The sequence below is a fragment of the Maritimimonas sp. 2210JD6-3 genome (assembly GCF_056591795.1).
Window position 1 is genome coordinate 1 of the sequence record NZ_JBWQOJ010000028.1, and the last position, 45,344, is coordinate 45,344.

Annotated in this window: 42 protein-coding genes, 1 tRNA gene and 1 pseudogene; 13 read left to right on the plus strand and 31 right to left on the minus strand. The window is 33.5% G+C overall.

The genetic code is table 11. The annotated features are described in order from the left end of the window. The first annotated feature begins 107 nt into the window (after positions 1 to 107). The 4 genes from rplU to dut all read left to right on the plus strand — a co-directional run bounded on the left by rplU (position 108) and on the right by dut (position 3,052). Complete coding sequence (gene rplU, locus AC1EUY_RS11685) at positions 108 to 761, plus strand: 50S ribosomal protein L21 (protein WP_480195722.1); 654 nt, start codon at positions 108 to 110, stop codon at positions 759 to 761. A gap of 42 nt (positions 762 to 803) precedes the next feature. Continuing rightward, complete coding sequence (rpmA, locus tag AC1EUY_RS11690; protein ID WP_480195723.1) at positions 804 to 1,064, plus strand: 50S ribosomal protein L27; 261 nt, start codon at positions 804 to 806, stop codon at positions 1,062 to 1,064. A gap of 105 nt (positions 1,065 to 1,169) precedes the next feature. Next, positions 1,170 to 2,624 (plus strand): oligosaccharide flippase family protein, encoded by a 1,455-nt coding sequence (locus AC1EUY_RS11695; RefSeq protein ID WP_480195724.1) that lies wholly within the window; start codon positions 1,170 to 1,172, stop codon positions 2,622 to 2,624. Next, positions 2,621 to 3,052 (plus strand): dUTP diphosphatase, encoded by a 432-nt coding sequence (gene dut / locus AC1EUY_RS11700; RefSeq protein ID WP_480195725.1) that lies wholly within the window; start codon positions 2,621 to 2,623, stop codon positions 3,050 to 3,052. Before AC1EUY_RS11695 ends, dut begins: the two co-directional genes overlap by 4 nt. Before the next feature lie 2 nt (positions 3,053 to 3,054). Here the strand turns inward: dut and AC1EUY_RS11705 are convergent, their stop codons facing one another. The 7 genes from AC1EUY_RS11705 to AC1EUY_RS11735 form a co-directional block, all read right to left on the minus strand. Next, the gene (locus AC1EUY_RS11705) at positions 3,055 to 3,609 is read right to left on the minus strand and encodes a GNAT family N-acetyltransferase (protein ID WP_480195726.1); all 555 of its coding nucleotides are present in this window, start codon (positions 3,607 to 3,609) and stop codon (positions 3,055 to 3,057) included. After that, the gene (locus AC1EUY_RS11710) at positions 3,599 to 4,285 is read right to left on the minus strand and encodes a LysE family translocator (RefSeq protein ID WP_480195727.1); all 687 of its coding nucleotides are present in this window, start codon (positions 4,283 to 4,285) and stop codon (positions 3,599 to 3,601) included. The genes AC1EUY_RS11705 and AC1EUY_RS11710 overlap by 11 nt, the downstream gene beginning before the upstream one ends. Positions 4,286 to 4,294: 9 nt before the next feature. Further along, positions 4,295 to 5,356 (minus strand): 2Fe-2S iron-sulfur cluster-binding protein, encoded by a 1,062-nt coding sequence (locus tag AC1EUY_RS11715; RefSeq protein ID WP_480195728.1) that lies wholly within the window; start codon positions 5,354 to 5,356, stop codon positions 4,295 to 4,297. Positions 5,357 to 5,426: 70 nt separating this feature from the next. Next, entirely contained in the window at positions 5,427 to 5,864 is a 438-nt protein-coding gene (locus AC1EUY_RS11720) for a TPM domain-containing protein (protein WP_480195729.1), read from the minus strand. Then, positions 5,864 to 6,475: a LemA family protein gene (locus tag AC1EUY_RS11725; RefSeq protein WP_480195730.1), complete on the minus strand. Its 612-nt coding sequence runs from the start codon at positions 6,473 to 6,475 to the stop codon at positions 5,864 to 5,866. Before AC1EUY_RS11725 ends, AC1EUY_RS11720 begins: the two co-directional genes overlap by 1 nt. A gap of 12 nt (positions 6,476 to 6,487) precedes the next feature. After that, positions 6,488 to 6,817 carry a MerR family transcriptional regulator gene (locus tag AC1EUY_RS11730; protein WP_480195731.1) on the minus strand — a complete coding sequence of 110 codons (330 nt, stop codon included), beginning with the start codon at positions 6,815 to 6,817 and terminating at the stop codon, positions 6,488 to 6,490. After that, entirely contained in the window at positions 6,817 to 7,788 is a 972-nt protein-coding gene (locus AC1EUY_RS11735; protein WP_480195732.1) for a peptidoglycan DD-metalloendopeptidase family protein, read from the minus strand. Before AC1EUY_RS11735 ends, AC1EUY_RS11730 begins: the two co-directional genes overlap by 1 nt. Before the next feature lie 135 nt (positions 7,789 to 7,923). Between AC1EUY_RS11735 and alaS the strand changes: the two genes are divergently transcribed. From alaS to AC1EUY_RS11750, 3 genes are read left to right on the plus strand one after another with little or no spacing between them, the layout of a single operon-like run. Next, on the plus strand, positions 7,924 to 10,533 hold the full coding sequence (gene alaS, locus AC1EUY_RS11740) for an alanine--tRNA ligase (RefSeq protein ID WP_480195733.1): 2,610 nt from the start codon (positions 7,924 to 7,926) through the stop codon (positions 10,531 to 10,533). A gap of 7 nt (positions 10,534 to 10,540) precedes the next feature. Beyond that, a complete protein-coding gene (locus AC1EUY_RS11745) occupies positions 10,541 to 11,008 on the plus strand; it encodes a hypothetical protein (RefSeq protein ID WP_480195734.1) in 468 nt (155 codons plus the stop codon). A gap of 1 nt (position 11,009) precedes the next feature. Beyond that, positions 11,010 to 11,963 (plus strand): GSCFA domain-containing protein, encoded by a 954-nt coding sequence (locus AC1EUY_RS11750; RefSeq protein ID WP_480195735.1) that lies wholly within the window; start codon positions 11,010 to 11,012, stop codon positions 11,961 to 11,963. Positions 11,964 to 11,990: 27 nt separating this feature from the next. On the opposite strand, the gene AC1EUY_RS11755 is transcribed toward AC1EUY_RS11750, so the two are convergent. From AC1EUY_RS11755 to AC1EUY_RS11770, 4 genes are read right to left on the minus strand one after another with little or no spacing between them, the layout of a single operon-like run. Beyond that, complete coding sequence (locus AC1EUY_RS11755) at positions 11,991 to 12,296, minus strand: rhodanese-like domain-containing protein (protein ID WP_480195736.1); 306 nt, start codon at positions 12,294 to 12,296, stop codon at positions 11,991 to 11,993. Positions 12,297 to 12,352: 56 nt separating this feature from the next. Continuing rightward, positions 12,353 to 13,642, minus strand: a complete 1,290-nt coding sequence (locus tag AC1EUY_RS11760; protein WP_480195737.1) for an amidohydrolase — start codon at positions 13,640 to 13,642, stop codon at positions 12,353 to 12,355. A 55-nt stretch (positions 13,643 to 13,697) separates the two neighbouring features. Continuing rightward, positions 13,698 to 14,150, minus strand: coding sequence for a GNAT family N-acetyltransferase (locus AC1EUY_RS11765; protein ID WP_480195738.1), 453 nt, complete (start codon positions 14,148 to 14,150; stop codon positions 13,698 to 13,700). Positions 14,151 to 14,196: 46 nt separating this feature from the next. Continuing rightward, positions 14,197 to 16,383, minus strand: a complete 2,187-nt coding sequence (locus AC1EUY_RS11770) for a glutamine synthetase III family protein (RefSeq protein WP_480195739.1) — start codon at positions 16,381 to 16,383, stop codon at positions 14,197 to 14,199. A 182-nt stretch (positions 16,384 to 16,565) separates the two neighbouring features. Between AC1EUY_RS11770 and AC1EUY_RS11775 the strand changes: the two genes are divergently transcribed. After that, a complete protein-coding gene (locus AC1EUY_RS11775; protein ID WP_480195740.1) occupies positions 16,566 to 17,588 on the plus strand; it encodes a glutamine synthetase beta-grasp domain-containing protein in 1,023 nt (340 codons plus the stop codon). 60 nt (positions 17,589 to 17,648) lie between these two features. Here AC1EUY_RS11775 and AC1EUY_RS11780 read toward each other — a convergent pair whose 3' ends face one another. Beyond that, positions 17,649 to 18,590: a calcium/sodium antiporter gene (locus tag AC1EUY_RS11780; protein ID WP_480195741.1), complete on the minus strand. Its 942-nt coding sequence runs from the start codon at positions 18,588 to 18,590 to the stop codon at positions 17,649 to 17,651. Between the two features lie 129 nt (positions 18,591 to 18,719). Between AC1EUY_RS11780 and AC1EUY_RS11785 the strand changes: the two genes are divergently transcribed. The 5 genes from AC1EUY_RS11785 to AC1EUY_RS11805 all read left to right on the plus strand — a co-directional run bounded on the left by AC1EUY_RS11785 (position 18,720) and on the right by AC1EUY_RS11805 (position 23,067). After that, positions 18,720 to 19,082, plus strand: a complete 363-nt coding sequence (locus AC1EUY_RS11785; protein ID WP_480195742.1) for a BlaI/MecI/CopY family transcriptional regulator — start codon at positions 18,720 to 18,722, stop codon at positions 19,080 to 19,082. A 2-nt stretch (positions 19,083 to 19,084) separates the two neighbouring features. Next, on the plus strand, positions 19,085 to 20,668 hold the full coding sequence (locus tag AC1EUY_RS11790; protein WP_480195743.1) for a M56 family metallopeptidase: 1,584 nt from the start codon (positions 19,085 to 19,087) through the stop codon (positions 20,666 to 20,668). A 543-nt stretch (positions 20,669 to 21,211) separates the two neighbouring features. Next, positions 21,212 to 21,364 carry an SsrA-binding protein gene (locus AC1EUY_RS11795; RefSeq protein WP_480195744.1) on the plus strand — a complete coding sequence of 51 codons (153 nt, stop codon included), beginning with the start codon at positions 21,212 to 21,214 and terminating at the stop codon, positions 21,362 to 21,364. Positions 21,365 to 21,498: 134 nt separating this feature from the next. Next, positions 21,499 to 21,572: transfer RNA gene (locus AC1EUY_RS11800), tRNA-Arg, on the plus strand. 253 nt (positions 21,573 to 21,825) lie between these two features. Beyond that, on the plus strand, positions 21,826 to 23,067 hold the full coding sequence (locus AC1EUY_RS11805; RefSeq protein ID WP_480195745.1) for a site-specific integrase: 1,242 nt from the start codon (positions 21,826 to 21,828) through the stop codon (positions 23,065 to 23,067). Positions 23,068 to 23,083: 16 nt separating this feature from the next. Here AC1EUY_RS11805 and AC1EUY_RS11810 read toward each other — a convergent pair whose 3' ends face one another. The 19 genes and pseudogenes from AC1EUY_RS11810 to AC1EUY_RS11900 all read right to left on the minus strand — a co-directional run. Further along, on the minus strand, positions 23,084 to 25,708 hold the full coding sequence (locus AC1EUY_RS11810; RefSeq protein WP_480195746.1) for an AAA family ATPase: 2,625 nt from the start codon (positions 25,706 to 25,708) through the stop codon (positions 23,084 to 23,086). 172 nt (positions 25,709 to 25,880) lie between these two features. After that, positions 25,881 to 26,543: an ATPase gene (locus tag AC1EUY_RS11815; protein ID WP_480195747.1), complete on the minus strand. Its 663-nt coding sequence runs from the start codon at positions 26,541 to 26,543 to the stop codon at positions 25,881 to 25,883. Next, complete coding sequence (locus tag AC1EUY_RS11820; protein WP_480195748.1) at positions 26,540 to 27,043, minus strand: hypothetical protein; 504 nt, start codon at positions 27,041 to 27,043, stop codon at positions 26,540 to 26,542. Before AC1EUY_RS11820 ends, AC1EUY_RS11815 begins: the two co-directional genes overlap by 4 nt. Before the next feature lie 44 nt (positions 27,044 to 27,087). Next, positions 27,088 to 27,366: a helix-turn-helix domain-containing protein gene (locus AC1EUY_RS11825; RefSeq protein ID WP_480195763.1), complete on the minus strand. Its 279-nt coding sequence runs from the start codon at positions 27,364 to 27,366 to the stop codon at positions 27,088 to 27,090. A 274-nt stretch (positions 27,367 to 27,640) separates the two neighbouring features. Further along, positions 27,641 to 28,483: an RteC domain-containing protein gene (locus AC1EUY_RS11830; protein WP_480195749.1), complete on the minus strand. Its 843-nt coding sequence runs from the start codon at positions 28,481 to 28,483 to the stop codon at positions 27,641 to 27,643. A gap of 58 nt (positions 28,484 to 28,541) precedes the next feature. Beyond that, entirely contained in the window at positions 28,542 to 29,984 is a 1,443-nt protein-coding gene (locus AC1EUY_RS11835; protein WP_480195750.1) for a tagaturonate reductase, read from the minus strand. A 14-nt stretch (positions 29,985 to 29,998) separates the two neighbouring features. Further along, positions 29,999 to 31,651 (minus strand): UxaA family hydrolase, encoded by a 1,653-nt coding sequence (locus AC1EUY_RS11840; RefSeq protein ID WP_480195751.1) that lies wholly within the window; start codon positions 31,649 to 31,651, stop codon positions 29,999 to 30,001. 5 nt (positions 31,652 to 31,656) lie between these two features. Beyond that, positions 31,657 to 32,325: a bifunctional 4-hydroxy-2-oxoglutarate aldolase/2-dehydro-3-deoxy-phosphogluconate aldolase gene (locus AC1EUY_RS11845; RefSeq protein WP_480195752.1), complete on the minus strand. Its 669-nt coding sequence runs from the start codon at positions 32,323 to 32,325 to the stop codon at positions 31,657 to 31,659. Between the two features lie 53 nt (positions 32,326 to 32,378). Then, on the minus strand, positions 32,379 to 33,425 hold the full coding sequence (locus tag AC1EUY_RS11850; protein WP_480195753.1) for a PfkB family carbohydrate kinase: 1,047 nt from the start codon (positions 33,423 to 33,425) through the stop codon (positions 32,379 to 32,381). A gap of 23 nt (positions 33,426 to 33,448) precedes the next feature. After that, positions 33,449 to 34,459: a zinc-binding alcohol dehydrogenase family protein gene (locus AC1EUY_RS11855; RefSeq protein ID WP_480195754.1), complete on the minus strand. Its 1,011-nt coding sequence runs from the start codon at positions 34,457 to 34,459 to the stop codon at positions 33,449 to 33,451. A gap of 52 nt (positions 34,460 to 34,511) precedes the next feature. After that, a complete protein-coding gene (locus tag AC1EUY_RS11860) occupies positions 34,512 to 35,051 on the minus strand; it encodes a LacI family DNA-binding transcriptional regulator (protein ID WP_480195755.1) in 540 nt (179 codons plus the stop codon). A gap of 349 nt (positions 35,052 to 35,400) precedes the next feature. Next, positions 35,401 to 37,314, minus strand: coding sequence for a glucosamine-6-phosphate deaminase (gene nagB, locus AC1EUY_RS11865; protein ID WP_480195756.1), 1,914 nt, complete (start codon positions 37,312 to 37,314; stop codon positions 35,401 to 35,403). 33 nt (positions 37,315 to 37,347) lie between these two features. Further along, positions 37,348 to 39,161 (minus strand): annotated as a pseudogene (locus AC1EUY_RS11870) (sodium:solute symporter family protein). A 5-nt stretch (positions 39,162 to 39,166) separates the two neighbouring features. Further along, positions 39,167 to 40,108: an NAD-dependent epimerase/dehydratase family protein gene (locus tag AC1EUY_RS11875; RefSeq protein WP_480195757.1), complete on the minus strand. Its 942-nt coding sequence runs from the start codon at positions 40,106 to 40,108 to the stop codon at positions 39,167 to 39,169. 125 nt (positions 40,109 to 40,233) lie between these two features. Further along, the gene (locus AC1EUY_RS11880; RefSeq protein ID WP_480195758.1) at positions 40,234 to 41,106 is read right to left on the minus strand and encodes a sugar phosphate nucleotidyltransferase; all 873 of its coding nucleotides are present in this window, start codon (positions 41,104 to 41,106) and stop codon (positions 40,234 to 40,236) included. A 1-nt stretch (position 41,107) separates the two neighbouring features. Next, on the minus strand, positions 41,108 to 42,229 hold the full coding sequence (locus AC1EUY_RS11885; protein ID WP_480195759.1) for a mevalonate kinase family protein: 1,122 nt from the start codon (positions 42,227 to 42,229) through the stop codon (positions 41,108 to 41,110). A gap of 2 nt (positions 42,230 to 42,231) precedes the next feature. Then, entirely contained in the window at positions 42,232 to 42,957 is a 726-nt protein-coding gene (locus AC1EUY_RS11890) for a carbohydrate-binding family 9-like protein (protein ID WP_480195760.1), read from the minus strand. A gap of 37 nt (positions 42,958 to 42,994) precedes the next feature. Next, positions 42,995 to 44,614 (minus strand): alkaline phosphatase PafA, encoded by a 1,620-nt coding sequence (gene pafA / locus AC1EUY_RS11895; RefSeq protein ID WP_480195761.1) that lies wholly within the window; start codon positions 44,612 to 44,614, stop codon positions 42,995 to 42,997. Positions 44,615 to 44,626: 12 nt separating this feature from the next. After that, positions 44,627 to 45,344 (minus strand): biotin/lipoyl-containing protein (locus AC1EUY_RS11900; protein WP_480195762.1); only part of this gene is annotated, 718 nt, incomplete at its 5' end.

Genomic DNA, 45,344 nt, shown 5'->3' on the forward strand with positions numbered 1-45,344 from the left:
TAGCTAGTAAAAAATAAAGACTATTTTTTTATCTTAAGCTATTGTTAATCTAGAGAATAAGCTTATATTTGCACTCATTTTTAATTAAGCGAAATAAAATTTAAATTATGTACGCAATTGTAGAGATAGCAGGGCAGCAATTTAAAGTAGCTAAAGATCAAAAAGTTTTCGTTAATCGTTTACAAGAAAAAGAAGGCTCAAAAGTAACTTTTGATAACGTTCTTTTAGTAGACAACGGTAGCGTAACTATTGGCGCCCCAGCTATAGATGGTGCAGCGGTGACTGCAAAAATTCTAAAACACCTAAAAGGTGATAAAGTAATCGTTTTTAAGAAAAAACGTAGAAAAGGTTACAAAGTAAAAAATGGTCATAGACAATATTTATCTGAAATTCAGATTGAAAGTATTGTAACTAGTGGTGCTAAGAAAACTGCTAAAAAAGAAGCTGCTCCTAAGAAAGAAGAAAAAGCGGCAGTAACTACTGAGAAAAAGACTCCAGCTAAAAAGACCACCACTAAAGCAGATGACTTAAAGAAAATTGAAGGTATTGGTCCGAAAATTGCAGAAACTTTAGTAGCTGCTGGTGTTGCGACTTTTGCTGAATTAGCGAAAACTAAACCTGCAAAAATTTCGGAAATCATCGCTGATGTAAGAGGAAATCATGTTACAGATACTTGGCCAGAACAAGCTGCTTTAGCTGCTGATGGTAAGTGGGATGCATTACAAACATTACAAGATAAATTAGATGGCGGAAAAGCTTAATTGCTTTTTTCGTTAAGTTTAACAAAATAAAACCTTAAGATTATGGCTCATAAAAAAGGAGTTGGTAGTTCTAAAAACGGTAGAGAATCAGAATCGAAACGATTAGGTGTGAAGATTTTTGGTGGTCAAGCTGCTATTGCAGGTAATATTTTAGTACGCCAAAGAGGTACACAACATCATCCAGGAGAAAATGTATATATGGGTAAAGACCATACGTTACATGCTCAAGTTGATGGATTGGTAAAGTTTACCAAAAAAAGAGATAATAAATCATACGTTTCAATTGAACCTTTTGAAGCTTAAGATTTTTTAAACATAGATTAAAAACCCTTACCTTTCTGGTGAGGGTTTTTCTTTTATATTTGTGAAACATTTCCCAAAAGGGATGCCTATTAATCCAAATTCAACTTGAGTTCACTTAAAGGATTTTTAAAAGATACCATCATCTATGGAGTTGCTGCTGTTTTACCCAGAGCAATAAACATCCTTTTAACTAGATTACATACAGACACGCTAGAAACCGATAAATTTGCCGAAAATACTTGGTATTTTGTATTTGCAGCATATTTCATTGGATTTTTAACCTTCGGATTAGAAACCGCATTCTTTCGATTTTTTACTAAAGAAAAGGAAAAAGGAAAAGTAGTTTCTACATCTTTTTTCACGTTGGTGACCACGGTAACACTATTTTTAATTACACTACTTATTTTTAATGATCAATTCGCGCAATGGCTAGGGTTTGCCAATCCGCAACATTTAAAAATACTCACCTTAGTAACTGCTTTTGACACCTTTGTTGTGATACCCTATGCCTATTTACGTGTTACCAACAAACCTATAAAGTTCGCATCTTTTAAGATTGCTAATATTTTAATTTATGCATTCTTTAATCTATTCTTTTTATGGTTTGTACCTTATGCACTAGAGGCTAAAATTGCATTGCCCAAATTTTTAGTAAATCACCATCAGAATACACCTACCGTAGTTTATATTTTCATAGCAAATTTAATTGCCAGCTTTGCCACATTTTTAATGTTGTTACCTTATATGTTTCGATTCAAGTTTCAATTTGATACCAAAATGCTACGCAAGATGTTACACTATGGCATCCCAATTATGATAGGGACTTTAGCGTATATAACAAATGAAAACCTAGACAAACTCTTGTTAAGAGATGAAATTGGTGATGACCAAATGGGTGTTTATGCTGCTTGTTATAAATTGGGCGTGTTTATGACACTATATGTAATGGCTTTTCGTTTGGGTGCCGAACCTTTCTTTTTTAATGAAGCAAGTAAAGAAAATGCTAAAGAAACCTACGCTATTATTATGAAATGGTTTACTATTATTGGTGCATTTTTTATGTTATTGGTTGTGGTTTATATCAATATTCCAGCAAATATATTATTAGCAAGACCAGAATATTTCGAAGCATTAGCAATCGTACCTATCATTTTATTGGCGAATTTATTTTTAGGCGTTTACCATAACTTATCAGTTTGGTATAAACTCACAGATAGAACAAAATATGGCATGTATTTTTCTGTTTTAGGAGCAATCTTGACCATTGGATTAAATCTATTATTGATTGAATCCTATGGATACATGGCTTCCGCATGGGTAACTTTAGTTGCCTACGGAAGTATGTGCCTTATCTCCTATTTTTATGGTAAAAAATATTACAAAGTACCCTATAAGTTTGATACTATACTTTTATACTTATTAGTTGCAACGGCTTTATCATTTACATCATTTTATCTTTTTAAAGAGAATTATATAGTATCTACACTATTCGTTGCTGCTTTTGCAGGACTCATATTTTTTAATGAACAAAAAGAACTTAAAAGCATTTTTAAAAAATGACCATAGAAATTATCAACAAGTCTAAACATGCATTGCCTCATTATGAAACTTTAGCTTCCGCTGGAATGGATTTACGTGCAAATATAAACGAACCCGTTACTCTTAAACCTCTAGAACGTGCCATTGTAAAAACAGGATTATTTATGGCGCTACCTGCAGGATTCGAAGCACAAGTACGACCTCGTAGTGGATTGGCAGCTAAAAAGGGTATAACTGTATTAAATGCTCCCGGAACCATAGATGCTGATTATCGTGGAGAGATTGGTGTGATTTTAGTAAATTTATCTAATGAAGATTTTGTTATCAATGATGGTGAACGCATCGCTCAATTGGTTATTGCTAAATATGAGCAGGCAACTTGGAAAGAAGTAAGTATATTAGATGAAACAGAACGTGGTAAAGGTGGTTTTGGTAGTACAGGAATGTAACCTTATATAATATCTTTATAAACTGCTAACATAGGGCGATATTCTTCAAATAGCAGTTCTTTATCATATGTATATTTATCAGCTATTTTATAACCTAATTTTTTATAGAAATTAAACGCTTGTGGTTGTTTTTCCATAACTTCCAACCATAATAACTGATAATCATTTTCTTTTACAATTGACTCAGTATAGCTCAGTAATAATTTACCCAATCCCAATCCTTGTACTTTTTGATGCAAGTAGATACGATGTAGTTTTACGGCTTTTCTTTTTTTAAGACTCTTTAGTTCTTGATCAAATAACAATCTTAAAATTCCCACTACTTTATCTCTATAAAGCACAAAGTAATAGAATTGATTGTCTTCTGATAGTTCACTTAATAAATTATCTTTTGCATATTGAGAGTTAATATACCAATTACCTCCATCACTCCAATAGTGTTCGTAAGCTGGTGGATAAATTTCTGACATCAAATTAAATAATAATTGATGATCGATACTTGTTATGAGTTTTAATTTAACCACCGAAGAAATTGTAATAATCATATTACTTTTCATCAGGCAAATTTACTTGCTCTTCAATTACATTATCAATTCGCTGTGAAGCTTCTTCTGGCAATAATCCTTTTGCTGCTAATACCAATCCGAATATCATGAGGGCAATACCCATACCTCGTTTAATCTTATAAATAACATTAGGTGTCATTTTCCTTCTCAATTGTTTCGCCAATAAAATTTTAATAAGATCAGTAACAAAATAGGCAATTATAATGGTAGCAAAATAGGTGAATATTCTCGAATCATTCATCTCTAAATTCGGACCAATTACTACCACCATACCCAACCAAAACGCCAATACTCCTACGTTTATAAAGTTCAAGAAAAAACCCTTTATAAAGAGTTTTATATAATTATTTTTTTCTACGATAACCAAGTTTTCATCTGTGATGATCGGCTTGCGTTTTTTATATAAAATAGACAGCCCATATATAAACAAAAGACTCCCTCCCAAAATAAATAATCTAGGGTCATCCTTAATGCGCTCTAGTAAAGTTCTACTGCCGTAATAAGCAACATAGATAAAAATTATATCTGCGATAATAACCCCTAGATCAAAAGCTAGCGCGGCTCTAAATCCTTTAATAGCACTTGTTTCTAATAATACAAAAAACACAGGTCCAATCATAAAGGCTAGTGCTACTCCAAAAGGTATGGCATTTAAAATATCGTGCATTATGGCTTTTTAAACATCGTCGTAATCAATCACGATTTTTTTAGTAACTGGATGTGCTTGGCAAGTCAGTATCAACCCTTCCTCAACCTCAGTTTCATCTAAGATAGAGTTCTTTTCCATGACTGCTTTACCTTCGGTCACTTTTGCAATACAACTGCTACAAATACCTCCTTGACAAGAATAAGGAGCATCTAATCCTTGCAAAAGAACAGCATCTAAAATAGTATGTTCGTTTTTCATTACAAATACTTCTTCCTCATCATCTAATAACACTGTTATTGAAGTTTCTCCTTCTAAATTTTCTTGCACTTCTTCAGCGTCATCAACATCTTCAGCAGCTACTGTAAATAATTCAAAGTGAATTTTATCATTAACGACACTATTTTTAAGTAAAGTCTCTTTCACCAAGTTTATCATAGGTTCAGGGCCACATAAATAGTAACTTTCAAAATCGAAGCTTTTATAGTGATCATTTAGCATGCTATTAACAATGGTTTCATTTATTCTACCATGATGGTCTTCTTCAGTAACTTGACTAAAAACGTAATGCACAAAAAAGCGATCTGAATATTGTTGCTTTAAGCGATCCAAATCTTTTTTAAACATAACATCATTAGGGGTCTTGTTACCATAGACCAAAACAAACTTACTTTGTGTTTCGATTTCTAAAACTGAATAAATCATTGATAAAATTGGTGTAATACCACTGCCAGCTGCAAAAGCCAAATACTTATTTTGATTTGAATTTTTAGGTTCTAATTTAAATCGACCTCTGGGTTCAGAAATTTCCAGCTCATCACCAACTTTCAAGTCTTTTATTGCATATTGGGAAAAAAGACCCTTCTCAACGGCTTTTACTCCTATTTTTAAAAATCCCGAATCTTGAGATGAACAGATCGAATAATCACGACGAATTTGCTCACCATTCAACTCTTTTTGAATAGTAATATATTGCCCAGGAATAAATCTGAAAATCTCTTTTAAATTGTCAGGAATATGAAATGATATCGATACAGCATTATGTGTTTCACTATAAATCTCTTTAACAGAGAGTACATAAAATTTAGCCATATATTGAGTTCAATTGAGAACCACAAAAGTACAAAAATTGATATGTAAAAGAATGGAATAGAAGGTAAAATTAACTTACAGAAATTTCATCTGTAAGCTCATTTTCATCATTTGGTTGAAAAGGAAAAAATTCTTTTAATTTTTTACCAGTTTCAACAATTCCAGATTGTAATCCTTCGGCATAATTACCATTAGAAAATTGGTGGATTATCTTATTTTTAATGCTGTTCCAGAAACTATCTGAAACAGCATCATTAATACCTTTATCACCAAGTATCGAAAACTTTTTATCATCAACAGCCACATAAAACAACACACCGTTCTGTTGCTTGGTTTCATCCATTTTTAAAAAACAGAATACTTCCTTAGCTCGCTCTAACGCATCTTTTTCGGTAGTTTTTTCAAGATGTACACGAATTTCTCCTGAAGTATTTTTCTCTGCTTCGCGAATAGATTGAATAATACGTTGCTCTTCAATAGCCGTTAAAAAATCTTCGACTTTAGACATTATTCTTTACTCTTACCAAATTCGAAACTAGTATCTGGCAATTTCTCAGAACCTGGGTCTGCCTTATAACGCGGCATCTCACCAAAACCAAACCATCCAGCTAAGATCTTGCCTGGAAATTTTGTGGTATGCACATCATACACATTTACCGCATCGTTATAGCGATCTCGAGCTACATTAATTCTATTCTCTGTACCTTCTTGTTGCGCTTGAAAATCTCTAAAAGCTTGTGTTGCCTTTAATTCAGGGTATCTTTCAAAACTTGCCAATAATCTAGAAAAAGCTCCACCAAAACCAGCTTGAGCTTCTTGAAATTTGGCTAACTGTTCTGTAGTAATATTAGAAGGATCTATATTAACAGATGTAGCCTTAGCTCTGGCCTCTATAACATCTTTCAAAGTTTCTCTTTCAAAATCAGCTGCTCCTTGTACAGTTTTCACAACGCTGCTGTATAGATCATTTCTTCGCTGATAAGCACTTTCCACATCAGCCCATTCAGTTTTTGCATTGGCCTCATATTCAACAGCGGTGTTATTAAAGCCTACCGCCCAATTGTAAATACCTAAAGCTAAAACTGCAAGTATTATTACCGGAATTAACCATTTTTTCATAGTTGTATAAATTTAAAGTTGATTTTTAATTTGTAATAGTTCATTTTTTATCGCCTCTAATCTAGCAATAATTGAATGATTATCTTTTATCTTTTCAGGGTTTTGTTTTAGTTTGGTTTTAGCCCCATCTAATGTAAATCCTTTTTCTTTTACTAAATGATAAATCATTTGAATGTTCTTTACATCTTCTGGTGTAAACATACGATTGCCTTTAGCGTTTTTCTTTGGTTTGATTACATCAAACTCCTTATCCCAAAAACGTATTAACGATGTATTTACGTTAAAAGCCTTTGCAACTTCTCCTATTTTATAATATCGTTTGTCTGGTAAATTTATATGCATTAATCGAATGATTGACCTTCTTGGTTGGCAGCCTTAAGCATGGCTTTAAATTCTTCTGGTGATAAGTTTCCGTAATAGAAATTAATAGGATTTATAGGTTTTCCATCTTTATGTACTTCATAATGCAAATGAGGCCCTTTCGATCTACCTGTATTGCCTACAAACCCGATAAGATCTCCCCTTTTTACACGTTGTCCTTTCCTTACATTGTATTTCGATAAATGTGCATATAACGTCACATAACCGAACCCATGATCAATACGAATATGATCTCCAAATCCTGAAGCATTGTTATCAGCTCTTTTCACAACACCATTACCTGTTGCATAAATTGGCGTACCTGGGGCAGCAGTAAAATCCATTCCTTTATGTTGCTTTCTAGCTTTCGTAAATGGGTCAGAACGCCAACCAAAACCTGAAGCCACTCGCGTAAGATCTTCTTTTTTTACAGGTTGAATTGCCGGTATTGCTGCCAATAATTTTTCTTTATCTTCAGCAAGGTTAATAATTTCATCAAGTGACTTAGACTGCACATAAAGTTGTTTTGCCAAGATATCCATACTCTTCGTAGCTTCTATAATCATGTCTGAATTGTCAAAACCTTCTAAAGACTTATATCTATTAACACCACCAAAACCTGCTTTTCTCTGCTCTTCAGGTATCGGATTGGCTTCAAAATACATTCTGTAGATATTATTATCACGTTCCTGAATACCCTCTAAAACTGTCTGTGCTTGTGCCATCTTTTTATCAAGTAATTCATAACGTAATTTCATATTCTCTAACTCACGCTTTTGAGCTTTCTCTTTAGGCGACTCTATAAATTGAAATGAAATTAAAACTATTAAGGCAGCAAATAATACTGAACTTGCTAAAAAAATCATTGATTTTTTTAGCTTATCACGTTTTCTGAGTTCTATTTTACGATAAGAAAGCGTGTCTGAATCGTAATAATATTTTACTTTCGCCATAATATGAAATTATACTATTTTTGCAGCTATATTAAGCTCAAAATAGCCTTTACCTTTTGTCTGTGAAAAACAAATTTACAAAATGTTTTGCAACCATAAAAAAAGGCATTTCATTTAGCTTTTAATTAACACTTTATGACATCTCAAGAAGTAAGACAGCATTTTCTAGATTTTTATAAATCTAAAGAACATAAAATTGTGCCTTCTGCACCTATGGTCTTGAAAAATGATCCTACATTAATGTTTACAAATGCAGGGATGGTTCCTTTTAAGGAATTTTTCTTAGGTCAAAAAAATGCTGAAGTAAAACGTATTGCTGATACGCAAAAGTGTCTGCGTGTTTCGGGTAAACACAATGATCTTGAAGAAGTAGGTCTTGATACCTATCACCATACCATGTTTGAGATGTTAGGTAATTGGAGTTTTGGAGATTATTTTAAAAAAGAAGCCATTGCCTGGGCATGGGAACTATTGACCGAAGTATATAAAATCAATAAAGAAAATTTATATGTTACCGTTTTTGAAGGTGACAAAAATGATAATTTAGATTTCGATCAGGAAGCTTATGATTACTGGAAAGAATGGATCGATGAAGATCGAATTATAAATGGTACTAAAAAAGATAATTTCTGGGAAATGGGTGCGCAAGGACCCTCTGGACCCTGTTCAGAAATTCATGTTGACATTCGATCTGATGAAGAAAAGGCAAGAGTTTCTGGCAAAGAGCTTGTAAATAAAGATCATCCGCAAGTAGTTGAAATTTGGAATCTTGTATTCATGCAATACAATAGAAAAGCCGATGGTTCGCTTGAACCACTTCCTGCGAAGCATATCGATACGGGCATGGGCTTTGAACGGCTATGTATGGTATTGCAAGGAGTAACTTCTAATTACGATACTGATGTATTCACACCACTTATTCGAGAAGTCGAAACTATTACGAGAACCGAATACAATCAAGATGAAAAAATAGATATTGCTATTCGCGTGATTGCTGACCATATACGTGCAGTAGCCTTTGCTATCGCAGATGGACAATTACCTTCAAACAATGGTGCTGGGTATGTAATTCGTAGAATACTACGTCGTGCTATTCGTTATGGGTTTACTTTCTTACATCAAAAAGAGCCTTTTATCTTTAAGCTTGTACAAGTTTTAAGTAAAGAAATGGGTAATTTTTTCCCAGAGTTGAAAGCACAGCGACAGCTAATCACCAATGTTATAAAAGAAGAAGAACATTCATTTTTAAAGACTTTAGAGCAAGGATTACTATTACTTGACGGAATTATAAAAGAAACACAAGGAAAAGAAGTTGCAGGTGAAAAAGCATTTGTATTATATGATACGTATGGATTTCCTAAAGATTTAACTGCACTAATCCTTTCAGAAAAAGGATATTCATTTAATGAGAAAATCTTTAATGAAGAACTAGAAAAACAAAAAAATCGCTCTCGAGCAGCTTCAATTGTTGAAACCGATGATTGGAACGTTTTAGTTGAAGACCTAGAAGAAGAATTTATCGGCTATGATCAATTAGAAGCAGAAGTAAAAATTACACGCTATCGAAAAGTTACCTCAAAAAAAGATGGTGATATATATCAATTGGTTTTTAACCTTACACCATTCTATGCTGAAGGAGGTGGACAAGTGGGAGATAAAGGATATTTAGAAACTGCAACGGGTGATGTAATTTATATCGTAGATACCAAAAAAGAGAATAATCTTATCATCCATTTTGCTGAAAATCTACCTAAAAATATTACAGATACTTTTAAAATAGTTGTTGATGAAAAGCAGCGTTTTAGAACCGCTTGTAATCATACAGCTACCCATTTATTACATCAAGCATTACGTGAAATACTAGGTGAACATGTAGAGCAAAAAGGTTCTGCCGTGCATTCTAAATATCTTCGTTTTGATTTTTCGCATTTCTCAAAACTTACTACCGATGAATTGCGTGATGTTGAAGATTTTGTAAATGCACGTATCAACAATAAACTATCACTTCAAGAAAATAGAAGTACTACCATGGAAGCTGCCAAAAAAGAAGGAGCGATGGCACTTTTTGGAGAAAAATATGGTGATACCGTACGTACCATTCGTTTTGGGAAATCTATAGAACTTTGTGGTGGTACGCATGTACAAAATACTGGAGATATCTGGCATTTTAAAATTCGATCTCAAAGTGCTGTTGCAGCAGGAATACGTCGTATCGAAGCCATTACATATGATGCTGTAAAAGATTTTTATTTTGAAACAAACAGAGCTTATTTCGAAATAAAAGATTTATTTAAAAGTTCACTAAGCCCTGTGACATCAGTAAAAGCTTTACAAGAAGAAAATACGCAACTAAAAAAACAATTAGAGGATTTAATGAAAGACAAAGCTTCTTCATTAAAAAATGACTTAAAAACTAAGGTTGAGACCATTAATAATATCAATTTTATTGCTTGTGAGGTTGCTTTAGATCAAACAGCAATCAAAGATTTAGCATTTCAATTGGGTGGTGAAATAAATGATCTCTTTTTTGTTGCCGGATCAAGAAAAGATGGTAAAGCTATGTTGACGGTTTATATTTCTAAAAATATCACCAATGATCAGCTAAATGCTGGTAAAGTTGTTCGCGAATTAGGAAAACTGATTCATGGCGGTGGTGGCGGACAACCATTTTATGCCACAGCAGGTGGTAGAAACCCAGACGGTATTAAAGATGCACTAGTAAAAGCAAAAGAGTATTTGAGTTAAGAAATAAATGTCTGAATTAATTGAATATCTAGCTAAAGGAGAATTAAACTTTAATGTCAATATTTATTACCAGTCTAGAAAAATACTATATTCAAAACTAATTAAAGGGGGATTTAAATCAGATCTTATTAGGGTTTTTAATGAATCTAATATTTTGATTTTAGAATTGGAAGTAAAAGTGTTTTCACATGAATATGTATTAAAGAAAATAAATACTGAGTATTTAAATAATGAAATTACAATCATTAATAAAAACAAAATTAAGGTAGGTTTGAACAGTTTTCAATTTAAAAATTGGTTTTCATTATTTAATTCTTTTATATACATGAACAATGTAAAAATTGCAACAATTAAGTCCAAAGTTTTCTCTTTTAATCACGATTACAGAATTCAATTTAAAACTGAAAATAAGGAAATCATTAAATCTTCGTTATTGCTTTTCCTTATTAGTAAATCTTATCTGGACTTAGAATAAAATGCTTTTACAAACCAATATTCCTTTAACGCCTCAACAACATAATCAAATTGATTATGATTCTAAATTAGTGTTATTAGGTTCTTGTTTTTCGGAAAATATTGAGAGCAAATTTGATTATTTCAAATTTCAAAGCTTAGTAAATCCTTTCGGAATTTTATTTCATCCAAAGGCAATTGAAAATTTAATTACAAATGCCATTAATGAAAAAGAATATACTGAAAATGATATCTTCTTTTTAAATGAGCAATGGCATTGTTTTGAAGCAAATTCTAAATTAAGTAATCCTAATAAAAAAGAACTACTTCAAAGCTTAAACAGATCGATCAAATTAACAAATCAACAAATCAACAAATGTACTCATGTTATCATTACTCTGGGTACAGCCTGGGTATATCGATATATTGAATCAGATACTATTGTTGCTAATTGTCATAAAGTTCCTCAAAAGAAATTTTTAAAAGAACTACTATCTGTTAATGAAATTACAGAAAGTTTGGGTGCTATTCTAGCGCTTATAAAAAGTGCAAACCCTAATACTATTGTTATATTTACAGTTTCACCGGTGCGTCACTTAAAAGATGGTTTTGTAGAAAATAATCGTAGTAAAGCGCATTTATTAGCTGGCGTTCATAGACTTCTCGACTCCGCTCGAAGTGACATCAGTTACTTTGCTTCTTATGAAATAATGCTCGATGAATTACGCGACTATCGGTTTTATGCTGAAGATATGATTCATCCTAATCAAACAGCAATTAATTATATCTGGGGAAAGTTTTGCCATGTTTGGATTTCCGAAAAGGCACAACAAACCATGAACCAAGTAAATAGCATTCAAAAAGGATTAATTCACAGACCTTTTAATGAAAATTCTGAGCAACATCAAAATTTCTTAAATGTGCTCACTAAAAAAATGGAAATACTTCAAAAAGCATTTCCATTTATGAAATTTTAAAGCTTTTAGATATCAATCTAATACTTTTTACTCTATATATTGATCTACATTTTGCCAAGGGCCTCCATTAATAACATCAATACCATGCTCAGCTAAAAATTCTTCAGCTCGACCACTTCTGGCACCGCTTCTACAACAGGTAATTACTGGCTTTTTCCAAGATTTTATTTCTTCAATCTGATTAGGAATATCATCTAAAACTATGTGTCTTGATCCTTCAACATGACCTTCTTCATATTCTGCATCTGTACGAACATCTAAGATAATAGCCTCTTTAGCTAAATATGCTTCAACATCTCCAAACTCTTTTTTACTACCAAATAATCCAAACATTGTTTATAATTTATCTTTAATTACAAAGAAACTAAATAATTGCAGTAAGGCAATACTTATTTTTTATAATTATTAGCGTAATCAAAAACCAAGTTTACAAAGGTCTTTACTCCTAATTTCATACCACTTTCATCAATATAAAAATCTGGTGTGTGGTGAGAAGCAGCATCTTCTGGTTTGACATCTATCGGTTTTCCTCCTAAAAAGAAATACAATCCTGGGATCTCCTTTTGAAAATAAGAAAAATCTTCTGCACCCGTAATCGCATTAATTAAATGCACGTTGTCTTTGCCTGCGGCACGTTGTAATGTTGGCAACATCTTTTCAGTGAGCTTAACATCATTATACGTAATCGGGTAACCCTTATCTATTTCTATAGTAGCTTTCGCACCAAAAGCTTCAGCAATGGCAGGCACACGTTTTTTCATTTCATCATTTAATTTCTTTTGCATATCATAATCTAAGGTTCGTATAGTGCCTATCATTTCTACTTCTTCTGGAATAATATTACTACGAACACCTCCTCTAATTAAGCCAACAGTTATCACAGCTGCTTCCTTGGTTAATTCTGTATCTCTACTTATAATGGTTTGCAATCCGTTTATAATTTGTGCAGAAACTACAATAGGATCAATACCTCCCCAAGGACGAGAGCCATGTGTCTGCTTTCCTTTAACCTTAACAACAAAACGTTGAGATGCTGCCATAATACCAGCTGGTTTGTACGATATATCACCAACATTCATACCTGCACTTATATGCAAACCAAAAATAGCATCTACATCAGGATTCTTCAATACACCTTCTTCTACCATCATTTTGGCGCCGCCATTTTCTCCTGGTGGTGTACCTTCTTCGGCGGGTTGAAAAATAAATTTAACAGTACCTTTTATATCTTTTTTCATTTTTGAAAGTACCTCAGCTGTTCCCATTAAAATAGCAATATGAGTATCATGCCCACAAGCATGCATTACGCCAGATTGTATGCCATTGTATTCACTAACTACTTTTGACGCAAAAGGTACTGGCGTTCTTTCTGTTACTGGCAAAGCATCTATATCAGCACGAAGACCTATAACAGGGCCTGACTTCCCTCCTTTTAAAATTCCTACTACCCCTGTATGCGCGATACCAGTTTGCACTTCTAAGCCCAAACTCTTTAAATGGGCAGCTATCTTTTTGGCTGTTTTAAACTCTCTATTCGATAGCTCAGGATTTTGATGAAAATCTCGTCGCCATTCAATGACTTTAGACTCTACATCATTAATGAGTTTATTAGCTGCCTTGTTTTGGGCACTCAAATTAAAAGTAAAAAGTACGGCAAGAAGTAGTCCTATTTTTTTCATGTTAAGTTAGTTTTCGTGAAGTCTAAAATTAGCAAAAAATAACGTCTTTCTCTTTTTAATCTATTAATGATTTCGAAAAACAAATGCTAGATTCTACATTTATATACTCACCATAGTTCTCAGTGGGCGTATATCTATAGTTTTTATAAAGTAAAACTGCATCTTTCATAGCTAATGATGTTTCTAAAATTACTGTTGCGAAACCCAACTCTTTCGCCCAAAATTCTAATTCTAACAATATTTTTCTTGCTAATCCCTTTCTTCGAAAGGCTTGTTCAACATACATTCTCTTTATTTCAATAGTCGTATTGTTATACTCTTTAAAAGCGCCACATGCAACAACTTCATCACCATTATAAGCCAATACTACATGTTTTAAATGATCTATCTTATTAAGCTTTCTAAAAAAAGCATCATGCTCACCATTCATCACAGATAAATAATTATCAAGTTTTTTAACAAGTAGTTTAAAATCTTGGTCGTCTGAATTTGTTCTTAGTATTTTCATTTATATGAAATTAAAAATCCCACTCGAGTGGGATTTTCATAATTAATTACCTAGTAAATAATAATTCTCTATACTTTGTTAGAGGCCATAATTCATCATCTACCATCAATTCTAACTTATCGCAATGGTATCTTATTTCTTCAAAATAAGGTTTTACCTTATTACAATAAGCATCTGCTTTTTTCTGAGAATTTTCTATAACATTTGCTTTTTTGCGCTCGTCAATCATTTTTTCTACCTTAGAATTGATTTCGGCTATATGATGCGATATTCTTTCGATTAAATCGATCTGCTCTTTTGCTAGTTTTTTAAAGTTAGCTCCGAAAACCTCTTTTAATCCACGTACATTTTCTATAAGTGTATTTTGATAACGCACAGCAGTTGGTATTACATGGTTTCTAGCAATATCACCCAGCACTCGAGCTTCAATCTGAATACGCATGGTATATTCTTCTAATTCTATCTCATGACGAGCTTCTACTTCTACTTTATTCATCACTGCCATTTCTTCGAAGAGTTCGATCGTATTTTTAGCTATTTTTATCTTTAAAGCTTCTGGTGTTGTTTTATGGTTACTTAAACCTCTTTTCTTTGCCTCTTTTTCCCAAGCTTCTCCGTAACCATCGCCTTCAAAACGTATTTTTTTAGATGCTTTAATATATTCTCTTAACATATTAAAAATGGCTTCATCCTTTTTAAGGTTTTTAGTATCAACAAGCTTATCTACTTCTATTTTAAATTCTTTTAATTGCTTCGCAATAATCGTGTTTAAAATAGTCATCGGTCCTGCACAATTTGACAAAGAACCTACAGCGCGAAGCTCAAATTTATTTCCTGTAAAAGCAAAAGGTGATGTTCTATTTCTATCTGTGTTGTCTAATAAAATTTCAGGGATTTTCCCTACAATATTTAATTTTAAATCTGTTTTCTCTTGTGGGGATAACTTGCCCTTAGTTACATTTTCTAACTCATCAAGTACAGCTGAAAGCTGAGAACCTATAAATACAGAAATAATAGCAGGTGGCGCTTCATTAGCACCTAAACGATGATCATTACTTGCACTTGCAATAGCGGCTCTAATTAATTCTTCATAATCATGTACAGCTTTTATCGTATTAATAAAAAATGTTAAAAATTGTAAATTACTCATTGGTGTTTTACCTGGACTCAATAGATTTACACCCGTATCTGTTGCCAGTGACCAATTATTATGCTTACCTGAACCATTAATGCCTGCAAAAGGCTTTTCATGAAACAACACTTTAAAATGATGACGTTTGGCAATTTTACTCATTACATCCATCAAAAGTGAGTTATGATCAACAGCCAAATTAACCTCTTCAAAGATAGGGGCCAATTCAAATTGATTAGGAGCCACCTCGTTATGACGCGTTTTCACAGGAATCCCTAATAACATACACTCATGCTCAAGATCTCGCATAAAACTCATTACTCTATTTGGAATAGAACCAAAATAATGATCATCTAATTGTTGTCCTTTTGCTGGAGAATGTCCAAGCAAGGTTCTTCCTGTTAAGGTAATATCTGGTCTAGATGCTGCGAGTGCATTATCTATTAAAAAATATTCTTGTTCCCATCCTAAGGTAGCATTGACCTTAGTGACATTTTTATCAAAATATTTTGCAACAGCAGTAGCTGCACTATCTACAGCCTGTAAAGCCCTTAATAATGGTGCTTTATTATCTAATGCTTCACCTGTATATGCTACAAATACCGTAGGAATACATAAGGTAGTACCATAAAGAAAGGCTGGAGATGTTGGGTCCCATGCTGTATAACCTCGTGCTTCAAATGTATTTCTTATGCCTCCATTGGGAAAACTAGACGCGTCTGGTTCTTGTTGAACCAATTGCCCTCCTCCAAATTTTTCTATGGCCCTTCCTCCTTCGATGGGTTCGAAAAAAGCATCATGCTTTTCTGCTGTGGCACCTGTTAAGGGTTGAAACCAATGCGTATAATGTGTTGCACCTTTAGAAATTGCCCATTCTTTCATTCCCGTAGAAATACTATCGGCTATATTTCTATTTATTTTTGTACCTAATTTAATAGCATTCATAACACTTGAATAAGCATCTTTAGCTAAAAATTGACGCATGGCATTTTCATTAAATACATTGTTAGCAAATATTTCTGACCTCCTTTTATCGGCAGGTAGCTCTAAAGGTTTTCGGTTAAAAGTTTCTCTTAAAGCATCAAATCGTATTCTAGACATAAGTTTTATTTTATAACTGAGGGGCAAAATTACTAATTTTTACTTTATTTTTTGATATACCCTAAAAAATATAGGGGTGATTTTATTATTTATGTAATTTTAACAAAAAATACCCTACTAAATTTTATTGTTAAGTAAAAAATATTCATTTTTGCAGGGTTCAAATAAATAAAAATTAAGTTATGAGTAAAACTAAACTTGAATACATTTGGTTAGATGGTTATTATCCGACACAAAATATGCGTAGTAAAACCAAAGTAGTTGCTGATTTTAATGAAAAATTAGAAGATTGTCCTATTTGGTCTTTTGATGGTTCTTCTACCAAGCAAGCAGAAGGCGGTTCGTCTGACCTTTTACTAAAACCCGTTGCTATTTATCCAGACCCAGCAAGAGACAATGGATTTTTAGTAATGACAGAAGTTTTAAATGCTGACGGAACTCCGCATGAAACAAATCACAGAGCTAAAATTGATGATGATGATAATGATTTTTGGTTTGGTTTTGAGCAAGAATACTTCATTATGGATACGCACACGCAATTACCTTTAGGTTTCCCTATTGGAGGATATCCGGGGCCACAAGGAATGTACTATTGTTCTGTTGGTGGAAAAAACACACATGGTAGAGATGTTGTAGAGGAGCATGCAGATCTTTGTATTGAAGCAGGTTTAATTTTTGAAGGCATTAACCAAGAAGTAGCTTGTGGACAATGGGAATTTCAATTGTTTGCGAAAGGTGCTAAAAAAGCTGGTGATGAAATTTGGATTGGTCGTTACTTATTAGATAGATTATGTGAAAAATATGGTTATTATACTGAATATCATCCTAAACCAATAAAAGGTGATTGGAATGGTTCTGGTATGCACGCTAATTTTTCTAACACTTTACTAAGAACTTGCGGAAGTAAAGAAACTTACATGAAGATTTGTGAAGCGTTTAGACCTGTAAAAGATGAACATATTGATGTATATGGTGAATTTAATGATGAGCGTTTAACTGGCTTACACGAAACTGCGCATGTTTCTGACTTTAGCTATGGTATTTCTGATAGAGGTGCTTCTATTCGTATTCCTATTTTAACAGTTGAAAATGGCTGGAAAGGATATTTAGAAGACAGAAGGCCTGCTTCTAACGCTGACCCATACAAAGTTGCTGGTAGAATTATTGAAACGGTAAAAAGTGCTAATGTAGAAGCAACAGTTTGACATTTACAAATTCAAATACTTTACCTAACAAAAAAGCCAATTTTAAAATTGGCTTTTTTGTTAGGTAATTGTTAGGTATATAAATATAATATAAATTCCTAATAGTAGAATTCCGTCTTTCCAGTTCAATCGCATTCCTCTAGGGATAAATACCAAAGGCAATATTATAAAAGAAATCGCTAACATCCAGTAAATATCGTTAGTAAGCAAGCTTATATCATCAGGCTTAACTTCAACAGGAGTTATCATTGAAGTAATGCCTAAAACAGCCAAAATATTAAACACATTTGAGCCGATTAAATTACCCAGAGATATTGCCTTTTCCTTTTTGATAACCGCAATAATAGAAGCTGCCAGTTCGGGTACGCTTGTACCTACAGAAACAACAGTAACCCCAATTATAGCTTCGCTAACCCCTAAACCTCTTGCTAGTGTTTTTGCTCCATCAACTAATAATTCTGAGCCTCCCCATAATGCTACACCTCCGATAGCTAAAAACAGTACAATCTTGTGTAAGGATAAAACTTCATCATCTTCAGGCATTTCATCAACTACAGCGGGTTTTTGAAAGCGTAGTAAATAAATCAAAAATGCTATAAGCATTGTAAATAAAATCAGCCCCTCATATCGCTGTAAAATAAGGTCATTTTTAATAAAAAAGTAAAACAATACAGAAGCAATCATCATTACTGGCCAGTCGGTTTTATAAAAACTTTTCTGAATTTCCATACTTCCTAAAATCAATACCACTCCTAAAACCAATCCCAAATTTGCAATGTTAGAACCTATTACATTCCCCACGGCAATACCTGTAGCACCCTCTAGTGCAGAATTTACACTTACAATGAGCTCAGGTGCCGAAGTAGCAAAAGACACTACAGTCATACCTATTACTATTTTAGGAATATTTAATTGTAGTGATAAACCAACCGCCGCTTTTAACAACCAGTTGCCTCCCAGAACTAATAAAATAAGACCTAAAATAATGTAGAGAATACTCATGAGATAATTTTGAGCAAATATAATTTTTTAAATAGCAATGTAGCTTTGAATCTTAAATTTTAGTTAATTAACTATTTTTATAGTTATGAAACTAAAAATATAGTTATATTTGTTTTCAAACGTTTATTCATGGATAAATTAACTAACAAAGAAGAAGAAATATTAAATGCACTATGGAAGCTTGAAAAAGCTTTTGTAAAAGAGATTATCGAAATCTTACCCGAACCAAAACCTCACTACAATACCATTTCAACTATTATTAGAAATATGGAAAATAAAGGTTATATAAAATATAAAGCTTTTGGTAAAACCCATCAATATTACCCAACTATATCAAAAGAAGAGTACAAAAAAGTGTACATGAAAAAAACGATTCATAACTATTTTGAAAACTCTTATAAGAATGTAGTTTCATTCTTCGCAAAGAATGAAAAAATAAGCGTTGATGAGCTTAAGGAAATCATAAATTTTATTGAAAAAAACAACGAATAGTTATGGAATATTTAGTAAAATCATCTGCAATTATTGCTCTTTTTTATTTTGTTTATAAGTTCTTTTCAAAAAACGAAACACACTTTAAAACTATTCGCTTTTTCTTCTTATTTGGCTTGGCATCTTCATTAATAATACCAACTATCGGTTTTATTCACTATGTAGAAGTAGCACCTGAATTTACTGCAGATTCATATATTATGAATGATTCAATCTCTAATGAAAAAATGGATAAAGCGTTCACTTTAAACACTAAAGAAATCATCTATTATATTTATAGCATAGGCACGCTCCTCTTTTTGTTTCAATTTATTTTACGATTTGTATCACTAATCTTACTTCTATTTAAACATCCATTAAAAAAAGAAGATGGTTATATTTTTATCGAAACCGCCAAAAACCTCACACCATTCTCTTTTTTCAATTATATCGTATATAATCCAAATCAATTTGAAAAAAATGAATTAAAACAAATTATTATACACGAAAAAACTCATGCTTTACATCTACATTCAATAGACACTATTTTAATTCATTTATTTGCTGTTTTTCAATGGTTTAACCCATTTATATGGTTATACAAGAAAGCGCTACTTCAAAACCTAGAGTACATTACCGATGAGATTACGCAACAGCATGTTAGCTGCAAAAAAAGCTATCAGAAGCTATTGCTTAAGACAGGAGTCTCTAACTACAACATAGCACTCACAAATCATTTTTATAATTCACTATTAAAAAAACGAATACTTATGTTACACAAAGAAAAATCTAAACACAGAAGTAAATGGAAATTAGTACTAATAGCTCCTCTTCTATTATTGTTTATACTTGTATTTAATACTAAAACGATCGCACAATCATCAGATAATAAACAAGTAATTATTGAAGAAAAGTTAGAAATTATAGAATTACTGATCTCTAAAAAGACTTCTAAAGAAGCTTTGAAAAAAATCAAAGATGAATTTTCTACAAAAGGACTTAAGATAACTTTTTCAGGAATCAAAAGAAATAAAGATGATGAAATTACTGCTATTAAAGTTGATGCTAAAGCAGATAACGGAAAAGCTTCAGCCTCGTATGTAGCCAACAATGATACACCCATAAAACCAATAAAGATCTCATTCGATGGTGAAAACAACCATTTGTCAATTGGTTCAACCCATAACAATTCTTTTCACTATAGTGTTTCAGACCATGGAGGAAAGCGTATCATTAAAAGAAAAGGTAATGGTCATACTGAAGATATTATTCATATAGAAACCAATGGAGATCATGATGAAGATACAAATGTTCATGTTTGGACTAGCAAAGATGGCAAGCATAAAAAAATAAAGCGTCGTAAAGAAGTAATTGTAGAAATTGATGATGATGGTAATAAAACGAAAAAAGAAATCATCAAAATTAGCGGTAAAGGAAATAAAGACACTATTTTTATTTATGAAGATGATGATGATAACGAAGGTGCTACCGTAACTTACATAGTTAACGGTAAAAAAATGACGAAAGAAGCGCTTAAAAAAATGGATTCTAATAAAATTAAAACCATAGAAATTAAAAAAGAAGTAAAAAAGAAAAGGAAAAATTAATCAATTTAACACTCAATATGAGCCTCATTTTAATAAAAAAGATGAGGCTTTTTTATGAATGAAAATTTGCTTTCGAGAAACGAATACCCTAAAAAATAGCTTTAAAAAAACGATTTTCTCTCTCTTTTATAAAAAAGTGACAAAAACACCTCTACAAATATTACATTTTATAACTTAATTTCATTTTTACATTACATATGTAAATTAAATTCAAGACACATTACTTACACTTGAAGGAATTAAAATGATCTATTCATAAAATTTGATAGGCAGTTTCATAGATTTTTGATTTTTTATGTGACCTGATTTAAAAATCTTCATAAACTGAATAAGAATTTATTGAAAAGCTAAAATTTTCAAACCAAAATCTTATACCTATGATTGTATTTATTATATTTATTGTTGAGCTTATTACTACGGTGATTCTCTCAATTTTTTAGAAAAAGCCAACCTGACCAATCAATTTGTACTATTTAACGTACAAATAGCAACCAAAAACTCCTAAAGCAATTTAGGAGTTCTTTAAATTATTAATTTTGTAGTATGCAAAAACAACTATTTAAGCTATTAGCAAAAATTAATAAAATTCTTTTACCAAGCTTCACTAAAAGAAGGTTAGACCTAAGCAAGGCTTCAAAATTACAGCTTGCTATTATTGGCTGGAGAGCTTATGTTACAAAAAATGCCCTCGATTAAAGTGTCATATCTTTTTGAGTTGACTTAAAACAGTAAAAAAATGACTATGTTTTTTGAAAGTTAACTAAACCAATAAAAGCTTACATTTATTTTTAGTTTTTAGAAAAACATCTTTATATTTGCAGCCCTAAAATGGCCGCGTGGCGCAACTGAATAGCGCATCTGATTACGGCTCAGAAGGTTATAGGTTTGAATCCTATCGCGGTCACAAAAAGGCAGTTTAAACCCTGCCGAGGTCACTAGGAGGAAACTCCAAACTAATAAAAAACCTTGCAAAATCTATGATTTGCAAGGTTTCGTTATATTTAGGCTATAATTTAAATTGATTTGATTTGATTCCAAACGTCAACAAATCGGTCAACAAGTTTTTAATCGGTCAACACTGTTGACCGATTAGCCAAAAACACGAAGCATAGTTGATTTGACTTTCATCTTAATGTTTAACCTTAAAGATGACAACTATGAAGACATCAAACACTTTTTCTATCCTTTTCTGGATAAATGCATCACGTTCAACAAATGGAAATGCCGAATTGTTTGCAAGAATTACTGTTAATGGTAAACGAGCAAATATTGGGTTAAAAAGGAAAATTCCGATTAATCAATGGGACACTAAAACCAAAAAAGTTATTGGAAACTCTAATGAAGTAAAACAAATCAATCATCAAATTAATCAAATACAAGGAAGACTTTATGATATCTATCAGGAATTAAAATATAAGGGAGAACTTATCACAGCCCAGCTTATCAAAGCAAAATTTAACGGCAAGGATGACAATTCAAAAACCCTTCAGGAAATTCTTGAATATCATAATAAGAAAATTGAAAAGACATTAGCTCCAGGAGCTATTAGAAACTTTGGTATTACCGAAAATTACATCAATCGATTTTTAAAGAAAAAATTAAAGACTGATGATGTCTATTTAAATCAATTGAACTATAAGTTTATTTCTGATTTTGAAACTTTCCTTATTGGTTACTGTCCTAAAGGACATCCAAAGGCTATGGGAAATAATACCGTAATGAAACACATTCAAAGATTACGGAAAATTGTAACTCTAGCTTATCATCTTGAATGGCTTGAAAGAGATCCGTTTGTACGATGGAAACCTACGTATGAGAGTACACAAAGAGAATTTCTTAGTGTAAACGAGCTTTCTAACCTTGAAACATATAATTTTCCTTTAGAACGATTAGATAGGGTTAGGGATTTATTTATTTTTAGCTGCTATACTGGTATTAGCTATGCCGATTTAATAAAGCTAACTGAAAATAATATTGTTCTTGGAATGGACGGTAGTCGATGGATTTTTACAAAAAGACAAAAAACAAAGAACCCAGTAAAAATACCTCTACTAGAAAAGGCAGAAATAATTTTAGACAAGTACTCAAACCACCCCGTAACTGTAGTTTCTAAAACATTACTACCCTTGCTAACTAATGAAAAAATCAACTTGTATCTAAAAGAGATTGCAGATGCTGTTGGTATAAAAAAGAATCTGACTTTTCACATGGCCAGGCATACATTCGCTACGACGGTAACCTTATCAAATGGAGTTCCCATCGAAACTGTATCAAAGTTATTAGGTCATACAAAGTTGGCTACAACTCAAATTTATGCAAGAGTTTTAGATAGAAAAATTAGTGATGATATGAATGCTCTAAGGTTAAAGCTAGGCAAATTAGAAGGAAAGAAAATATAGCCTCAATTCAGAAAGACTAACTCCTTCCTCTTTCCCTTAACTCTTTAATATAAGTGTCAAGGATATCAATATCTGCCTTGACTTCATCTGAATCGGGCATTCTTTCAATAAGAGCACCTGCGCTATCATGACCAGTGAACATAGTAGAGCACTTGGACATATTATCTTCAACTTTTTGGTAATCAGCATCTGTTAGGTCAACCACTTTCTTAAGCCTATTAGTTTGAATTGCTCTACCAAATCTTTGTACAGTTTTGTTTAGAATGAGCTCTTCAATTAAGCGTTCCCAAGTTTCCCTGAGCTTTCCATAGAATGTTTTGGCTTTCTCATTGTACTCTTCCTCAGTCCCTTTGTCTTCTACTTTTTTAAGAGCTTGCTGCATATTCTTCAATTCACCTAATCGTCCCTTAACTGGCAGAGCGTCCCAAGGCGGGTTTGAAGCAGGGATTCCAGTTTCAGTCTTCTTTCGGGTAAGACTCTTAATATCAAAATCACAATTCAATTGAACCGCTTCTTCCTGAAGTATAATAAGAAATGTGATGTCGTGAGTGAATACAATCACTTGACGTTCGCCAGCCTCCTGAACAATTCTCCGAGCTATTTTGCTTCGCCATCTATGGTCAAGTGAGGAAACTGGATCATCAAAAATTATGGCAGATTTATGTTCCGAAATAGAGAGTTCGGAAAGGAAGGTTGCCAATGATATGCAACGATGTTCACCTTCACTTAAAATTTCCTTTAGGCTTACACTCTGACCATAAGATGTATCCAGTTGCAAATAGTGATACTGGCGACCTCGTACACCTTTGATTCCCATAGCTACCTCAATGTTTTTAAACCCGAGTTTCCTTAATTCCTCTTTGAAATTGTCTTTCAAGGAATTTGTGACATAGGTTTCCGTCAAACTATTGCTCAGTAAGGTAACACTACGAGTATTGCATTGAGAGGTACAGTTGTTGAGTGCTATGACTTTTTTCTTTCGCTTAATCTCATCCTCAATTTGCTTTTTATAGGTGGTCAAGTTTTTGGTTGCCACCATATTCGCGTATTCCTTTTCAAGCGGAATCAATTGCTTTTCAATTGATGTTTTAGCAAGCTCCTCGTTCATTTTTTCAAAGCCAGTAATCAGTGACTCAATTACTATCACCGGACTTTGCTTAAATTCAATATGAGGAATGGAATCCACTTTCTTTATCTCCCCAATTAAACCCGAAACCTTTTCACCTTTGCTTTCCAAAGTGGTTAAAAAAGATTGTTCTAACTCCTGAAAATCTTCGGCAAGCTCCTTAATCTCATCAATAGTAGGTTCGCTTTCTGAAAAATCATAGTTGAGATTGTAAAAGTATTCTTCAAACTCCATTAGTTTCGTCTCAGCTTTGTCCATTTGCTCTTGTAAGTCAGCTTTAACAAACTCTTCAAAATTTCCGAATCGTTTTCTTGCTTCTTCACTCAATTCCTGTAAGCAGAGCGGACAATTTTCATCTTCACCAGTACTCGGGAAAGTATCCTCACCGTGTATACCATCGTAAAAACTACGGGCACTTTCCCAAAGTCTTTTCCATTGGTTATTGCCAATACCCTCCATGGGCATGTCTGAAAACGCTTTTTCAGAAGCGAGTTTGGATGCCTCGGAAGCCGTAACCATATTGTTGATTGCATCCCTTGTAGCGTTCATTGCCTTTTCGGAAAAAGCAGCCTCAAGAGATTCATACTTAGTCTTAAGTGCTTTGAACCGTCTTATTCGCTGATCGTTTTCTTTTATCTCCTTTGCTGGATCGGTGGCCTTTAATTTGGAAATTGCATCAGCAATGCCTTTTATTTTTTCCTCGTCTTCATCTGTATAAGTGCAGAGCTCGTCAAGGTCTTCTTGTTTGGATTGCGCATCTAAAGTTCGCAGATATTTTGAAGGCTCAGTTTCAACTTCGTCTAACAAAAATGAGTAATCATAAGATCTCTCATTCAGTAACTGTTTTTCTGAATTGATGATACTTTCAACTTCATTTAACGCATTGGCAAGTTTTTCAAGAACAGTCAATCCAGATGGAATAAATGCAATCTCATCTTCGCCTTCTACATAGTGGTTTGCACTTGAGGCATCAAAAACGTCCACAGCTTTCAATAAGACACTATCAATTTCATCATCCTCCCAAGTAATGTCACCACCTGATCCATCTTCCTTGATGTATTCAACTTGAGCAAATTGTGTTTTGGTTTCGCTATCCGGGTCGAACAGGTTAAAGTTAATGGTTGGTAATTCACCTCTGGTATTACAGGTATTCTTTAAGATACTTACGTAGCTTGACTTTCCTGAACCATTATCACCATATATTCCCGTCAAACCAATGTTTGAAAACGCTAACTCTGAATTATCCTTTAGGGCATTTATGTTTTTGTTGTTTTTAATTTTTGAAAGCGTAATGCTTTCTTGTACATCAGAACTACTCACCAATTCTTTTAATTTATCCACGTTGACAGCCTTGTAGTCAAAATCTATGATTCCATGCTCAAATTTACAGATGCTCACCAGTACATCAATATCGTCTTGCGTTAAACCCTTGTTTCTGATGATTCGGCTGACTGCTTCTTGCCAAAACGAAGGTTTGTCCTCAACCCAATTTATTATGTCTATAAGTACGCCCATAAGCTCTATAAATTTATAGTATCTAAGAAAACTTCAAGATAGCTAAAACAACATATCCATCTTTTGAGGAATTCCGTATATTGTTTCCATAGGCTATTAAAAAGCCAATGAAAATACATTCTATTAAAGAGTTAAGGGAGTGCATAAATATAAAGAAATCAAAATAAACGCACTATTTGCGTTTATCCTTATTCCCTTTATCAAACCCAATTAAATTAAATAACTCACGCATTCTCGAACGCACTCGATTTCCATAACGTTCTTCAAGTTCCTGGGCATTAAGATTGGTTGTGCCATGGGTTTTTACTCGGCGGTTTAATAGTAAATCGTGTCGAGAGAGTAGTACTTCACCCATTACATTACAGTCCTTTCCAAAAAAGCGCCCTGTAGGTTCTACACCTAAATCATCAAAACAATAAAAATGGCTATCTCCATATTGCTCAATGGTGGAATAGCCAATATGGTTAAAAGCAAATGTTACGTTGCGAGTTGGAATCATTTCATAAGCCTGATAGTGTGGTGTGATGTATCGGATAAGTTTCATTAAACTGGTTTTACCACAACCAATTGGTCCTGAAAGTAAAACGCCTTTCTTCAGATCAACGCCTATTTTTTTACACGTATGATAATCTCTAATTTGATAATTACAGAGTTTGTAGAGTATGTTTCTATCTTCTTTGTAAATCTTGAATTTATCACCAAACAACAGTTTTCCTTTAGCATCTAAATACATCAAAATTTTATCAAAATCATACAAGATATGATTGCCTTTTAATTTGCCAAGTTCATAATGCCTGTCAGCTTCAAAAATGATATGTGGTGTTTGATTTTTCACAATGGCTCATTATAATTCTTATCGGTAGTTGTCTTTAGGTTGTCCTGATATTGGTCAATCGCTTGTTGTTTGTTGTCGTTTTCAGAATCTGAAATATTTGAATTTTTAAAATCTTGATGTTTGTTATTGTTTTTTTGGTTTGTTTCTGTTTGTATATGTTTATTTATAGATACCAGCGCTTGTCCATCACTTGTCCAATTTTTGATATGGGTAGAGTCCACTGCTTGTTTATCGCTTGTCCAAAAATTGAACATCCTAATTTTACTCCCATGAAATGAATTATGTGAAGGTAAATACTCAAAATACTTCCAGTGATTTAGCTCTTTAATACAACGATGGTAGGTGGTTTTAGAACCTATCTTAGAAAGCCGCATTACATCATCTCTATTGATATAAAATTCATCTCTAAAAAAGTTGTTATTCCATAAATAAAACAATGCGAAATAAAGGCTAATATGTGTTGGATTTAATCGACTGTCTTTTGAGAATTGAGTAAACACAGCATTTAGGTGCTTGATATAGTTTACATTTTCCAAAACGCTAACTAAAACTTGTTATACACACGATTTCTCTCCAACACATTCATTATTTCCTGATAATCGTAATACAAAACACCACCAACTTTGGTGTAGGGTATTGTACCGTTAATTCTAAGATTCTGTAGTGTTCCTGGAGAAATACCAAGAAGTTCTCGGACTTCTGGTGACTTTAACCATTTTTTGGTTGGACTACCGTTATGTTGATTGAAAAGTTGTTTCATCTCCTCAAAGAGTTCCATCTTGAACTCGTAGAGGTCTTCTGTAGTTATAATTGTTGCTGCCATAGAATGATAATTTAAAAGCAAAGCCGCCAAGGTTTACATTTTTTAGATGACGGCTTTACACTGATTTGACTTTCTTTGGCAAAATTGAAATGGTTTGATCGTTTTTATGGACAAGTAGAAACCAACTTGGTCAATTTTTTTTACTAGCTAAAGATCATTGCTTTATCTATGAAATTGACAACTCAAGCTCTAAAACAATCATGAAAATGAAAACATTTAAAGGTAATTCTTATGAGTGCTTGATAATAGACAAGGTATAGACAACTTGTCTCTTTTATTCATCAAGATCATTCATATAATTATCTAAGGAATCTCTTAGCTTGTCTAAAAATTTTAAGCGTGCAATTTTTCGAGAACGAACACTTGAAAAAGTCCTATAAGGATCATTTATTTTAATCCCAAAAGTTTCTTCTATAAATTCAAGTATTTCGTTGATATTCGAATTTCCATAATTAATTGATCCTGAAACATGCAAGGCATACACCAGTTCTACTAAATCTCTTTTACTTCCTGTCCAATTCAAATTAGTGCCGTAAGTTTTATTTTCTGTTTGCATTGTACTTGAATTATTTTCTAATTTTTTTATTTCTGTCTGTAGGTATCCAATAAGCATTTCATAAGCGATAATTGTGGCTAAAGTGCTATCATGGCTTGTAGAAAATTTTTTGTTACCAAATAAAAAGAATGTTTCTGGATGTAATCGGAAATGACCATTTCCTTGAATAAAATATTGATTATCCAAATAAGTTCCTTCTTTTTTATAATACTGATAAAACTCTAAATGGTCATTAAAATAATGCTGAAGTTTATCAATATGTCTTTTGAAGTACTTTATTTTTGCTGCTTTACTTTTATGTGGCTTTTTTGTTTCAATGCCATATAATTTAACATTGAAAATTAAATGGCTTAAAACATTTGGCTTAACTTTTTTAAAGAAATAAATCTCTTTGCTCTTCGATTTAAAACCTTCTTTTAAAATTAAATTCTGAAAATGATTTAAAGTTCTCTTAACCAACCGAATTTTTAATTCAGAAGTGATCAAAGTATTTTTATTCTTTGAATCTATTCTTTGTAATGAATCATAAAATTCATCTAAAGTTTCTTCAATCTTTTTCATTAACTAATCGCCTTTATAGAGTTAAAAAGGGTTTGGTTAGCTAATATTTAAAGTAAATTTAGTGTTCAACAAAGTTTAAAAGCCCCTTTTTAATCCCTTTATTTACAATTTTGGAAATATAAAGCTCAATCATCATTTCCAAACCTTTTATTTCTGTAAGATCTATACCCCAAAAATCTGTGTTAGATAGTGTTGCCTTAGTAATAGCTCTAATATCGTTGGTTGCCCATTGATCTTTAAAAAAACTTAAAACATTCTGACTATCATTAAGAGCTATCTTGTCGCCATTTCTATTGCCTTTATAAAAAACGATTAAGGCAGCTAATGAAAAAAGTAGTCTCTGTGGTAATTCACCATTTTTTCTTTCGGTAAATGCCAAAATAGAAGGCAATACCCTGGTTTTAAATTTAGAAATTGAATTCAAAGAAATACTCAGAAGTTCATGTTCCAAATAAGGATTTCTAAAACGGTCTAAAACATCATTGGCAAACTGTGTAAGCTTCTCTTCGGGAAAATCTAGAGTAAGACAAATCTCATTGAAGATGGTATCTTTTAAAAACCTTCCAACTACTTTGTCTTCTATAGATTCACGTACTTTATTGATACCATACAAATATCCAACAGGAACCAATGCGGTATGTGCTCCATTTAAGATTCTTACCTTGCCTGTTCTATAAGGTTCCATATTATTTGTAAACACAATATTTAAACTACAAACTTCTGATGGAATTTCTTCTTTTATTGATGCTGGTCCTTCAATAACCCACAAATGGAATTGTTCACTTTCTACCACCAAATTATCTTTGTAGCCCACTTTATTTGCAATAACATCTATTTTATCTTTTGGATACCCTGGAACTATTCTGTCTACCAAAGTATTGCAGAAGATATTATCTCGTAGTATCCATTTAATAAAGTTGGCACCTAAATTCCAATCTTCGGCATATTGTAAGATGACTTGTTTTAAATTATCTCCATTTTTATCTATAAGTTCACAAGGAATGATAATCAATCCTTTATCTGTAGCCCCTTCAAAGTTTTGAAATCTTTCATACAAAAGAGCTGTTAACTTACCTGGAAAGGTTGACTGAGGTGCATCTTCTAATGAATCATTAGCATTATAAACGATTCCTGCTTCTGTTGTATTGGATATTACAAAACGTAAATTCGGATTTTCGGCGACAGCCAAATAATCTTCATAATTTTCATAAGGGTTTATACCACGTTGAATACAATCAATAACTTCATACTCGCTAACGGGTTTTCCTTTTTTAATACCATTTAAAAATAAGGTATATAATCCGTCTTGTTCATTTAGTGTCTGAACCAATCCTTGGTCAATGGGTTGTACGACGACGACTCCGGCATCAAAGTTTGTTTTTTTATTCATTTCATGAATCATCCAGTTGGCAAAAGCTCTTAAAAAGTTGCCCTCTCCAAATTGTACAATTCTTTCTGTATACCTATTAGCTGATACTGTATTTCTATTTAACTTATTCATTGTTATATTCTATATTATAGAGACACACCTCTTTTCCAGGGAATAAAATCATTATGCCCTTGTAATACCGCTTTTGATGATACTTCACCACTTGCCACGCGTATAACATAGTCTAAAATCTTTTCTCCCATAGACTCGATAGTGTCCTCACCGGTAATGATTGTACCTGCATTGATATCGATAATATCGTTCATACGCTCATAAAGATTAGTGTTACTGGACATTTTTAAAACAGGCGCTACGGGGTTGCCTGTTGGCGTCCCTAGACCCGTGGTAAACACCACCACATTGCAACCAGAACCGACCAATCCAGTAGTGGATTCTACATCGTTTCCAGGTGTACATAGTAAGTTTAATCCGGATTTTGTGACTTGCTCTGTGTAATCTAATACTTGTACTACTGGTGATGTGCCTCCTTTTTTAGCTGCTCCTGCCGATTTCATGGCGTCAGTTATTAAACCATCCTTGATGTTTCCAGGTGAAGGATTATTTTCAAAGCCTGAACCTACCGCAACCGCTGCTGCTGCATAATCTTTCATAAGGCTATAGAATTTTTGAGCATCTTTTTTGGTTTCGCAACGATTAATAATTTCTTGCTCAACACCGTTCAACTCAGGAAACTCTGATAATACCGGACTGGCCCCTAATGCCACCAATAAATCCGAAGTATAGCCCAACGCCGGGTTTGCTGATATTCCTGAAAATCCATCTGACCCTCCACATTCTAGCCCTAAAACCAACTTGCTCAATGGAGCAGGTTTTCGTTCTGTTTTATTAGCCTCTATTAAACCAATAAATGTTAATTTAACGGCTTCCTCTATAAACTTACGCTCACTTTTACTTTTTTGTTGTTCAAGGTAATAGACCGGTTTATTGCACTCCGGGTTGTTCCTTTTAACAGCTTCCTGAAGTAGTCTTATTTGGGCATTCTGGCATCCTAAACTTAAAATGGTAGCCCCGGCTACATTAGAATTATTAATATATCCTCCCAAAAGATTGCATAAGGTTTGGGCGTCTTCTCGAGTACCTCCACAGCCTCCATCGTGTTTTAAAAACTTAATACCATCCACGTTAGGAAAAACCCTATTTTTCAATCGTTCTTCTTTAGAAAATATAATTGAGGTTTTGAGTAATTCTTCTGAAGTGGCTGCTGATTTGTATTTAGTTATCAGAGCATCAATATCAACTGAAAAATCTTTTTTGGTGGCATAGCCTAGCTTTTCTAATAAAATCGTTTCTAAAACATCAACATTTCTATTTTCACAAAAGGTCAATGGTATTACCAGCCAATAGTTAGCGGTTCCTACTTTACCATCCATTCTATGGTAACCATTGAAGGTTCTTCCTTTAAATTTTGAAATATTAGGAGGGTCCCACTTATATTTTGTTTTGTTTTTATCATATAATGCTGAAGCATGTTTTACGTTATCAGTTGAAATTGCGCTACCAGCCTGAATAGGTTGTACAGCTTTACCAATTAAAACCCCATACATAAATATATCACTTCCAACAGCTAAATCTTTTAAAGCAAATTTGTGTTTTTGTTGAATATCTTCTTTTAAGATAAACCTAGTCTCATTGATAGTACCCCTAGTACCCTTTTTTAAACTAGTAACAGCGACAACGATGTTATCCTTTGGATCAATTTGAGTATAATTCTTCGACATATACCTTATTCTGTTACCGATTTAATAATAGTCAGTACTTTTTTGACCTCTTGCTCTAACTTCTTATAATCATAATTTTGAATGATTTCTTTTGAAATCAGCTTAGATCCCATCCCTACACAAATAACCCCGGCATTAAACCACCCAGATAAATTTTCCTCCGTTGGTGACACACCCCCTGTTGGCATGATACTTGTCCACGGTTGTGGTCCCTTTATGGCTTTCACAAAATCAGGGCCATATACATTTCCGGGAAACAATTTGACAATCTCACACCCCAGCTCTTCGGCCTTGGTTATTTCCGTTAAGCTACCACATCCGGGAGACCATAATACCTTTCTTCGGTTACATGCTTTGGCTATATCTTCTCTTAATACAGGAGTTACCACAAAGTTTGCCCCTAGTGACATATATAAACTAGCTTGAGCTGCATCGGTAATTGACCCAACACCTAGAATCATTCCCGGCAATTCTTTAATAGCATATTTATTTAATCCCTCAAATACTTCATGAGCAAAATCACCTCTTGCTGTAAATTCTAACAATCTTGCGCCCCCATCATAGCAGGCTTTTAATACTTTTTTACTCAATTCTATATTGTCATGAAAGAATAACGGAACCAAGCCGGTTTCCTCCATTGTTTTTGCTACTTCTATTCTTGTATATTGTGCCATTTTGTACTATACTATATAAATGTTAGAGTTAAGTTCAAACTTGAATCAACAAATCACCTAACCACTCTTCCGGAGGCATCACCTCCCATAAGCTTTTCTACTTCTGAAATGGTTACCAGATTGGCATCACCCTTTATGGTATGTTTAAGGCAGGAAGCCGCTACTGCAAAATCTAATGCATTTTGATCGTCTTCAGGGAAAGTTAGCAATCCATAAATTAGTCCCCCCATAAATGAATCTCCCCCTCCAACACGGTCTACAATATCCGTAATTTGGTATTGCCGTGTTTCATATAGGGTGTTACCATCATATAAAATACCTGCCCAGGTGTTATGTGATGCTGATATGGAGCCTCTCAAGGTGGTGATTACCTTTTTTGCTCTTGGAAATTTTTTCATCATTTGCTGACATACAGATAAAAAAGCTTCCGCTTTCACATTATGTCCTTCGGTCTGTACACTAATCCCTTCTGGTTTTATTCCAAAATGCATTTCGGCATCCTCTTCATTACCCAATACAATATCACAATATGAGGTAAGCTCAGTCATTACTTTTTCTCTATGTGTATCATCACAATATTTCCAGAGCTTTGCTCGGTAGTTTAAATCTGTTGAAATAGTAATGCCTTTAATATCTGCTACTTTTACTGCTTCCAGACATACATCAGCAGCGCCTTGCGATATTGCCGGAGTGATTCCAGTCCAATGAAACCATTCAACGCCGTCAAAAACAGCATCCCAATTTATCATACCAGTTTCTATTTGCGCCATAGCTGAATGTGCTCTATCGTATACTACTTTACTACCTCTACTTACAGCTCCTGTTTCTAAAAAGTAAATGCCTAGACGATCACCGCCCCATACAATCTTATCAATACCCACACCTCGTTTACGCATTTCCATCATGGCACATTGACCAATATCATTTTTTGGCAGACGTGTCACAAAGTCTACTGGCACACCATAATTCGCCAGTGAAACTGCTACATTTGATTCACCTCCTCCATAAACGGCCTCAAAATTATTAGCTTGTGAAAACCTTAAAAATCCCTGCGGGGCTAATCGTAACATGATTTCTCCGAAAGTGACTACTTTACTCATAGTATTATATCATTTTATTATTTTTATTTGAAATCCACGGTGGCTTTTATTACTCCGGTTTCTGGTCGCAGCCAACTATCAAAATGTTCTATCATTTCTGTAAATGGTACATTGTGTGTAATGAATGACTCTGTTGGAAATTGATTCAATACACTTATTACGTGCTCAAAATCTTCTATGGTTGCGTTACGACTACACATTAATGTCATTTCTTTTGCATGTACTTTTGGGTGAGTATAAGTTAGTTTTCCCTTAGATAAACCAACCAATACGAATCTTCCTCCATGAGCCATATAATCCGGACAAGTTTCTAAAGCATGTTTATTTCCAGATGCGTCAAATACTGCAGTACACAAATCGCCATTGGTGATTTCTAAAACTTTATTTACTGCATTTTTTCCTGCTTGTACGGTATATTCCACCCCAATTTTTTCTTTAGCGTATTTCAATCGTCTCTCATTTGTGTCTATTGCAATAATTTGCACACCACTTATCTGCGCTAATTTCATAATTCCTATACCTATTGGTCCACACCCCACAATAGCAATGATTTCCCCTTGTCTCAAATTGGCTCTTCTTATGGCGTGTGCTCCAATAGCAAGAGGTTCAACAATAGCCATTTGGTCATCGGTTAAACCATTAGCTGGTAATAAAAGATCTATCGGAGCGGTAATTTGCTCTTGCATCCCTCCATCACTATGAACCCCTAATACCCTAATATTTATGCAGCAATTTGTTTTCTCATTTCTACAAGCGATACAATTTCCGCAACTTATATAGGGCATTACAACGACTTTATCTCCTGCTTTAATTCCTTTCTCATTTTCATCTATTTCTAAAACTTCAGAGGCTAATTCATGTCCTAAAATTCGAGGATACGTAAAAAAAGCCTGACTCCCTGTATAGGCATGAAGGTCTGTTCCACATACGCCCACCTTATTAATTTGTAATAATGCTTCGTTCTCCTTTCTAATTGGAGCTTTCTTTTCACTCAGAATAAATTCTCCAGGTTTCTTGCAAATAATGTATTTCATTTTCTAAAAATTTGAATCAATTCACCGGCTTAAAGACTATTAATCTTATGTCTTAATACTCTGACATTTTAACCAATCTATTAAAGCATTTTTTAAAAATTAACTCATCACCAACTCCTATCTCATGTTCGCCCATATTTAGGACAATAGATGGCAAACTAATCTCATGATTAATCAGTGTAAATCCTTTTATTTTTTTTTCAATATTATGCTTTCTTATTAATAACAATCCGTCCACGCATCCATCTTTAATAGATTCTATACATTTTACTTCTTTTTCTTTACAATACAAAGATTCAAGTATTACTACACGATAATCCTTTTTAAAAGCTTTTTTCTGAATTATAGATATAACATTGGAATAAACTGCAATATTTATTTTAGGAACAATAACGGCTATCATACTTGTTTTTTTTCCGCGTAATACCTTAGCGGCATTATTCGGAGTGCAATTTAGCTCTTGAGCCTTCTTTTTAATTTTTCGTTTCGTTTTTTCACTAATCTCAGGGTAATCATTTAGTGCCTTTGATATAGTTGATATTGAAACTTTTAACTCTTTAGATAGCTGTCTAATTGTTGTTGTAGAACTCATACTCTTTTAAATTTTAATTACAGGACATATAAATTTGTGACAGTATTATATCAATCTCTTGTATAGATTTAATAGATGCACTTCTAGACTTATTAACCATATTTATTTTAAATTCAAGTCCCTGATCAAGAATTCGATTTTCTCGAATACAAAACCAACCGTTAGGAATGTAAATTTTGATTCCATTAGAAATATTCTCCTCCAAATTAAGATCATAATGACCCTTTATCCAATTAAGGAATTTTTTAAACATTTGGACATTATCGAATTTGCCAACATATTCCATTTGATAATATGGTTTTTTAAATAAAATAGAATCAAGAAAACTATCAAGAACCATTATTATCATTCAACAATTAATAAAAATATACCTTTTAAAAGCCTCAATTGCTGCATAGTCAGCTAAACCCAATGAATTGTATTTTTGAGCTGTAGTCCTATTGCGTTCTTCTGCTCGCATCCAGAACTCTCTAGAATCTTCACCTTGAAACATTACCCCATCTTTTTGAGATTGATGATAAAAAATAGCATGACGCTTCTTTAATACCTGGTCAGGGCTCATAGGAACTGCCATCTCTATCTCATGAGTATCCCATTCATGCCATGCTCCTCTATACAACCATACCCAACAATCTTTCATATAGGGTTGCTCTTTTAATTGCTCTAAAGCCTCAAACAAAGCATCTAAACATACTTTATGGGTACCATGTGGATCGGCCAAGTCTCCAGCAGCATAAATCTGATGAGGTTTTATTTCTTTGATAATTTGACACATTAAATTGATATCGGCTTGTGAAAGCTTATTCTTTTTTATGGTACCTGTTTCATAAAATGGTAAATCCAAAAAGTGAACATTTTGATTATTTAAGCCTATGTACCTCGTAGCCGCATGTGACTCTCTCCTTCTGATTAAACCCTTTAGCTTTCTAACTTCAATCGTATCTATAGTGTTCTCTTTCTTACTTTGAAGATCATCAAGGGTCTTTTGCGCGTTTACGGCTCCTAAACTATATGCTATCTCTGCAAACTTTAAAGCTTCCTGATCTGATACAGCTATATTACCTGAAGTCTGATAAACCACATGTACCTCATGACCTTGCTCTACCAACCTGTCAAAAGTACCTCCCATAGAAATTACATCATCGTCAGGATGTGGACTGAAAATAACGACTCGCTTTTTTGCAGGATTTGCCCGCTCCGGCCTGTTGGTGTCATCTGCATTTGGCTTGCCTCCAGGCCAACCGGTAATGGTATGTTGTAATTTGTTGAACATTTTTATATTCATGTCGTAGGCTGATCCTTCTTGTGCCAACAAACCTGACATACCATGATCATTATAGTCCTTATCTGTTAAGCTTAAAATGGTCTTTTTAGTAGTCTCACATAACCAAACAATGGCTTTGTTCTTTAATCTTTCTGTCCACTGAGGTGAACCCACTAACCATGGAGTCTTATTTCTTGTGAGCTCTGACGCCGCTTCTCTATCTAAAACAAAAGTGGTATTGTCATGTTCCTGCAAATACGTTGCAGGTACTTCTGATGAGATTTCTCCTTCTATGGTTTGTTTTAGCACAGATGCTTTATGTTGCCCCCATCCTAACAAGACAATTCGTTTAGCTGCCCTTACCGTAGCGACACCCATGGTAATGGCTTTTCTAGGTACATTTTCTATACCCAAAAATGCCGGTGCTGCATCTACACGTGTGATATGATCTAAGGTGATAATCCGTGTTCCTGAATTGTAATGTGAACCTGGTTCATTAAAGCCTATATGGCCTGTTCTGCCAATACCCAATAACTGAAAATCCAACCCTCCTGCTTCTTTTATTTTTTGCTCATAGTCCAAACAATACTGATAGATGTCTTGTGTTTTGATCTTTCCATCTGGGATATACACATTCTCTGGAAGAATATCTATATGGTTGAACAAATGCTCATGCATAAAATAATGATAGCTTTGGATGTTGTCTTTTTCCATAGGATAGTATTCATCCAGATTAAAAGTAATTACATTGTAAAAACTTAAATCATCTTCCTTATGCATACGCACCAGTTCTTCATAGACCTTTATCGGTGATGAACCCGTAGCCAAACCCAATACGCAGCTTTCATTTTTTGACTGCTTATTTTTGATAAGCTCGGCTATTTCCTGAGCTACTATCAATGAACCTCCCTTAGAATTTTCAAAACCGATATTATGAATCTTCTCAAACCGTGTTTCTTCAAATTGCCCAGCGCGTTGGTATGTAATTCCTTTTTTCATTATTGGTGATTCTAAAATCATTATTCTTCTTTTTTATAAAATCGTCGTCTTTATTTTTTTCCAAACCTTTATCAATAAGTATCCTGAAACAATGGCTACTATGGTCAATATCACCGCTTTTGTTGTCGCTCCATAAATCCAGTACCCTGTAGCAAACATGGTACTGTAAATCAGTACACATCCTAAAAGCATGGCTAATATTCCTGACGGTACACTCCATTTCTCATAAGTGCTTACTATGGCTACATCTTCTTTTTTCGCATTGTTTACTACCTTATTCCATCCCGATCCACCCGGTGTATCTTCTTATAAAAATCATATAAGACTTCTTTTTGTTCTGGCTTTGTAACATAAGTTACCAATAACCATATGGAAGTCGTTACTACTACAACAAACGGAAACTCAGTCCAATCAGGAAAAATTCCTTTTTCAGCATCAAAAAGATAAGTTCCTAAAGGTGTTAGCTTTAGTAATAAGGAAATAATCCCCGAAGCAAACATGGCGGCTATCTCTGTCCATGCATTAATACGCCACCAAAACCAACGCAGTATAAATACCAGGCCGGTACCGGCTCCAAATACTAGTAGTAATTCGAATAGTTGCAAAGCATTTTTTAATAGTAAGGCCAAAAGAGCACTCAATATCATTAATACTACTGTGGAAATCCTGCCTACGGCCACCAATCGTTTTTCTGAAGCATTAGGGTTTACCTGCTGCTTATAAAAATCATATACTACATACGAGGAACCCCAGTTCAATTGTGTGGAAATCGTAGACATATAGGCAGCAATCAATGAAGTTAATACTAAACCTAATAAACCACTGGGTAGCTTTGTGAGCATGGCCGAATAAGCAAGGTCATGCCCCAATTTATCTTGTGAAATATTTGGAAAGGCCTCCTGAATACTCTCAATATCAGGGAATACTACTAAAGATGCCAGGGCCACCAATATCCATGGCCATGGCCTCAAGGCATAATGCATGATATTAAAAAAGAACGTAGCTCCTATGGCATGGTTTTCATCTTTGGATGCTAACATCCGTTGTGCGATATAACCGCCACCGCCCGGTTCTGCCCCGGGATACCATGAACTCCACCATTGTACCGCCAATGGAATAATTAATAAGGTGATTAAAGCCTGAGTATTACTAAAATCAGGTAGTATGGATAATTTATTTGCTACATGTTCACTAGCCATCATCGCTTGTATACCTCCCACTTCAGGTAGGTTCACCAGATAATAAGCAGCTCCTATAGCACCACCCATGGCAACAAAAAACAGAATAAAATCTGTGTAAACCACTCCTTTAAAGCCTCCTACTGCACTAAATATAACCGTAATAAGTCCTGCGCTTACAACGGTTTGCCATGGCTCAAGCCCTAACATAATCCCTCCTATTTTTATGGCTGCCAAGGTGACTGCAGACATGGTAATTACATTAAAAATGACTCCCAGATATATGGCCCTGAATTGCCGTAAGAATCTGGCAGGCTTTCCGCCATAGCGTAATTCATAAAACTCTAAATCGGTATTGACATTCGACTTACGCCATAGCTTAGCATAAACAAAGACCGTTAATAAACCCGTAATTAAAAATGCCCACCATACCCAATTACCGGAAACACCGTTGGTTCGTACAATATCCGTCACTAAATTTGGTGTGTCTGTAGAAAAAGTAGTCGCCACCATAGAAACACCTAATAACCACCAGGGCATACTTCTGCCCGATAGAAAAAATTCTGATGAATTCTTACCCGACCGCTTTGAAACCCATAAACCGATACCCAATGTAGTGCTAAAAAATGCCAGTAATAAAATGTAATCAAAAGTGCTGAGGGTGATCATAATATTTAGGTTTTTGTTACTAATTTATCATGGTAAAAATCTATCGCTTCTTTAAGTGCCATTTCAATAGAATGACCTGCTTTAAAGCCTAATCTTTTGAATTTTGATACATCTGCACAAGAATGCTTAATGTCTCCGAGCCTTTCTTTCAGAAATTGAACCTCAGATTTGGAGTTGGTCAATTCTATTATTCTTTCTGCTAATTCTACTATGGTAGTACTTTGCCCCAATGCGACATTAAAAGTACCATTCCCTTGTTCAGAGGCTAGTATATTAGCTTTTACCACATCTTTTACATAAATAAAATCTCTTGTTTGTAAACCATCTCCATAAATGGTCAAAGGTTTATTTAGAAGTGCATTGTTTATAAAAATGGGAATAGCGGCTGCATAAGCAGATTTAGGATTTTGCCGTGCTCCAAACACATTGAAATATCGTAAAGATATTGTTGGAACATTCCATTGCTGATGATACATTTTTAAATAATACTCACCGTCTAATTTTGTAATTGCATAAGGCGTTAACGGCTCGGGAATCATATTCTCTGTTTTTGGCAAAACAGGATTATCACCATAATTAGCAGCAGAACTAGATAAGACAACTTTACAACCGTTAGTGTCCTTTGCAGCTTCGAGTATATTGATGGTACCCATCGTATTCATTTGAATACATTCATTTAACTTTAATAAAGATTCAGGAACACTTACCAACGCTGCTAAATGAAATATACAATGACAATCTTTAGCCAATTCATTGACCAAATCTTTATTTCTAACGTCTCCTTCGATAAGGCTTACATTCAGGCCCTGCAGGTTTTCTTTAAACCCCGTTCTTAAACTATCTAGAACCACTACTTCATGCCCTTGTTTCAGTAAATATTCAGCTATGTGACTCCCAATAAAACCCGCTCCACCCGTTACCAAGTATTTTTTAAATATTGGTTTCATTTTTTCGAACATTAGTAAGTTCAAATATGTATTAAAAACAAATGAATAACTACCAAATTACTGTCATAAGCATGTACTTTTTTTGCTGTAAAGTAACTATTTGGAGTCGTTTGAAGTAAAATTCATTAGGTCCATTCTAATCTCACACGATTTTTCTTGAGATAATTTTTTACATGGACAATATCTTCTTTGGATGTTAAATCGGGTACATGTTCGGAAAAGGGAATGCCATAAACTGAGTGCGGAAAATCCTTTATCAAATTTAGCACTGCGGTTGGTAACTCTTTTTCATCTCTTTGAGGGTTTACTTGACAATTTTTTAAATATTCGCCTATCATCTCACCATTAAATTTAAAAACATTCATGCTTATTCTCAGTTTTCCGGCTACATCTATATAACTTTCTATATCAGTTGATTTTGGTTTCTCAATAATATCTATAAGAAAGTTATCTTCTCCTAATTTAGCAATCGCAAAACTAGAAATTCTTTCAGGCGGAAAGTCTAGCGCCTCTAACGAATAACTTATAAAGGCATTCTCATTGGAAGTTTCTCTAAGCGCTAAAAGGGCTTCATATGAATACAGGTTGTCACTATTACAAACGGAATAATATTGATTATTCAATTCAGGGTATTGCTCTAATGCTTGATATAAAGCATCAGCAGTACCATAAGGTTTTATTCTACCATCCGGTATATTCTGAACAGCAAATGAAACTGTAAGACCATGAAAGTCATTTCCCTTTTGTTGTTTGCCATAAAATTCTTTAAAAAGCTCACCTTGTTCACTTATTACGATGTATATATTCTTATACCCCGCCAATTTTGCATTATAAAGTAAATAATCCATCAAAGGCCTTCCTTTTTCACCTACTCCTATAAGTGCTTTACTTCTTTTATTAGCTTGAGCAATTTCTTCTTCAGAAAGGTTTTCTATTTGACTATTTTTCTTCATTCGAGAAGATGCTCCTCCAGCCAAAATGATTAAGTTGTCATGCATTTTAAGTTAATTTTTCTAATAAAACTTCTGTATTATCAATAATTCTAGCTCCGACATCAACTTCAACCTTGTAGGCATCCTTTCCTCCAGCTTTTATTATTGCATCAATAATCTTTTGTTCCTTACCATGTACTGCCAATACAACAATACTTCCTCCTTTACCCGAGCCTACTATTTTGGCCCCATAGGCTCCCGCATTTAATGCCGCATTTATCATGTTATCAATTTTAGGAACTGTTATCTTTAGGACATCTCGTAAAATTTGATGATGTTCATTCATTAAATTTCCTATTTCCACATAATCTAAATGCTCTTTTCTTAATTCTTTCAAAGCCCTCTGAGTAACATCATGATTGGATATAGCTGCATATAGGTAAGGTTCAAGCCTGTCAGGCACTCTATTGAGTAAATTGCTTAACTCATCCTTTTTAGCTTTTTTAATATCAAAATCCTTATAAACCTCTTTTATTTTATGAATTGCCAACCAAGCTTTCTCTTTTAACTCCTGAAGTACACCAATTGTCTTTTTTGGAATACCTGACTCCCCTATTATCAGACCTTTTATTGATTTATCAATAATCTCATAACTAAGATTATTCCCTGTTTCTAAATACATTACATTACCTAAACCAATACTATATTGGTCCATCTTACCACCTGGAGATTCATGTTCTAAAACTTCAGCTTCATAAGCCAGTTGAGAAACAAATTCTGGTACGATCTCATGTGTTGATCCAAAAGCCTCTAATAAAAATTTAATCCAAGATATTATCACTGCAGATGAACTTGAGATTCCCGCATTAATTGGTAAATCACCTGAAATTACAATATCATAACCCTCATTGGGAATACAACCATATCTATTAACAACTTTTAGTGCTGATAAAAGATGATCTCCTTTGTCAACCTTTTCAATTTTATCTTTAATTTTTATAGTCCTTTCTTCATTAATATTAGGTTTTTTTATGTTTAAAAAGTGACTATCATTTTTTTTAGCTGTCAACTTAATATACCTATTAATGGCACAAGCAATAATTGGCAACCCAATATAATCTTGGTGATCTCCAAACAGGCAAGTTCTTCCTGGTGCAAGTGATACAATCTTTCTATTCTTTTGCTCCATTTTCAATTTATTAAAGTTAAATATCCAAACGAAGAGGGTACATGAAATTCAGGTTCCTTTGTTCCTGGATCGATCCAAGTTAACCAATTAATTTCAGCCATTTCTTCATGGGTTTTAGGCAACTTGACGCAGTCTCCTCGGAATATACCAACCTCGATTATGTTATTTTTTAATACACCTAAATCTCTTAAAGATTGTAAACTAATCACGACTTCAACTTCATAGCCAGTTATATTAGTTTCGCTATGAGCAAATAAACTTTTTCGAGGCCATTGCCAACTATAGTTAAATTGTCTGTAAAAAGATGCACTATAATCCAATACCCTTCCTTGAGGATCAATTTCTAAACAATAATAATCTTTAAGCTCTGTATCTTTTCTAAAAAAAATCTCTACTCTATCAGACTGAGCTACATCAATTTTACCTTCAGTATTATTATAGATTAAAATATTGTCGTCATCTACTTCATACTTTAAAAAAAGATACTCATCATTATATAATGCCTTGAATTTAGTTTCTTGTTTCGCATGGTTGCACCATGGAGATAAGAAATTATCAATTTTCTTCGATTTTTTCCATATTTCATTTGGCAAAGTATTTAAAATTGAATCAGTTAAGACATCAATCTTATTTACCTGAAAACATTTTTTTTTATTTTTCATTAGATCACATCCAGATACTAGCATGATCATTATCAAGATTAAATTATATGCTGTGTTTTTCTTCATATACTTTTTGCAAAATTGACATGTATTCCAATCAGAGTCAATCAAATAGTTCTACTATTACATTTTTATCGCTTGAACTAGGGAGTGGAATATTTAAAAGCATCGAAATTGATGGAGCAATTTGAGTTATGGTATATAGCTTAGTGCTCTCTCCCTTTGGAATATTATTACCGAACCATAATAATGGGACATGAGTATCACTTGTGTAAGCAGTACCATGTGAAGCACCGTACTCCCTTTCTAACATCCAACCAGAATTAAAATGAATTATTATGTCTCCCGAGTTTTTATAATGATATCCTTTTTTAACGAAATCATCCCAATAACCATTTACAATAGTATTTTGGATTATAGAAGGAGCAAACACCTCTTTTATGCCCTCTAAACTCTTTAGAAACGGTATCGATTTTACAACTAATTCTTTCTTTGAAATATTTGTCTTCTTAAAATAAATTTGAGATTTATCAATGTATTCTACATATTCATCTAAGCCAAATTCATTAGATAAGAATTTATTCAATTGTATTTTAATTTTTTCAGGATTATAAAATCTACCCGGTAGTCTATTTTTTTTCAGAAAACCTGGATTATCACTAGCAGCATGATCGGCCGTTAAAAACAACAAATAGTTGTTCTTACCAACTTTCTCATCTAGAACGTTCAATAATTTTTCAATGTCCCTATCTAGCCTGACATAAGTATCTTCTAGCTCTTTAGAACGAATTCCAAAATGATGCCCGATATAATCTGTACTCGAATAACTAATTGTTAAAAAATCTATTTCTTGTCCATTACCTAGATTTTCCGAAGCTATGGCTGTAATGGCTAGTTCAGTTAAAATAGTATTTCCATAAGGAGTTTCATTTAGCAATAAGAAATTTCCATTCTTTTTTCTTAACTTTTTCAAGTCATACGGAAAAGTACTTCTGTATTTTCCATTATATACTTTTTCGTATTCGGCATCATCCGATTCACTATTCTTATATTTTTCAATTGAAAGTAAGGGCTCCCAAGATAGATTCAATAAAGAATCGGCAATTTTTCTTTTATTGAACTTGTCAAGCCAATTAGGTATCTCTTCAGTATAATAAGAACTTGTCACAAAGTTTCCATTTTCAGAATTATACCAAAATGCATAGTCAGCCAAATGTCCTGCAGGGAATATTGCTCCTCGATCTTTTATAGATAACCCAATTATTCTCGAACGTTTGCTTGTAAATAATTTTAATTCATCGGTAATGGTGGTTGTTAATAAATTTTTAGGTGATCTAGAAATATTTTTAAGTTTATCTTTTTTATCTAAGGTCTGAACTAATGTATCCTCTGCGCAATACATCTTACGCTTCAACTTTCTACTGTACCAATTATTAGCTATTATACCATGATTTACTGGCCCGGTACCAGTGTAAATAGAGGCATGTCCAGGTCCAGTAGCGGTAGGAATATAATTATAATGTGTGTTTTTCACATTGAATCCTTCTCTTAGTAGTCTTTTAAAACCATTTTCAGAGTAATTTTCTTGAAAGCGATATAAATATTCATAACGCATCTGGTCTACCACAATCCCCACCACAAGTTTGGGCTGTTCTTGTTGTGCATAAGCTATACCACCTAGTAATACAACCACAATTGAAAGTACATTTAATTTTATCTTCATTATTTTCAACTTTTATCTTAAACTTAGAATTAAATCATCTTGCATAACCATAGTACCTTCTACCAAGACTATCGATTCTATAATACCAGATTTGGGAGCCACAACTGTAGTTTCCATTTTCATTGCTTCGATTACAAACAATGGATCATTACTGTTAACATGATCTCCTTTTTTTACTAGTATTTTATATAATAAACCTTGTAACGGCGCACCAATATCGTTATCATTATCTCTGCTAATTTTAGCATTTTCCTCCTTCTGAATTTCAAGAGAATTATCTTTGATCTCGACATATCTATTTTCTCCATTTACCTTAAAAAAAACCGTTCTAAATCCGTTTTCGTTTGGACTACTAACAGTGAGATATTTAATTAACACTGTTTTACCTGGTTCGATATCTACCATTATTTCTTCTTGAGGATCCATACCAAAAAAGAAATTCTTAGTTGGTAGTTTACTTAAGCTTCCATATAGTTTATGTTTTTCGTGGGCTTTCTCAAATACCTTTGGATATAAGCTATAAGACAAAAAATCTTCATGTTCTATCGGTCTTGCAAATCCTTTTTGGAATTTTTCATAAAATTTCTCATATGCTTCTTCAAAATTGACAGGCTTTAAATAAACATTTGGCCTATTTTTATATGATTTACTATTCTTTAGAATAATTTTCTGGAGTTTTTTGGGGAATCCCCCTACTGGTTGTCCTAAATCCCCCTTGAAAAAATTTATA

Coding starts and splice junctions, on each gene's coding strand:
- AC1EUY_RS11780 (WP_480195741.1), bottom strand. CDS start 18,590: ATGAGTATTCTCTACATTATTTTAGGTCTTATTTTATTAGTTCTGGGA.
- AC1EUY_RS11705 (WP_480195726.1), bottom strand. CDS start 3,609: ATGAAAAGTAATATGATTATTACAATTTCTTCGGTGGTTAAATTAAAA.
- AC1EUY_RS11890 (WP_480195760.1), bottom strand. CDS start 42,957: ATGAAGAAAAACACAGCATATAATTTAATCTTGATAATGATCATGCTA.
- AC1EUY_RS11765 (WP_480195738.1), bottom strand. CDS start 14,150: ATGAAAATACTAAGAACAAATTCAGACGACCAAGATTTTAAACTACTT.
- AC1EUY_RS11760 (WP_480195737.1), bottom strand. CDS start 13,642: ATGAAAAAAATAGGACTACTTCTTGCCGTACTTTTTACTTTTAATTTG.
- AC1EUY_RS11880 (WP_480195758.1), bottom strand. CDS start 41,106: ATGCATGACAACTTAATCATTTTGGCTGGAGGAGCATCTTCTCGAATG.
- AC1EUY_RS11850 (WP_480195753.1), bottom strand. CDS start 33,425: ATGAGTAAAGTAGTCACTTTCGGAGAAATCATGTTACGATTAGCCCCG.
- AC1EUY_RS11875 (WP_480195757.1), bottom strand. CDS start 40,108: ATGAAACCAATATTTAAAAAATACTTGGTAACGGGTGGAGCGGGTTTT.
- AC1EUY_RS11860 (WP_480195755.1), bottom strand. CDS start 35,051: ATGAGTTCTACAACAACAATTAGACAGCTATCTAAAGAGTTAAAAGTT.
- AC1EUY_RS11810 (WP_480195746.1), bottom strand. CDS start 25,708: ATGGGCGTACTTATAGACATAATAAATTGGGTTGAGGACAAACCTTCG.
- AC1EUY_RS11710 (WP_480195727.1), bottom strand. CDS start 4,285: ATGCACGATATTTTAAATGCCATACCTTTTGGAGTAGCACTAGCCTTT.
- AC1EUY_RS11725 (WP_480195730.1), bottom strand. CDS start 6,475: ATGAAAAAATGGTTAATTCCGGTAATAATACTTGCAGTTTTAGCTTTA.
- AC1EUY_RS11805 (WP_480195745.1), top strand. CDS start 21,826: ATGAAGACATCAAACACTTTTTCTATCCTTTTCTGGATAAATGCATCA.
- AC1EUY_RS11755 (WP_480195736.1), bottom strand. CDS start 12,296: ATGTTTGGATTATTTGGTAGTAAAAAAGAGTTTGGAGATGTTGAAGCA.
- pafA (WP_480195761.1), bottom strand. CDS start 44,614: ATGAAGATAAAATTAAATGTACTTTCAATTGTGGTTGTATTACTAGGT.
- AC1EUY_RS11745 (WP_480195734.1), top strand. CDS start 10,541: ATGTCTGAATTAATTGAATATCTAGCTAAAGGAGAATTAAACTTTAAT.
- AC1EUY_RS11785 (WP_480195742.1), top strand. CDS start 18,720: ATGGATAAATTAACTAACAAAGAAGAAGAAATATTAAATGCACTATGG.
- AC1EUY_RS11750 (WP_480195735.1), top strand. CDS start 11,010: ATGCTTTTACAAACCAATATTCCTTTAACGCCTCAACAACATAATCAA.
- AC1EUY_RS11720 (WP_480195729.1), bottom strand. CDS start 5,864: ATGTCTAAAGTCGAAGATTTTTTAACGGCTATTGAAGAGCAACGTATT.
- rplU (WP_480195722.1), top strand. CDS start 108: ATGTACGCAATTGTAGAGATAGCAGGGCAGCAATTTAAAGTAGCTAAA.
- AC1EUY_RS11730 (WP_480195731.1), bottom strand. CDS start 6,817: ATGCATATAAATTTACCAGACAAACGATATTATAAAATAGGAGAAGTT.
- AC1EUY_RS11775 (WP_480195740.1), top strand. CDS start 16,566: ATGAGTAAAACTAAACTTGAATACATTTGGTTAGATGGTTATTATCCG.
- AC1EUY_RS11855 (WP_480195754.1), bottom strand. CDS start 34,459: ATGAAATACATTATTTGCAAGAAACCTGGAGAATTTATTCTGAGTGAA.
- AC1EUY_RS11885 (WP_480195759.1), bottom strand. CDS start 42,229: ATGGAGCAAAAGAATAGAAAGATTGTATCACTTGCACCAGGAAGAACT.
- nagB (WP_480195756.1), bottom strand. CDS start 37,314: ATGAAAAAAGGAATTACATACCAACGCGCTGGGCAATTTGAAGAAACA.
- AC1EUY_RS11835 (WP_480195750.1), bottom strand. CDS start 29,984: ATGAATAAGTTAAATAGAAATACAGTATCAGCTAATAGGTATACAGAA.
- AC1EUY_RS11845 (WP_480195752.1), bottom strand. CDS start 32,325: ATGGCACAATATACAAGAATAGAAGTAGCAAAAACAATGGAGGAAACC.
- AC1EUY_RS11830 (WP_480195749.1), bottom strand. CDS start 28,483: ATGAAAAAGATTGAAGAAACTTTAGATGAATTTTATGATTCATTACAA.
- AC1EUY_RS11770 (WP_480195739.1), bottom strand. CDS start 16,383: ATGTCTAGAATACGATTTGATGCTTTAAGAGAAACTTTTAACCGAAAA.
- AC1EUY_RS11795 (WP_480195744.1), top strand. CDS start 21,212: ATGCAAAAACAACTATTTAAGCTATTAGCAAAAATTAATAAAATTCTT.
- AC1EUY_RS11840 (WP_480195751.1), bottom strand. CDS start 31,651: ATGTCGAAGAATTATACTCAAATTGATCCAAAGGATAACATCGTTGTC.
- dut (WP_480195725.1), top strand. CDS start 2,621: ATGACCATAGAAATTATCAACAAGTCTAAACATGCATTGCCTCATTAT.
- AC1EUY_RS11790 (WP_480195743.1), top strand. CDS start 19,085: ATGGAATATTTAGTAAAATCATCTGCAATTATTGCTCTTTTTTATTTT.
- AC1EUY_RS11825 (WP_480195763.1), bottom strand. CDS start 27,366: ATGGCAGCAACAATTATAACTACAGAAGACCTCTACGAGTTCAAGATG.
- alaS (WP_480195733.1), top strand. CDS start 7,924: ATGACATCTCAAGAAGTAAGACAGCATTTTCTAGATTTTTATAAATCT.
- AC1EUY_RS11715 (WP_480195728.1), bottom strand. CDS start 5,356: ATGGCTAAATTTTATGTACTCTCTGTTAAAGAGATTTATAGTGAAACA.
- AC1EUY_RS11735 (WP_480195732.1), bottom strand. CDS start 7,788: ATGGCGAAAGTAAAATATTATTACGATTCAGACACGCTTTCTTATCGT.
- rpmA (WP_480195723.1), top strand. CDS start 804: ATGGCTCATAAAAAAGGAGTTGGTAGTTCTAAAAACGGTAGAGAATCA.